Raw genomic sequence first — 57,671 nt, forward strand, 5'->3', positions numbered from 1 at the left:
CCTCCGCGGGCCGGCCCCCTCGCGAGCCGGCCCGCCCCGTCCCACCCCGCACCACGAACGGAACCGCCATGCCCCTCTTCCTCTCCGACGCCGCCGTGATCACCATGGACCCGGTCTCGGGCGCCGTCCCGATCACGGCGAGCATCCGCATCGTCGACGAGCTGATCGTCGCGATCGGCCCGGGCCTCGTCCCCGAGCCGGGCGACGAGGTGATCGACGGGCGCGACCGCCTGGTCGTCCCCGGCTTCGTCAACGCCCACACCCACTCGTGGGAGTACCTCTACAAGGGCCGCTACGACAACCTGCCGCTCGAGCTGTGGATGCTGCTGTCGTACCCGATCCTCGGGAACAGCCGCGTCGCTCCGGATCTGGTGCGGCTGCGCTCGTCGCTCTTCGCCCTCGAATCGCTGAAGGCCGGGGTCACGACCCTGGTCGACGACGTGCTCGAGAACCCGGACCAGGACGCGGAGCAGCTCGCCGCGGTCTTCGACGCGTACGACGAGATCGGAGTCCGCGCCAACATCTCGGGCCACGTCATCAGCAGGCCCTTCCACGAGACGATGCCGTTCCTCGAGGAGTACGTGCCCGCGGAGATCCTCGACCAGGCGCGGTCGGCGTCGCGCCCGACGACGGAGGGCTACCTCGCCTTCAGCCGCGAGGCGTTCGCGACCCAGCACGGGAGGGGAGGCGGGCGGCTGCGCTACATGGTCGCCCCGTCCGCTCCTCAGCGGTGCGGGCCCGAGCTGCTCGTGGGGGCGACCGAGCTGGCGCTCGAGCACGGGGCGGAGTGCCACATCCACGTCCTCGAGACGAAGACGCAGCTGGTGACCGGCGAGCTGTCCTACGGCTCGACCCTGGTCGAGTACATGGAGCGGATCGGCGCGCTCTCGCCGAACACGACCTTCGCCCACGGGATCTGGCTCACCGACTCCGACATGGAGCGGATCGCCGCCGCCGGCACGTCCGTCTCGCACAACCCGATCTCGAACCTCAAGCTCGGCTCGGGCATCGCCCCGTGGCGCGCGCTGCACGACGCGGGCGTGAACCTCGGCCTCGGCACCGACGGCTGCTCGAGCAGCGACACTCCGCGCATGCTCGACGTCGTGAAGGCCGCGGCGCTCCTGCACAAGGTCACGGATCCGGACATCGCCACCTGGCCGACCGTGTCCGAGGTGCTCACGGCCGGAACGATCGGAGGCGCGCGCAGCGCCGTGCTCGACGGCGTCACCGGCAGCATCGAGGTCGGCAAGCAGGCCGACCTCGTCGTCTACGACCTCGAGACGCTGAACTTCACCCCGCGCCAGCGGCTCGAGAACCAGCTCGTCTACTCCGAGAACGGCTCGTCGATCGACACCGTGATCGTCGCGGGCCGGATCGTCGTCTCGAAGGGCGTCTCGACCACCGTCGACGAGGCGGCCCTCCGCGCGGATCTCGCCGCGCAGCTGGGGGAGATCGTGGCCTGGCAGGACTCGCTGGACCGCACGAACGGCGTGCTCACCGAGCCGTTCCGGCGGATGTACGAGCGGGCGATGCGCCACGACGCCCCCGTCGACCGCTTCAGCGGCCGCCGGCTGGTCTGAGGGCGGGCCGGCTCCCGGCGGACTCCCGGCTCGGCACACGGACGGGCGGGGGCGCGGCTCCAGTAGGTTGCGCACATGAGGTGGCGAGCGGGAGCGGTGGCGGTGCTCGTCCTCGCGCTCGCCGGGTGCACCGCGCCGGCCGACCCCGAGCCGACGACCGGGCCCACGGCCGCCCCCGTCTCCGGGCCGGTGGTCGGCGGCTACGGCGACCTGCACGTCGCGCCCGACGGGTCGATGATGTTCTGCTACTCCGACCCCGACCCGGGATTCACGGGCGTCTGGCGGGAGTGCCAGGACGGGATCGGCACCGTGGGCGTCGACCCGGCCGCGATCGACGCGACCCTCGGGGAGACGGCGACGGCCGATCCGGGCGGGCACCGCTGGGTCGGCGCGGCGGCCGGGAAGCGCACCGCCGAGGACGGCACCGATGTCTACACCGTCTTCCTCGCGGGCACGCGCACGGACGACGCCTTCACCGTGACGGCGGTCGGCGAGGGCTCCTACCGCGTGTCGTCCGAGTACCAGGAGCTGCAGCCGGGAGTGCCGGGCGGGTTCCTGGTCCGGCTCGAGCCGATCGGCTGAGCGGGGGCGCCGGCGCGGGCGGAGGAGCCGAGCGGGGTGCAGCGGCCGGGAGGGGCGGAGTCGGCGGACTCGCGCACCCCCCGCCCCTCACAGCGGGCGCGGCCGGTACCGCTCGATCAGCGCGTCGAACAGGCCGTTCATCCGCTCGTCGACCACGCGGCGCGACTCGTCGGCGTCGTACCACTCCACGATCTCGCGGGCGCCGTCGCTGAAGCGCACCGAGGGGGAGTACGCCGGGACGAGGCGGCGGATCTTCGCGTTGTCGAACACCATCGAGTGCGCCTTGTCGCCGACGATCCCGGCACCGAGCTCGGGGTCGGCGGCGGCGATCGCGTCGGAGGCGACGTGCACGAGGCGCGGCTCGACTCCGGCCGCCGCGGCGAGGTCGTGGTGGATCTCGTCCCAGGTCGGCGTCTCGTCGCCGGTGATGTGGAAGGCCTCGCCGATCGCGGCGGAGGCGCCGAGGAGGCCGACCAGGCCGACGGCGACGTCGTCGGCGTGCGTGAGCGTCCAGAGCGAGGTGCCGTCGCCGAGGACGACCACCTCCTGGCCGCGGCGCATCCGGTCGACGACGGTCCAGCCTCCATCGACGGGCAGCGCGGTGCGGTCGTAGGTGTGCGAGGGGCGGACGATCGTGACCGGGAAGCCGCTCGCGCGGTACTCGGCCACGAGCAGGTCCTCGCACGCGATCTTGTCGCGGGAGTACTGCCAGTAGGGGTTCCGGAGCGGAGTCGACTCGGTGACCGGGAGGCTGCGCGGCGGCTTCTGGTAGGCCGAGGCCGAGCTGATGAAGACGTACTGGCCCGTGCGGCCGGCGAACAGGTCGATGTCCTGCTGCACGTGCTCGGGCGTGAAGGCGACGAAGTCGATCACGGCGTCGAAGGTCTTGTCGCCGAGGGCGGCGGTGACGGAGTCGCGGTCGCGGCCGTCGGCCTGCACCTCGCGGACGCCCTCGGGCAGCGGGCGGAGCGACGTCCGCCCCCGGTTCAGCACGGTCACGTCGTGGCCGAGCTGCAGCGCCTCGCGGACGCAGGCGGCGCTGATGATGCCCGTCCCGCCGATGAACAGCACGCTGAGCGACATGGATCCTCCTCCGGCGGCGCCCGCGGCGGACGCCTCCCGACCCGATTCCCCCACATCGGGACGCCGCACGCGAGTCCCTTGACCCGGCTACCGCTCGACGGGACGCCGTTGCTCGTCCTCCGGCTCGGGGGCGAGCAGCGCCTCCGGAGCGGCCGCCGCGGTCTGCACGTCGGGTGCCGTCCGCTGCTCGAGGGAGCGCCCCCAGGCCGTGCCCGCGAGGATCAGCGCGATGCCGAGGAAGCCGACCGGCGCGATCGGGTCGCGGGCGAGCGCGACTCCGACGACCGCGGCCCACACCGGCTCGGTGCCCAGCAGGAGGCTGACGCGGGAGGGGGAGGTGCGGCGGACCGCCCACGTCTGCACGAGGAAGCCGAAGACGGTGCAGACCAGGACGAGGTAGAGCAACAGGCCGGCGCCCACGGGGTCGAGCCCCGCGACGTACTCGGGGATCGGCACGCCGACGACGAGCGACGCGGCGCTGAAGACGACGGCGCAGGTGCCGAGCTGCACCGTGGTCAGGCGGAGGGAGTCCATCGGCGCTCGCGCCGAGAGGCGGTGCATCGACGTGACGTGCACGGCCCGCACGACGGCGGCGCCGAGGATCAGCAGGTCGCCGGGGGAGAGCGGGCGGAGGGAGCCGTTGCCCGCGAGCAGCGCGACCCCGACGACCGCGACGAGGCATGCGAGCAGGAAGCGGCCCGGGAGTCGGCGCTTCGAGACGGCGGAGTCGAGGATCGGCGTGATCACGATCGTCAGGCTGATGATGAGGCCCGCGTTGGTGGCGGAGGTGCCGGCGATGCCGTAGGTCTCGAGCGCGAAGATCGTCGCGAGCAGCGCCCCGATGGTCACGCCGACCCGCCACTCCGCCGCGGTGATCCGGTGCCGCCGCGCCGCGACGATCACGGCCAGGCACAGGGCGGCGAGGGTCATCCGCGAGCCGAGCAGCGCCATCACGCTCGAGTCGGTGACGAGCTCCTTCGCCGCGAAGTAGGTCGAGCCCCAGGAGGCGGCGACCACGAGCAGGAGGAGGTCGACCCGGAAGCGGGAGAGGAGAGCGTGCACGGCTCATCGTGGCGGCACGGAGACCCGAAGGACAAGACTGCATCTTCTTCGCCGACGCGTAAGTTGGAACTCATGGAACTCGGACAGCTCAGGGCTCTGCGGGAGCTCGGCGAGCGCGGGAGCATCGCCGCCGTCGCCGCCGCGATGCGGGTGTCCCCCTCCTCCGTCTCGCAGCAGATCAGCGCGCTGCAGCGCCGCACTCCGACGGCCCTGACCTTCCGCGACGGGCGCCGGACCGCGCTGACCCCCGCCGGCCGCGCTCTCGCGGCGGCCGTGGTCGAGGTGGAGGTGGCGCTCGAGCGCGCGGCCCGGGCGGTCGCGGACTTCGAGGGGGAGCCGAGCGGCACGGTCTCGGTCGCCGCGTTCCACAGCGCGGGGCTGGCGATGTTCGGCCCGCTGCTGGAGGCGCTGCGCGCACCGGGTCGGCCGGGCGTCGCGCTCGCCGACTTCGACGTGGCGCAGAGCGCCTTCGCCGGGCTGACCGCGGATCACGACCTGGTCGTCGCGCACCGGCTCGCCGGCAGCGCCGAGTGGCCCGGGACCGTGCGCTCCACGCCCCTCCTCTTCGAGCCGCTCGACCTCGCGCTGCGGCGCGACCATCCGCTCGCCGCGAAGGACGTCGTCCGCCCCGCCGACCTCCGCGACGAGGAGTGGGTCGCGGTGCACGAGGGCTTCCCCCTGGAGCGGGCGATCGACGCCATCGCGGTCCTCGCGGGCGGCGAAGCGCGCATCCCGCACCGGATCAACGACTTCCTGGTCGCGGCGGCGGTCGTGTCGGCGGGCGACGGCGTGGCGCTGCTGCCGCGGTACACGACCGACCTGCGGCGCACGCCGGAGGTGGTGCTGCGGCCGCTCGGGATCCCGGGGCTAGGCCGCCACATCGACTGCCTCGCCCGGCCCGAGACGCTGGAGCGCTCGGCCGTGCGGGCCGTGCTCGAGCAGCTGACGGGGATCGCCGCGGGGCTCGCCGCCGCGCCGTAGCATCGTGCCGTGCACCGCCTGATCGAGACCACGGCCGGAGACCCGGCCGCCACGGACCTCTTCGCCCTGCAGGAGGCCGACCTCCTCGCCCGCTACGGCGGCGACGACACCGGTCCGCGCCCTCCCGCCGACGCTCCGACCCTGCTGCTCGAGGTCGACGGCGGGCTCGTCGGCTGCGTGGCGCTCGCGGTCGAGGACGGGATCGGCGAGATCAAGCGGATGTTCGTGGTGAGCGCCGCGCGGGGCCGCGGGCTCAGCCGCGTGCTGCTCGCCGGCGTCGAGCGGCTGGCGGCCCGCGAGGGCGTGGAGCTGCTCCGACTGGTCACCGGCACGGAGCAGCCGGAGGCGATGGCGCTCTACGCGAGCGCCGGCTACGACCCGATCGCGGGCTACGGCTACTGGGGCGACGAGCCGAGCGCGCGCTGCTACGCGAAGCGGCTCGACCGCGAGGCGCTGCTCGCCGACGCGGGCTGACGCCGGGCTGACGCCGGGCTGATGCCGGGCTGGCCGTTCGGCCGTCGGGGCGTGACGCCGGGTTGACGCCGGGCTGCCCGTTCGGCCGTCGCGGGCCGGCGCCGGACTGACGTCGGGTTCTGCGCTCGGCCGTCGCGGGCTCTCCGGGCCGCTCGGTCCAGGGTGCTCGCGAGTCGGGCCGCCCGCTCGGAGGGTCCGTATCGGCGAGTCCGACGGGGCATCTGCGACGTCGTGCACGACTGGTCGGCGCTGCGGAGAAGTCGCTGAGGATGAGGCGCGGGGGGCGCGGCGCGCCGCCTCAGGGCAGGTTCGCGCCAGAGCGGCCTCGAGCGGCGTGCCCCGTCGCGGAGCAGGCGACTCTGTCGGAGCGGCACGGGCATCCTCCCGCGCCTCTCACCCGACTCTGCCCCCGATACCCAGGGGTGCACGATGACAGAAGGACTCCGATGCAGAACGAAGACACCAGCACGCCGACCGGCGCCCCCGATCGTCTGACCCAGCGCCGAACCGTGGTGAAGGGCGCCGCATGGGCGATTCCTGTTGTGGCCGCCTCGATCGCCGCTCCGATGGCGTCGGCCTCGACCGCCCCCCAGTGCGCCCTGCAGGACGCGCAGCGCATCGACGCCACCTCGACCACCGCGCTCGCGGCCCGGACGATCCCCGTGCCCGCGGGAACCCAGTGGGTCCGCTTCACGGCGGTCGGCGGAGACGGCGGCGGCGTCCGCACCGGGTCGGACGTCACCAGCGCCGGTGCGCGGGTGACGGGCACCATCCCCGTCGACGCGCTCGGCGGAGCGTCCGAGATCGTCATCACCGCGGGCTCGGGCGGCAGCAACCAGGCCGGCGGCCGGGGGCTCGGCAACGGCGGGGCTCCGGGCACTCCGGGCTACATCGGCTCCGGAGGAGGGGGCGGGGCCAGCGGGATCACCGCCGCGGGCTCCCTGCTCGTCATCGCGGGCGGCGGCGGCGGTAGCGCAGCCGGCTTCACCTCGAACGACTTCACCCGGTCCGCCCGCGTCGGGCCGAACGCGGGGTCCGGCGGCCCCGTCGGCGGCTCCGGCTACGACAGCGCCGTCTCGCGCGCGGACAGCAGCACCGGCTCCACGGAGCAGGCCCCGAGCACCGGCGGAAGCCAGACCGGGCCGGGGCAGCCCGGTGTGACGACGGTCAACGTGACCGAGACGGTTCTCGGCAGCCCGGGCTCCGGGCGCGACGGCGGTGCCGGCGCAGCGAGGACGAACGCGAGCCGCCAGGTGACCTATGCGTCCGGTGGTGGCGGCGGCGGTTACTTCGGCGGTGCCGGCGGTGGCACCTCCCTGTGGGTGCGCGGTGGCGGCTCCTACGCGGCCAACGCGTCGACGGGCGCAGGAGGCAGCAGCTTCGCCGCGTCCGGCGTGACCGTCGAGAACTCCGACGTCGACACCCGTTCGCAGACGATGGGCTACGTGGAGGTCGCCTTCTTCGTCTGCGAGTAGCGCCTGCCCGAAGGCCAGACGAGCCTCCGTGGTCACCCGCTCAGGCGTGCGACCACGGAGGCTCGTCGTCGTCACCGTCCGCTCCACGTCGTCCCCGTCCTCCCGATGTCCCATCACCATATCAGTATGGGGCGGGAGGCGCCAGACCTCACTCCTCCTGCGGTTCCGCGCCGTCGTGCTGCAGGCGCACCAGGACGCGGCGGAGGTGCATCGCCGCGAGGACGCCGGGCCCGAGGGTCCGGGAGGTCGCGGCGGTCCGCTCGTCGACGACCTGCACGAGGTGCCGGATCGCGCGGGCCGCGCCCCCGATCGCCCGGTGCGCGGCGGGGGACCCGACGTCGTCGCGATCGATCGCGTCGGCGACCGCCCGGCAGGCCTCGCTCAGCGGCGGGCCGAGCGCCGGATCGAACGGGAGCGCGCCCGGCCGCTCCCAGATGGTGTCCGCGAGGGCGCCGCTCAGATCGCGGACGTGGAAGAGGATCGCGTCGAGCGTCTCGAGGCGGAGGTGGTCGGGTCGGGAGTCGCGCCGGTGCAGCAGTGCGCGCGGGTTGCCCTTGCGGCTCTCGTCCGCGTCCGCGAGGGCCGCGCGGACCTCCTCCGCCGTCCGGGCCAGCTCCTCGCCGTTGCGCGCCCACGCCTCGTGCTCGGGCGGCCACGTCTCCTCGAGCGCGGCGGCCAGCTGGCGCAGGTGCTCCGCGAGCTCGCGCTGGAACGCGTCGACCCGGGCGGACGCCGCCTCGACGGTGAGCCCGGGGGCGACGACCACGTTCACCAGCAGCCCCACCACCACGCCCACCGCCATCTGCACGAGGTAGCCGAGGGAGTAGTCCTCGGCGTCGGCCCCGCCGATGATGAGCACGAAGAGGGCCGCCATCGGCACGTACTCGCGGCCCGCGCCGAACCACCCCGTCCCCGAGAGGACCACGCCGATCCCGACGACGAGCGGGATCGTCCACCAGGTCGGTCCGACGGTGACGACCACGAGGGCGGCGAGGCCGATCCCCGCCGCGAGCCCGAGCAGGGTCTGCAGTCCGGTGCGGACCGAGCCCATCAAGGTCGGGTACATGCTGACGAGGGCGCCGAGCGGCGCGTAGTACGGGTACTGCTCCGCGACTCCGGGAGCGAGCGGCGCGACGGCCCAGGCGATGCCGACCGCCAGCGCCGTCTTGAGAGCGAGCATGAGGCGCGAGCCGGTGACCGCCTCCCGCCAGGCGAGGGCGGCGCGGGACGTCCGGGTGCGGGGCATCCCGGCACCCTAGGCGAGGGGCGCGGACCGTCTCTCCCCTCTTGACAGCGGCGGCGGAGGCGCGAGCGGCGGTGGAAGAAAGAGGACGGCGGCTCGGGACGGCGGTGCTGATCACGACTCACGACGAACGTCCGATCCGGCCCACGTCGCCTGCGCCGTTCCACGGGGCGCCGCGGATCCTTCCTCCGTGACGAGAGCGACCGCGCGGACCGCAGGCGCCGTGAAGTGATGCCACCCCCGCTCACGGGGGCCGTTGAGTTTGCGCAGACGCCCTGTTACCGTGAACAAACCGTGCAGCTGGCGGCGTCGGAGGCCTCGAGGTGGAGGTCGCGCCGGATCCTGCGAGTCACGGCGAGTTCTTCTCCGAGGTCCACCGGGCCTCTCCTGTTGGCGCCCTCCGGCGCCTCTCCGCAGCCCCCCCCGCCCCCGGGGGCGCGCCGCTCACGGTGCGCCTCCGGGCCCCACGCCGCCCCTGACGATGGAGTCACGATGACGACCGCATCGACGCCCGTCGACGCCGAGCTCCCCCGATCCGCGGGGCTCCGGCGCCGCCACACGGCCGGGCTGCTGATCCTCCTCGCCGCGGTGGCTCCGCTGCCCTTCACCGCCGCCTCCCCGGCCGTCGCCCTCGGCAAGCCGACCTCCACCGACCCGATCGCGCCGGACACCGCCGACCCCGCGATCGAGTTCCACGACGGCGACTGCTCCATGGTCGCGACAGCCCGGGCAACCCCGTCGTGATGCGGAAGGCGCCCACCCTCGCGGCACTCGGCACCACCGCCCCGACCACCGGGTACACCGACACGAACCCCGGCGGCTGATCCCTCGTGCCGGTCGAGCAGCTGCCCCTCCCTGCCGGTCGAGCAGCCGCCCGGCGGCGTATCGAGCCCTTCGTGCTCCGCACACAGGCTCCGACACGCCCCTGACGGCGCTGCTCGACCCAGCAGGGCTCGGCACCCCGAGATCCTCTCCCCCTCCCTGAACCGCACCACTCCACTGAAGGAGCACCATGCCCCCCACCACCACACCCGCGCGGCGAGCGCCGCTGCGCGCAGCGCTCGCCGCGCTCGGCCTCGGAGCAGTGCTGCTCTCGGGCCTCGTCGCCCCGGCTCCGGCCGCGCAGGCGGCCGATGCCGTGATCCCGCAGCAGGGCCTCCTCGCCGACTACCGGTTCACGCAGACCACCGGCAGCACGGTCCCGAACACCGTGAGCGGAGGCGTGGGAGCCGCCACCGTCCGCAACGCGACCGACGCGCTCTGGACCGGCACGTCGCTCCGCCTCACCGGCGGCCCCAAGAGCAGCACCACCGCCCCCTGGGTGCAGCTGCCCGCGAACCTGCTGACCGGTCGCTCGTCGGCCACCGTCACGATCGAGACCCGCGCCGACGCGTCGATGCTCTCGAACTTCCACTTCCTGTGGAACATCGGCAGCGACAGCACGAACCAGTACTGGTTCGCGTCCGTCCGCGATCGCGTGCGCACCGCGATCACGACCAGCGGAGGGAACGGCGAGAACAACGCCCGCAGCGCCTCCGCCCTCACCGCCGACCGCTGGTACAGCCTCACGTCGGTGATCGACGGCAGCGCCGGCACGATCTCGTTCTTCGTCGACGGCGTCCAGGTCGCCTCGGCGCCCACCGCCCTGCGCCCCTCGTCGGTGGCCGACCAGTCGCTCAACACGATCGGCCGCGCACCGTACCCCGACCCGTTCTACACGGGCGAGGTCTCGGCGTTCCGCGTCTACGACCGCGCGCTCACCGGGGCGGAGGTGGTGGCCGTGTCGAGCGTCGACGCGAAGCCTCACGCCTCCACGTTCTCCCCGATCGCCGCCGCCGTGCTGGCCGGGGTCGCCCCGCTCACCGTCGACGACTCGACCACGAACCTGCCCGACTACGGAGGAGCGGTGACCTGGTCCTCCAGCGACCCGACCCTGCGCGTCTCGGCCGACGGCCGCACCCTCAGCGCCGACCGCCCCGCCGTGGGCCAGGCCGCGCGCACCTCGTCGCTCACCGCGACGGCGTCGATCCGCGGAATCGTGCAGACCCGCTCGATCGCCGTGACGGTCGAGCCGCAGGTCGGCGTCGACACCCCCTACGGCTACCTGATGGTCCACTTCGTCGAGGACTCCCAGGGCTACGCCGAGAAGATCTACCTCGACGTCTCCCGCGGCGACGACCCGGAGAAGTGGGACCCGCTCAACGGCGCGAAGCCGATCCTGGCCTCCGACCTCGGCACCACCGGTGTCCGCGACCCGTACCTGACCTACAACCCCGACACGAAGAAGTACTACATCATCGCCACGGACCTCCGCGTCTTCGGCGGCGACCGGGGCCCCAGCACCTGCGACACCTGGTGCTACTGGACCACCAAGGGCAGCACGAAGATGAACGTCTGGGAGTCGAGCGACCTCGTGTCGTGGAGCGACGTCCGCCAGTTCGACGTGGCGCTCGACGCCGCGGGGACGAAGAAGCTCGAGGCCGGCATGATGTGGGCTCCCGAGGCCACGTGGGTGCCGGACTACGCGGGACCCGGCAAGGGCGCGTTCGTCGTCTACTGGTCCTCGACGGTCTACCCGACCGCGGCGCACACGCCGGGCACCGGATCCTCCCGCGTGCTCTGGGGAGCGACCACGGACTTCACGCAGGCCACCTACTCGTACGGCGGCACCTTCATCGACACCGGGGCCGACACGATCGACACCACGCTGATCCAGGACTCCGGCACGACCTACCGGATCTCGAAGGACAACGGCACCGGCAAGGGCATCTACATGGAGTCGACCACCTCGGCGACCTGGTGGCTGCCGACGACCTCGTGGACGCAGATCCAGTCGCGCATCGGCGCGGTGTGGTCCGGCGGCAACCCCGGTGGGGTCGAGGGCCCCGCGGTGTTCAAGGACCACGGCGAGGACACCTGGTACCTGTACGTCGACGTGATCCCCGCGACCGGCTACAAGCCGATGGTGACGAACGACCTCGACACGGGCTGGACCCAGCTCACCGACCCGGGCTTCTCGCTCGCCTCGTCGACCAAGCACGGCGGCATCGTCTCGCTGACCGCGGGGCAGTACGCCGAGGTCCGCTCGGCCGACGCCGCCTCCGCGGTCCGCTCGGACCTCGGCGAGGTGACGGTCGCCTCCGGCACCGACGCCGCGGCGGCTCTGCCCGCCCGCGCCGACGTCGTGCTCGCCTACAACCGGGGCACCGCCTCGCAGCCGGTCACCTGGAACACCTCCGCGGTGGCGACGGCGCCCGGCCGCTACTCCGTCACCGGAGTCGTCCGCACGATCGGTGCGAACGACAACCAGTGGGTGGGCGCGAACGGATCGACGGCCTACAACGCCGCCGACCGTCGGCTCTCGAGCTCCACGGCCGTCACGGTCACCGCGACCGTGGTGGTGACGGCACCGACCTCGACGCTCACCGCGTCCACCCGCTGCGTCGCGGGCAAGGTCGTCCTCACCGGAGTGGTGAAGAACACGGGCACGACGCCCCTCTCGGTCGTCATCCGCTCGCCGTTCGGCGCCTCGCAGACGCTGACCGCCGCCCCCGGCGCCAGCGCCTCGGCCGCCTTCACCACCCGTCAGGCCTCGGTCCCGGCCGCCTCGCTCACCGCGGGCGCCCTGACCGCGGCCTACCCGGCGCGCACCTGCTGACGCACGCGCGCCGCTGACGCCGAGACGGCCCGCCCCCGCCGAGACACCGCCCCACCGCGGTGCCTCGGCCGGGAGCGGGCCGTCTCGGCGTCGAGCGCCTCGGAGCTCCGCGGCGGCCGCCCCACATCCCGGCACGGCAGGCTGTACGGATGAGCGCGCCTGGAACCACCGACCCCCTCGACCACGTCCGCGTGCGCGGCGCCCGCGAGAACAACCTCCGGAGCATCGACGTCGACGTGCCGCGCGACGCCCTCGTCGCCTTCACGGGGGTCTCCGGATCGGGCAAGAGCTCGCTCGCCTTCGGCACGCTCTACGCGGAGGCGCAGCGCCGCTACTTCGAGTCGGTCGCCCCCTACGCGCGGCGGCTGATCGACCAGGTCGGCGTGCCGGACGTCGACTCTATCGAGGGCCTGCCGCCGGCCGTCGCCCTCCCGCAGCGGCGCTCCGGAGGCTCGGCCCGCTCCACGGTCGGCAGTGCGACGACGCTCTCGAGCGTGGTGCGGATGGTGTTCTCGCGCATCGGCGCCTACCCCGAGGGCGCGCCGATGCTGCTCGCGGAGGACTTCTCGGCCAACACCGTGCAGGGCGCCTGCCCGAGCTGCCACGGCATCGGCCGGGTCTACGACGTCCCCGACGAGCTGATGGTGCCGGACGACTCGCTCTCGATCCGCGACGGGGCGCTCGCCGCCTGGCCGACCGCCTGGCACGGCAAGCAGCTGCGCGACAGCCTGATCTCGCTCGGACACGACATCGACGCTCCGTGGCGCGACCTGCCCGCGGAGGACCGCGACTGGATCCTGCACACTCCCGACTCCCCGCAGGTTCCCGTGTGGACCGACCGCTCTCCCGCGGAGGTGCGCGCGGCCGTGGCGGCCGGTGACGAGCCGCGCTACATGAGCACGTTCCTCGGGGTGCGCCGCTACGTGCTCGACACCTTCGCCGGCTCGAAGAGCGCCCGGATGCGCGAGCGCGCGGCCTCGTTCGTCGTCAGCGTCGCCTGCCCGGTGTGCGGCGGCCAGAGGCTGAAGCCCGACGCGCTCGCCGTCACCTTCGAGGGGCTCGACATCACCGAGCTGTCAGCGCTCCCGCTCGAGGAGCTGGTCGTCGTCGCGCGGCGCGTGCTGGAGCCCGGCTGGACCCCGGCCGACGGCGCTCCGCAGACCCGCCTGGCCGCGCAGCGGCTGGTCGAGGACCTCGTCGCCCGCCTCGCGCCGATCGTCGACCTGGGCCTCGGCCACCTCTCGCTCGACCGCTCCACGCCGACGCTCTCCTCGGGGGAGCTCCAGCGGATGCGCCTCGCAACGCAGGTGCTCTCGCGCCTCTTCGGCGTCGTCTTCGTGCTCGACGAGCCGTCCACGGGCCTGCACCCCGCCGACACGGAGGCGCTGCTCGGCATCCTGCGGACCCTGCGGGCGACCGGCAACACCGTCTTCTTCGTCGAGCACTCCCTCGACGTCATCCGCGAGGCCGACTGGATCGTCGACATCGGCCCGGGCGCGGGGTCGGGGGGCGGCACCGTCGTCTACTCCGGCCCGCTCGACGGCCTGCCGGGCGCCCGCGACTCCGTCACCCGCCGCTACCTCTTCCCCGAGGGCGACCCGGCGCCGCTGCGCTCCCGCCGCACCGCGGAGCAGTGGATCGAGCTCGCCGGAGTCTCGCGGCACACGCTCGACGACCTCTCCGTCGCGTTCCCGGTCGGGGTTCTCACCGCGGTCACCGGCGTCTCCGGATCGGGCAAGTCGACGCTCGTGAACCAGGCGCTGCCCGATCTGCTGCGCGCCTCGCTCCGCGCCGACGTCGCCGAGGACGCGCCGGCCGAGGAGGGTGGGGAGGCGGACCCGCTGCTCGACGCGGCTGCGGCGGCGACCCGCGGCACCGCCTCCGGGCCCGCGGACCGCCTGCGCCGGGTGGTGCAGGTGACCCAGACCCCGATCGGCCGGACCTCGCGCTCGAACGTCGCGACCTACACGGGCCTGTTCGACCGGGTGCGGACGCTCTTCGCGGCCACACCGGAGGCGAAGCGCCGCCGCTTCTCGGCGAGCCGCTTCTCCTTCAACCTGCCCAGCGGGCGCTGCCCCGTCTGCAAGGGCGAGGGCTCCGTGGAGGTGGAGCTGCTGTTCCTCCCGACCGTCGAGGCGCCCTGCACGGCGTGCGGCGGCACCCGGTACAACGACGAGACCCTCGAGGTCACCCTGGGCGGCCGGACGATCGCCGACGTCCTCGCGCTGAGCGTCGCCGATGCGCGCGAGGCCTTCGCCGAGGACCGCGAGGTCGCCCGCCACCTCGACGCGCTGGTGGACGTGGGGCTCGGCTACGTCTCGCTCGGCCAGCCGGCGCCCGAGCTGTCCGGGGGAGAGGCGCAGCGGGTGAAGCTCGCCTCGGAGCTGCGTCGCGCCCAGCGCGGGGACACGCTCTACCTGCTCGACGAGCCGACGTCGGGCCTGCACCCCGCCGACGCCGACCGCCTGCTCGAGCACCTGCAGCACCTGGTCGACGCGGGCAACACGGTGATCGTCGTCGAGCACGACATGCGCGTCGTCGCCGACGCGGACTGGGTCGTGGACCTCGGCCCGGGAGCGGGCCGGGCCGGCGGCTCGGTGGTCGCGACGGGCACTCCGGAGGAGGTCGCCGAGGCCGCGGGCAGCCGCACCGCTCCGTACCTCCGGGCGGCTCTGGACCGGCGCCGCTGAGCACCCGAGGACCCTGTCAGTCCTCTCACCGAAACCTCACCGAAAACAGTTGTTAACGGTAACATTCGAGGCGGCCCGCCCCCCTGGGCCGGATTTCTCAACGACGAGAGGCCTCACGAATGCGACGACGACTCCCCCTGGCCACCGTGGCGGTGATGGCGCTGACGGCGGGTCTCCTGTCGGTCGGCCCCACGGCTCAGGCCGCCCCCACCACCTCGCTCGACGCCGCGAAGGTGCTCGAGCTCCCGTTCGACGGGTCGCTCGCCGACACCAGCGGTCGTGGTACCGCCCTCGGGATGCAGAAGGGCACCGCCTCCTACGGCACCGGCCTGAACGGCCGGGCGTTCGAGTTCACCGGATCGAACGCGATCTCGCTCGGCACTGCGGCGGCGCTGCAGCCCGCCGACCTCACCGTCTCGTTCTGGTACAAGCCGACCAGCGCGATGACCGGTGAGCAGGTCTTCACCTGGAACAAGACCGCCTACAACTCCGACGGCTGGTACCTCACCTCCGAGGGCGACGGCACCCCGCTCGCGCTCTCGATCGGCCCGTCCGGCGGTCAGCCGTACAAGGTCGCCGTCGAGACCGCGCGCTCCAGCTTCTTCCCCGCGGGGGAGTGGACGCACGTGGTCGCCACGTACGACAAGAGCACCAAGGCCGTCGCCTTCTACCGCAACGGGGTGAAGCAGACCGCCGTCGTCAAGACCGCGCCGTCCTCCTCCGCGTCCGGCGTCCTCGGCTCCGAGAGCACGTCGACGAAGACCCTCGGCTTCAACGGCCCCCAGTACAACGGCGCGCACCTGCGCGGCCTGCTCGACGACTACGCGCTCTACAACGGCGTCGCCACCACCACCGACGTCGTCGCCCTGACGAAGGCCGGGAACCCCTCCTTCGACCCCGCGAGCATCGCCCGGGCCGACCTCGAGCTGGTCGCCCCGCCCGCGAGCACCAGCACCGGCTTCACCCTGCCCACCGTCGGCGCGAAGGGGTCCGCCCTCAGCTGGACCTCCTCCGACCCGGCGACCGTCGCGATCAGCGGAGGCACGGCCGCGGTCACGCCGCCCACCGGCTCCGCGACGCAGGTCGTCCTCACCGGCTCCGCCACCTACGGGGGCAGCACCGCGGTCACGAAGACCTACACTCTCCAGGTGCAGCCCCGGGGAGTGAAGACGTCGAACTACCTTCTGGAGGCCGGCCTGTCCGACGTCTCCGTGCAGGACCCCTACCTCGAGAACGGGGAGCAGCAGACCGTCGAGTACCTGCTGAGCCTCGACCCCGAGATGTTCCTCTACTCCTTCTACCGCGAGGCCGGGCTCACGCCGACCACCAGCGGCGGATACGGGGGTTGGGAGCGCGAGAACGGCACCCGGTTCCAGGGCCACTTCTTCGGCCACTACCTCTCGGCGCTCTCGCAGGCCTACGCGACCGAGGAGGACGCGGCCACCAAGGCGGCTCTGCTCGCGAAGCTCACCGCTTCCGTCGACGGTCTGAAGAAGGTCCAGGACGCCTACGCGCTGAAGGACCCCGCGAACGCCGGCTACGTCTCGCCGTTCCCGACCCGCTACCTCCCCTCGGGCGGCGACGGCCTGCTCGTCCCCTTCTACAACCTGCACAAGGTGCTCGCAGGCCTCCTCGACGCCCACGACCAGGCGCCCGACGCCGTCTCGCAGAAGGCGCTCACCGTCGCCGGCGGCTTCGGCAGCTGGATCACCGCCTGGGCGGGCCGCCAGGCCAACCCCGGGCAGCTCCTGAACACGGAGTACGGCGGAATGAACGAGGCGCTCTACCGCCTGTACGAGACCACGCACGACCCGGCCCACAAGCGCGCGGCCGAGTACTTCGACGAGACCGCGCTGTTCCAGAAGCTCGCGAACAACGAGGACGTCCTCAACGGGCTGCACGCGAACACGACCGTCCCGAAGCTGATCGGCGCGCTGAAGCGCTACCGCGTCTTCACCGACGACCCGGCGCTCTACGCCACGCTCACCGCCGCGGAGAAGTCGGATCTCGACATGTACCGCCGTGCCGCCGAGAACTTCTGGCGCATGGTCGACGAGACCCACACCTACGCCAACGGCGGCAACAGCCAGTCCGAGCACTTCCACGCCCCCGGCACCCTGTACGAGTACGCCACGAACGGCCAGACCACCGGCTACGGCGAGAACTCGACCTCCGAGGGCTGCAACATCTACAACATGCTCAAGCTCACCCGGGCGCTGTTCCAGGTGACCGAGGACGTGAAGTACGCCGACTTCTACGAGGAGACGTTCATCAACGGCGTCCTCTCGGTGCAGAACCCGGACACCGGCATGGTGACCTACTTCCAGCCGCAGACCGCGGGCTACGCCAAGGTCTTCGGGCACGAGCTCGACGAGTTCTGGTGCGACCACGGCTCGGGTATCGAGAGCTTCACCAAGCTCGGCGACTCGATCTACTTCGAGAAGCCGAAGACCGTCTTCGTGAACCAGTTCCGCTCCTCGGTCCTCCGCTCCTCCGCGAACAACCTCCGGCTGACCCAGACGGCGGACATCCCGAGCACGGACACGGCGACCCTGAGGGTCGAAGCGCTGGCCGGAGGAGCCGTGGCCGCGGACACGACCCTCAAGCTGCGCGTGCCGTCCTGGATCGACGGAGCGCCGACGCTCACCGTGAACGGTGCCGTCCGTGCCGTCACGGCCCAGGCCGGATACGTCTCGGTCGCCGTCGCCGCCGGTGACGTGCTGACCTGGAAGCTGCCCGCCGCGGTCAGCGCGGTCGCGGACACGGAGAACCCCGACTGGACCGCGTTCCGCTACGGACCGGTGCTGCTGGCGACCGAGCTCAACCGCTCGAACGTCGAGGCTTCCTACGTCGCCGGCGTCCTGGTGCGCATGGGCACGGCCGACAAGTCCGTGAACTCGAACGTCGTCGTCGCGGACTCCGCGGCCTGGAAGTCCGCGGTCCGCGGCAACCTGGTCCGCCTGCCCGACGGCGCGGACGGCAACGGCCGCACGACGATGCGCTTCGGCATGAAGAACGTCGACGCCGCGTCCGCCGCCCGGGTGTTCACTCCGTACTACAGCCTCTACAACGCCCGCTACGCGACCTACATGACCCTGATCGAGCCCGACTCGGCCGCGGCCCAGGAGCTGATCCGGACGCAGAAGGAGCAGCTGCGCGTCGACGAGACGACGATCGACTCCCTCACCTCCTTCGACAACAACAACAGCGAGGCCGACAAGAACTACAAGACCGCGCGGTCCTCGGTGGGGACCTGGCGCGGCGAGGGGTACCGCGACGGCGAGCGCTCGGCGGAGGCGTACTTCCAGTACGACATGATCGTCGACCCGGCTCTGCCGGCGAACTACCTCGGGGTCCGCTACTACGGCGGCGACGCGGGACGCACCTTCGACGTCTACCTCAACGACGTGAAGCTCAAGACCGAGGTGGTCTCGGGAGCGGCCGGAGCGACGAGCTGGTACGTCCAGTACGACCGGATCCCGGCGTCGATCCTCAGCGGTCTCGCCGCGAAGGACAGCTACAAGCGCGACCAGAGCGGGAAGTACGTGCTCGACGCGAAGGGGCAGAAGATCCCCGTCGTCACGGTGCGCTTCCAGGGCACCGGATCCAGCTACGTCGGCGGTGTCTTCGGGGTCTACACGACCGAGTCGACCACCTACGCTGCGGACCCGGAGCTGACGAAGCTCTCCTCCGACGTCGGGACGCTCTCGCCGGCTCTCGCCGCCGGGGTCAGGGACCACACGCTCACGGTGCCGGCCGGTACGACGAGCGTCTCGCTCGACCTGGACCCGGCCGTGCCCAGCGGCCTGGTGAAGGTCGACGGCGTGCTGATCGACGACACCGTCCGCCGCACCGTGCCGCTCGCGGCCTCGGGGACGACGAGCGTGGTCGTCGAGTCGTCGGCGCAGGACCACACGACGACAGCGACCTACCGCCTCTCCATCGTCCGCGCCTCCGCGGCGACGGTGCCGACCACCGTGACGGCCACCAGCCGCTGCGTGGCGGGCAAGGTCGTGGTGACGGTCTCCGCTCGGAACGACGCGAAGGTCCCGGCGGCGATCACCCTCGGCTCCGCCTGGGGCTCGAAGGCGTTCACCGGGATCGCTCCCGGGTCGAGCGCCTCGCACGCCTTCACCACCCGCGCCGCCTCGGTGGCCGCGGGCTCGGCGACGGTGACCGCGACGGCGACCGTGGACGGAGCATCGGTGACCACCACGAAGCAGGCCGCGTACTCCGCTCTCACCTGCAAGTGACGTGACGACGACGGCCGCCGGGGATCGCCCCCGGCGGCCGTCGTCGTCAGTCGGAGGTGCGGTAGAGGCCCTGGAGCAGCCCGATGACGTCGCCCAGGACGGGCGGCGGGTCGCTCCGGATCCACGCGGCGTGCACGGGGACCGGCGGGGCGTCGCGGACGACCCGGTAGGCGAGGCCCTGCCGTCGGTACTGGCTCACCGTCGATTCCGCGGTCACTCCGCGGGCGGAGCCGCTGCTGATCACCGTGAGCCAGTCGTCGACGTCGGTCGTCGGGACGGTGATCCGCGGCCGGTCGTGCTCGGGCCAGAGGTCGAGCCGGGTGCTCCCGGTCCGGTCGTCGAGCGCCAGCGGAGCGGTCGCCACCTGGGCGAGGGTGACCGTGCGCTTCACGGCGAGCGGGTCGTCGACGGACAGCGCGCAGTAGCGCTTCTCGGTGCCGATCAGAGCCGACTCGACGTCCGCAGCCGGGGATCCGCGCCGGAGGATCGCCAGATCGCTGAGGCCCTCGGCGAGCCCCGCGGTGGGGGTGTTGGAGCGGATCAGCTGCAGCTCGTGGCGGGGGAGCGCCGCGGCCCAGCGGCGCTGGAACTCCTGGGTGTGCTCGCCGAGAGCCGACCAGGCGTACCCGATCCGGATCGTGTCCGTCCCGGCCGCCGCCTCCTCGCGAAGGTCGTCGACGACGGCCAGGACGCGGCGGGCGTGCCGCAGCACCCGCTCGCCCGCCGGCGCGAGCTCGACGCTGCGGGTCGTCCGGTGGAGGAGCCTTCGTCCGAGGACGGACTCGAGCGCCGCGACGTTGCGGGAGACCGCCGTCTGGGAGATGCCGAGGTCGATCCCCGCGTCGGTGAAGGTCCCGGCGTCCACGACGCCGACGAACGACCGGAGGTGGCGCAGTTCCAGTTCCATGACCGCATCCTATTCATGCGGTTCCCGCATCGATCGGACCGGTGATGCATTGTGAGCCGGGGCCGGACGGCTCGCAGACTTCCGGCATGACGAAGCAGCTCCCCGGCGACGGCCGGACCGTCGGCGTCGCGACCGCCCTCGCGAGCGCCCTCTCGAATCAGCTCGGGGCGGCCTCCGGGACTCTGGCCTTCCCGGTCCTGGGATCCGTCGGAGTGGTCGCCGTCCGGCAGATCGTCGCCGCGCTGATCCTCCTCCCGGTCGTGCGGCCGCGGATCCGCGACCTGACCCGCGCGCAGTGGTGGCCCGTCCTGCTCCTCGCCGTGGTGTTCGGAGCGATGAACCTCACGCTCTACGCGGCCATCGACCGCATCGGGCTGGGGCTGGCGGTGACCCTGGAGTTCTGCGGGCCGCTGGCGGTCGCGCTCCTCGGCTCCCGGAGCAGGACCAGCGCGCTCTGCGCCCTCGTCGCCGGAGCGGGCGTCCTCGCGATCGCCGGGCCGAGGCCCTCGTCCGACCAGCTGGGGATCACGCTCGGTCTCGCGGCCGCGTGCTGCTGGGCCGCGTACATCCTGCTCAACCGGATCATCGGACTCCGTCTGCCCGGAGCGCAGGGGACCGCCACGGCGACCGGGATCTCCGCCGCCGTCTTCCTGCCCGTCGCCGTCTGGACGCTCGTCTCGACGCGCCCCGACGCGGGCACCGTGCTCCTGGCGGTCGGCGCCGGCGTCCTGGCGACGGCCGTCCCGTTCGTGGCCGACGTGATCGCGCTCCGGAGGCTCCCGGCGGGCGTGTTCGGGACGCTCATGAGCGCCAACCCCGTCCTGGCCGCCCTCATCGGCGCGGTCGTGCTCGGGCAGGACGTCGGCGCGGCCGGATGGATCGGCATCGCCCTCATCGTCACCGCGAACGCGGCGGTCCTCCGGCGGGGGCGTCGCGCGCGGTGAGGCCCGGCGGCGGGCCGAGCGAGAGGTGATCCCGTCGAGATGCCGCCGCTGTGCGTTACCTGTTCGTTATGAAAAAGGCGCCTACACGACCAAACCAGGGACACCCTGGGAAACGGCAGGTCGCGGGAGAAAACTCTCCTCCATGAACCAGACAGCGGCACCCGTGCGCGAGCATCGAGCTCTCTACTTCCTGCTCGCCGCCCTCGCGGGCATCGTCACGGGCGGAGTCCTCCTCGCCGTCGCCGAGCTCATCGCCCTCGCGGTCGCCCGCACCGCGAGCCCCGTGCTCGCGCTCGGCGCCTTCATCGTCGACATCGTCCCGCGCCCGCTCAAGGAGTTCGCGATCGAGACGTTCGGCGAGAACGACAAGACCTTCCTGCTCGGCAGCGTGGGCGCCGCGGTCGTCGTCGCCGCCGCGATCGCCGGAGTGCTCCAGCTGGTCCGCCCGCCGCTCGGCCAGGTGCTGCTCGTGATCGCCGGCGGCCTCTCGATCGCCGCCATCGTGACCCGCACCGGAGCGTCGCCGCTCGCTGCGGTGCCCACGCTGGTCGGACTCGTCGTCGCCGTCGTCGTCATGCACCTCCTCTTCACGCGCCTGCGCGGCTGGCGTGCGGCCCGGGCCTCGGAGGCCAGGGGAACATCCTCCGAGGCCCGTCCGGGCGCCCTCGAGCGCCGCGGCTTCTTCCGCATCGCGCTGATCTCCGCCGTCGGCGCGGCAGTCGTCGGCACCGGTGCCCGCCTGGTCAACGCGGCGACCTCCTCCCTCGCCGGTGTCCGCGACGCCCTGCGCCTGCCGTCCCCGCGCAGCACCGTCTCGGTCCCCGCGGGCGCCGAGCTCGACATCGAGGGCATCACCCCGCTCTACACGCCGAACGCCGACTTCTACCGCGTCGACACCGCCCTCACCGTGCCCAACCTGGACCCGTCGGCCTGGTCGCTGAAGATCACCGGCATGGTCGACCGCGAGGTGACGCTGAACCTCCAGCAGATCTTCGACATGGGCCTCGACGAGTACGGCATCACCCTCACCTGCGTCTCGAACCAGGTCGGCGGCAACCTCGTCGGCAACGCCAAGTGGCTCGGCGTCCCCCTGCGCGACGTGCTGAAGATGGCCGGCGTGCAGAGCGGAGCCGACATGCTCCTCTCGACCAGCAGCGACGGCTACACGGCGTCCACCCCGATCACCGCGGTCACGGACGAGAACCTCGACGCGATCCTCGCCGTCGGCATGAACGGCGAGCCCCTCCCGTTCGAGCACGGCTTCCCGGTGCGGATGATCGTGCCCGGCCTCTACGGCTACGTCTCGGCCACCAAGTGGCTCACCGAGCTCAAGGTCACCACCTTCGAGGCCGACCAGGCCTACTGGACCCCGCGCGGCTACTCCGCCGAGGCCCCCATCAAGATGTCCTCGAGGATCGACACCCCGCGGATCGGCGTCCCCGTCACCTCGGGCGCTCTCAAGATCGCGGGCGTCGCCTGGGCGCAGAGCATCGGCATCGAGAAGGTCGAGGTGAGCATCGACAACGGCGACTGGCAGGAGGCGACGCTCTCGACCCCGGTCAACCTCGACACCTGGGTGCAGTGGTTCGTCGACTGGGACGCCCAGCCCGGCTCGCACTACGTCGCGGTCCGCGCGGTCGACAAGAACGGCATGGTCCAGATCGAGGACCGCGCGCCGGTCGCGCCCGACGGATCCTCCGGCTGGCAGCGCACGCTCATCAACGTCACCTGACGCCCTGCGGAGGCGCCGATCCCCGGGGGTCGGCGCCTCCGGTGCGTCCGGCGTCCGTCGCGACGACGCCCCCGCAGTGCGGACGGCCCTGACGCGACGTCGCCTCCGCGGCAGGCACCGCGGCACGTCCCGGCCCGGCGCGCAAGCCTCCGCGGCGGCGCAGCCCGCGAGGAGGCGCCGCTCTAGCCTTCGAGGATGCGCTCCCGGCTCCTCCACCTCCGCGAATCCTTCTGGTTCCTCCCGGCCCTGTTCGGCGTCCTCGCCGTCGGGCTGGCGCTGGGGCTGGTCGAGGTCGACCATCTGCTGGTCCGCGCCGGCGTCAGCGACATCCCCCTGATCGAGGACCTGTCGCCGACCGGCGGCCGGGCGATCCTCTCGGCGATCGGCGGGACGATGCTGGGCGTCGCCGCGACCTCGTTCTCGATCACGATCTCGGTGCTGGCGACCACGTCCTCCGCCTACGGGCCCCGGCTGGTCCGCAACTTCATGGCCGACCGCGGCAACCAGGTCGTCCTGGCGGTGCTCACGTCCACGTTCCTGTACTCGCTGATCGTGCTGCGCGCGGTGCACACCGAGGAGGACGCGTCGCTGACGTTCGTGCCGGTGGTGGCCGTCTCGTTCTCGGTGCTGCTCGCGGTGGGCGACGTCGCGGTGCTCGTCTACTTCATCCACCACATCGCGCTGTCGGTGCAGGTGACGACGCTGCAGCAGCGGGTGCTCGGCGAGCTCGTCGACGTGATCGAGCGACTGCATCCGGAGGACGGTGAGGAGCCGGTGGACGCGGAGGAGGCCCTGCTCGCGGAGGAGGCCCTGCCGCCGGCGGGGCGCGAGCCGGTCGTGCTGTGTGCGGTGCGCGGGGGCTACGTCGAGCAGCTCGAGGTCGAGCGGCTGGTCGCCCTGGCCCGCCGCGGCGACACGCGGCTCCGGGTGCTCGCGCTGCCCGGCGACCACGTCCTCGTCGGCGACCCGGTGCTCGAGGTCCTGGAGGGGTCCGTCGCCCAGGAGGAGGCGGTCGCCGCGGTCGTCGTCGCCGACGCGCGCACCCCGCACCAGGACCTCCGCTACGCCGTCCAGCAGGTGGTCGAGATCGGAGTCCGCGGGCTCGCGACCGGCACCAACGACCCGTACACCGCGGTCGGCGCCGTCGAGGCCCTGACCAGCGCGCTCGTCGACCTCTGCGGCCGGCCGGAGGCGCGCGGCCGCTACTCCGACGCCGACGGAGTCGTCCGCCTGGTCGTCCCGTGGCCCCGAGCGGGCGAGCTGCTGGCCGACGTGTTCCTCGCGCTGCGCTCGTACGCGATGGAGCAGCCGCTCGTCGTCCGCGCCGGCGTGCGCCTCGCCGAGCGGCTCGCGGTCGTCGCCCGCGGCGGGACCCGCGTCGAGCTGCACCGCCAGGTCCAGGCGTTCGCCGCCGCGCACGCCGCCGCCGACGGCGACGCCCTCGAGGCGCCGGCCCTGCGCGCGTCGCTCGCCGCGCTCGAGGCGCGCCTCGCGGCCTGAAGCCGGCCTGCCGGATGCTCCGGGAAGCCGCACCGCCAATGGAGTGCTCGAATCGATTCGAGTAGGCTCGGCGCATGACAGAGAACACCACTGAGCTGCGCGTGGGGGTCGTCGGCCTCGGCTTCGCCGGCACCACCCACCTCGACGCCTTCCAGTCCCTGCCCGGCGCCCGCGTCGTCGCGCTCGCCGGCCAGGAGGAGGCGCGCCTGCACGAACTCGGCGCGACCCGCGGCGTCCCCGACCTGTACGCCGACTGGGAGGACCTCGTCGCCCGCGACGACCTCGACGTCGTCTCCATCGGAGTCCCGAACCACCTGCACCACCCGATCGCCGTGGCCGCGCTCGCGAGCGGCAAGCACGTCTTCTGCGAGAAGCCGCTCGCCACCACCGCCGAGCTGGCGGCCGAGATGGTCGAGGCCGCCCGCGCGAACGACCGCGTGCTCGAGATCGCCTACAACCACCGCCGCCGCGCCGACGTCGCCTTCCTCCGCGACTACCTCGACGACGCGCCGCTCGGCGACGTCTACCACGCCCGCGCGAGCTGGCAGCGGCGCACCGGCATCCCCGGCATCGGCTCCTGGTTCACCAGCAAGGAGCTCGCCGGCGGCGGCCCGCTGATCGACCTCGGCTCCCACGTGCTCGACATCGCGCTGCACCTGCTCGACGAGCCGCGCGTGACCAGCGTCTCGGCGGTCGCGTACGGCGAGATCGGCCGCTCCGGCCGCGGAGGGCGCCCGCACGGCGTCGCCGCCACCGGCACGCACGCGTTCGAGGTGGAGGACTTCTCGAGCGCCCTGCTGCGCCTCGACAACGGCCGCTCGCTCCAGCTCGACGCCTCCTGGGCCAGCTACTCGAAGGTCGACGAGGACATCGAGGTCGAGCTGCTCGGCTCGGCCGGGGGCGCGCGCCTCCACATCGCCGGCTACGCCACGGAGGGGACTCTGACGCTCTACTCCGAGGTCGCCGGAGCGCCGACCGTCTCGCACCCCGACGTGAAGGTCCCCGCCGGGCACCACCGCTCGGTCATCGCCGAGTTCCTGGAGGCGATCGCCTCGGGAGCCGACGCGCCCGCGGGCGGCCCCCGCTACTCCGGCCACTACGGCGAGTACGCGCTGCACCGCAGCCGGGTGGTCGACGCGATCTACCGCTCCGCCGCCGAGAAGCAGGAGGTGGCGGTCGCATGAGCGCCCCGATCGAGGTCCTCGTCTGGAACGAGTTCCGCCACGAGACCCGCGGCGACGAGACCGTGCTGCGCCACTACCCGGACGGCATCCACCGCGTCATCGCGGACGGGCTCGCGGAGTCGCTCGGCGACGCCGTCTCGGTGCGCACCGCGACGCTCCCCGAGCCCGAGCACGGGCTCACCGAGGAGGCGCTCGCGACGACGGACGTGCTGCTGTGGTGGGGGCACATCGCGCACGAGGAGGTGTCGGACGAGGTCGTCCAGCGGGTTCTGCGACACGTGCAGGAGGGGATGGGGATCCTGGTCCTGCACTCGGGCCACTACTCGTCGATCTTCAAGGCGCTCATGGGCACGACCTGCTCGCTGAAGTGGCGCAACGACCGCGACCGCGAGCTCGTCTGGACGATCGCGCCCACGCATCCGATCGCCGAGGGCGTGCCCAGCCCGCTGATCATCCCCGAGCAGGAGATGTACGGCGAGTACTTCGACATCCCGGTGCCGGAGGAGACGGTGTTCCTGTCGACGTTCACCGGCGGCGAGGTGTTCCGCTCCGGCGTGACCTACACCCGCGGCCTCGGGAAGGTCTTCTACTTCTCGCCCGGCGACCAGGACTACCCCGTCTACCACCACCCGGACATCCGGCGCGTGCTGGCGAACGCCGTCCGCTGGGCCCGCCCGACCCGGCCGCGCACGCCCCTCACGGCCGACCACCACCCCCGGGGCTGGTTCGAGTCCTGACGCGGTCCCCTCCCTCTCCGCGGGATGCCGATCCGGTACGCGACACGCCGTGCCGGGCGCACCGACGTGGCGTCCCGCGGGGAGGTACTGGGGGGATGCAGCAGTCGGAGGGGCGCGAGCCGGACGAGGTGCGCCGGTACGGGGAGGCTCCGGAGCAGATCGCGGACGTCTTCCGCGGGGCGCCCGGCGAGGCGCGCCGGCCGGTCGTGCTCGTGCACGGCGGGTTCTGGCGGGCGCGGTGGGACCGGCGGCACGCCCGGCCGCTCGCGGCGGCACTGGCCGACCGCGGGCACGACGTGCTCCTCCCCGAGTACCGGCGCACGGGCGACCCGGGAGGCGGCTGGCCGGGCGCCGGCGACGACGTCCTGGCCGTGCTCGCGGCGCTCCCGGCACTGCTGCCCGGCGCCGGACCGGTCGCCCTCGTCGGCCACTCCGCCGGCGGCCACCTCGCCGTCTGGTCGCAGGCCGCCCGTCCGTCGCCGCACGTCGCCGCTGTGGTGGCACTGGCGGGCGTGCTCGACCTGGCCGCCGCCTCCGCCGACCGCCTCAGCGACGACGCCGTGGGGGAGCTCCTCGGCGGCGACCTCGCGCTGCTCCCGGGCGCCGACCCCGCGCAGCTGCCGGCGCCGCCGCAGCCGACCACGCTGATCCACGGCGTACTCGACGAGGACGTCCCCGACGCCTACAGCCGCCGATACGCCGACCGGCACCCCGCCGTGCAGCTGCACGAGCTCGCCGACGCCGACCACATGGCGCTCGTCGATCCGACGACGCCCGCCTTCGCGATCCTCCTCGCCGCGCTCGCCTGACGCGGGATCGCACCCCCTCGCCCGTCGGCGTGCGCTGGGGACGGATCGCGACGCTCCGCCCGCCGAGGCGCGACGGGAACAGGCCGCCTACAGGACCGGCGGGTACAGGAAGAGCGGGACCTGCGCGGTGGGGAAGGTGCGGGTCACGTAGCTGTGCTTGCCGCCGTAGTTGTACTCCTCGAGGAGCACGGTGCCGTCGTCGTTGACCTTCTGCACGTAGGAGACGTGGTTGTAGGTCCACCACGCGACGCAGCCGACGATCGGGACGCTGCTGGTCGCCCAGCCCTTCGCGGCCCAGTTGTCCGGCCACTCGTAGGCGCTGCCGCCGAGCGGGGTGATGTTGCCCCACGTGTACTTCCACGGCGCGGAGGTGCGGCCGGCGTCGCGGTTGAGGCGCCAGGCCACGAAGTCGACGCACTCGCGGTAGTAGTAGCCGAGGGGCGAGAGTCCGCCGCCGTCGTCGTCGATGGTCTCGTAGGGCCACGGGTAGTCGTCGCCGACCGCGCGGGTCTGCACGGTCGAGAACTCGCCGCCGTTGGATCCGGAGAGCACGGCCGCCTGGCGGCTGGCCTCGTCGAGCTGCGCCTGGGTCGGTGCGGCGAAGGCGTCGCGGACGGCGGTCTGGCCGGCGGCGTCGGAGGAGACGGTGAGGTTCTGGAGGCCGACCCGGTTCGCGGCGGCGCGGCCGGTCGCGGTGGCGGAGGAGCTGCGGGCGCCGTACGCGGGGATCGCGGCCGTGGCGAAGAGGCCGCCGACCACCGAGAAGGTGCCGAAGGCCAGGGCGCGGCGGCTGAGGCCACGGGCTCGGGCGGGCTCGGCGGCGCGGGGAGCGACGGGGCGGGAGGCGGACGCGCGACGCGGAGAGGCCGGGATCGACCGGGAGGCGGGGGAGGCGACGGCGGGGACCTCGACCGAGACGGTCGGAGCGGTCGCCACGGCCGTTGCGGCGTCGACGGCGGTGGGCGCAGAGTCGCCAGCGCCTGCGGAAGCGGCGGAGTCGTCCGATCCGCTGCCCTCGACCGCGGCACCGGCGGTCGCCGCGCCCGTCTCCGCCTCGGCCCGGGCCGCACGGCGCTCGGCCTCGCGGGCCTCGCGCCGGGTCAGGGGTGCAGTGGTCGGGGTGCCGGCACTCTCCTCAGGGGTGGGAATGCCTGGCTTCGACACGCGTGCGTTCTCCTCGGATGACGGTGATGACGGGGGGTCGGGGGCCGGTGGGGATCCGGCGACGAGCCACTCTAGCCCGAGGCCCGCGCATAACGGAACGATCACGACGGATCCGGCACGGATGCTCCGACCGCTCGCGCCCGTGCGGTGCCAGGATGGGGCGCAACCGGGAAGGAGCTCCTCATGACCGCACCCACCCCCACCGGGCCCGTCCTCGTCGGCATCGTCGACGGCCAGCGACCCGAGATCCTGCGCACCGCCGCCCGCGTCGCCGCCGACGCCGGAGCCGCCCTGCTGCTCGTGTCGGTCTCGGCCGATCCGTACCTCGTCGGCGAGTACGTCGATCCGATGACCGGCGGCATCCCGCTCGGCTTCGTCGGCGCCGCGGCCGACCGCGGCGAGGGCCCGTCCCTCCCGCCCGGGCTCCGCGAGACGGTCGAGCACGAGCTGGACGGCAGCACCGTGCAGTGGTCGCTGCGCGCGGCGCGGGGCGAGCCCGCCCTGGCGCTCGCCGAGGTCGCCGAGGAGGTCGACGCGCGGATGATCGTGGTCGGCACCCGCGACGCGGGCGTGCTCGCGAGCATCGCCGAGTTCCTCAGCGGGAGCGTCGCCGCCCACCTCGCGCACCGTCAGCACCGCCCCGTGCTCGTCGTCCCGCGCGCCGACCGCGACCCGTCGCGCCCGGCGCCCTGGGACCTCGCGGAGTGACGCGACCCCTCCACCTGCGCCCCTCCGCGATCCTCCTCGTCGCGGCGGGCGGAGCCGTCGGCACGGCTGCCCGCGCCGCGATCGGCGCCGCACTGCCCCCGTTGGGCGTCGTGCCGGTCGCGACGCTCGCCGGGCCGGCCTGGGGTACGGCGTCGGCACGGCGGCGCTCGCCGTCGCGGCGGCCGCCGCGGGCCTCGCGCTGACGGGCGTCCGGCTGTCCTGAGCAGCGCGGCGGGCGAACAGGAGCGGCGTGCGGCTCTGCTCCTCACCGCCCTTCCCGGAGCCCACCCCACGCCCCTCCGCACCCGCCTCATCGACCCCGCCCCGTCACTCCTGATCCCCCCGCTCACGGGGCAGGCGCCCGCCGCCGCCCGCGAGCCGACGCGGATCCTCGCGCGGTGACCCCCGGTCGAGGGACGCCTCGACCTCCGGAGCATGGGTGAAGATGGGCGGATGACATCCGTGGGGGGCGTTCCGGAGCTCAGGCTGGCCGTCGTCGACGACCAGCCCCTCTACCGGCACATGCTGTCGTCGCTGCTGCGCGCGGTGCCGGGCGTGCGGAGCGTCGTGGAGGCCGGATCCGCCACGGAGGCGCGGTCGGTGCTGCGGCCCGCGGAGCTCGACGTGGCGATCCTCGACATCGAGCTCGGCGACGGGGACGGCATCGAGCTCGGGCGCCGGCTGCGGTCCACCGCGCCGGGGCTGGGCATCGTCCTGCTCTCGGCCGTCGACGCGATGCACCGCTTCCTCCGCCTCGACCGCGCCGAGGCCCGCGGCTGGAGCTACCTCTCGAAGACCTCCTCCTCTCCGCCCCCGCGCTGCTCGCCTCCGTCCGCGCGACGGCGGACGGCCGCACCGTGCTCGATCCGGCGCTGGTCGCCGCCCGCGCGGCCCGCCGCGACTCCCCGGTCGCCGCGCTGAGCCCGCGCCAGTACGAGGTGCTCTCGGGTCTCGCATCGGGGCTGACCAACGCCGCGATCGGCGAGCGCCTCGGCATCGCGGTCCGCTCGGTCGACAACCACGTCAACGCCGTCTACGCGGGCCTCGGCGTGCGGTCGGACGGCGAGCGCAACCCGCGGGTCGACGCGACGCTCCTCTTCCTCGAGCACACCGGATGAGCGCCGGCCCGAGCGACACGCGCGAGGACAACCGCATCGTCCTCGGAGCGATGGCCCTCCTCGGCGGCGTCCTCTCGCTGCTGGCCGCGCTCCAGGCCGTCTTCGCGCTCGGGATGCTGTCGCGGACGCTGCGGAGCGTCGATCCGGGGCCGCTGCTCGACGTGACGACGCGCGTCCTGGTCAACGTGTCGACGATCGGGCTCGCGATCGCCCTGGTCGCGGTGCTGCGCCCCGAGCGCTCGACCGGCGGCGCCCGCGTGGCCCGGACGGCGGTCATCGCCGTGGGGATGGGACTCGTCCGCTGCTGCCTCCAGGTGCTGACCGGCGTCTACCCGCTCTCGGCACTCCCCGCTCTCGCGGTCGAGCTGGTCGTCGGATCCACGGTGATCGCGCTGATCACCGCCTACGGCTACCTGCTCGTGCGCGCGGCACGGCGCGTGCGCGAGAAGGAGCGGGAGCACGCCCGCGCCTCCGTGCAGGCGCTCGAGGCGGTGCAGGCCCTGCAGCGGGAGGAGCTGCGGGTGCGGCGCGACGTCGCGCAGAGCCTGCACGGCGGCCTCCAGAACGGACTCGTGGTGCTGACCGCCGAGCTGCACGCGGTCGCGAGCGCATCCGACGAGGCGGCCTCGGAGCGGCTGCTCGCCATCGCCGCCCGGCTCGACCGGCTCCGCGAGGACGAGGTGCGCGCGGTCGGCCACGCCCTCTACCCGGTCGAGATCGACCACGGCCTGGTGCCCGCCGTCCGCGACCTCGTCGCGCGCCTCCCTCCCGAGATCGCCGTCGACCTCGACCTCGGCCGCATCCCGGCGCTCGCCGCCGAGGGCGCCGAGCCACCGCTCGACCAGCGGATGCTCCTGGTCCGGTTCCTGGAGGAGGCGGTCACCAACGCGCTGAAGCACGGCGGCGCCTCCTCGCTGCGGGTGCGCGGCGACGAGGAGGCGGGCGTCGTGGTGCTCACCCTCGACGACGACGGCCGCGGACTCGTCGAGGGGTCGACGCGCTCGGGCCTGGCGCGGCTGGAGCGGCAGCTCGCGGTCTACGGGGGCTCGTTGGAGCTCTCGGACTCGCCCGTGCTGGCGGGGGCGCGGCTGCGGGCGCGGCTCCCGCTGTCCGGCGCGGACGGCGGCGGGGCGGAGTAACGGGACGGGCGCTCCCGCCGTCCCTCGCGTCGAGCACAGGGCGGTCCGAGGGACGGATTCATGCCGGATGGCGAGCCGTCTCCTCGTGCCCGCCCCTCACGCCGGGTAGATCAGCAGATCCTGCGGAGCGACGGTGAAGCCTGCCTCGCGGCCGGGCGCGAGGTCGAGGCGCGCCGCGTCGGCCGCCGGGACGTCGGCGGTCAGGAGCGCGCTGCGCACCCGCACCGCGTCTCCCCGCTGCTCCACATCGGTGATCACGGCGCGGAGGCCTCCCTCTCCGACGGAGAAGGCGGAGGGACGGACCGCGGCGAGCACCGCGGCGCCGACCGCGACCGGCTCGGCCGCGACTCCGGACAGCTCGTGCCCGCCGGCGGTGCGCAGACCCGTCGCGGTGCGGACGCCCTCAAGCAGTTCGAGCCCGGCGAGCTCGGCGGTGAACGCGGTGCGCGGGCGCGTGAGGACGCGGGCGGTCGGCCCCTCCTCGACCACACGGCCGCCGTGCAGCACCAGAACCCGGTCGGCGAGGGTCCAGGCGTCGAGCACGTCGTGGGTGACCACGATCGCCGAGCGGTCGGCGAGCACCTCGCGGAGCATCCGGCGGAGGACCGGGGCGGTCCGGGCGTCGACCGCGGCCAGCGGCTCGTCGAGCAGCAGGAGGCGCGGGTCGGTCGCGAGGGCCCGGGCGAGGGCGACCCGCTGAGCCTGGCCGCCGGAGAGGCTCCCCGGGCGCCGGTCGGCCAGGTCGGCCACGCCCGCTGCGGCCAGCTCGCGCTCGGCCCGCTCGAGGGACCGCGCCCGTCCGGCGCCGGCGCTGCGCGGACCGAACGCCGCGTTCTCGCGCACGCTGAGGTGCGGGAACAGCAGCGGATCCTGCGCCAGCAGGGCGACGGGGCGCCGGTGCGGAGGAGTCCACCGGCGGTCGCCGAAGAGCAGCTCGCCGTCGGCGGTCGCCCGCCCGGAGTCGGCGCGGACGAGGCCGGCGATCAGCTCGAGCACGGTCGACTTGCCCGCGCCGTTGGGCCCGAGCAGCGCGATCGTCTCGCCCTCGGCCACGTCGATCCGCACATCGATCCCGCGCGCCGCGAGCCGCGCCTCCAGCAGCAGGCTCACCGCGGCACCCCCCGGGCGGAGCGCCCGTGCGCGAGACCGATCACGAGCACCGCGACCACCACGAGCACCAGCGCGAGGGCGACCGCCGCGTCCGGATCGCTCTCGCGCTGCAGGTAGATCTCGAGCGGGAGGGTGCGCGTCGTGCCCTCGAGGCTGCCGGCGAAGGTCAGCGTCGCCCCGAACTCGCCGAGCGCCCGCGCGAACGAGAGGATCGCGCCCGAGGCGAGGCCCGGCAGGATCAGCGGCAGCGTGATCCGCCGGAGCACCGTCCCGGGGGACGCGCCGAGCGTCGCGGCGACCGACTCGTACCGCGCGCCGGCGCTCCGCAGCGCGCCCTCGAGCGTCAGCACCAGGAACGGCAGGGCCACGAAGGTCTGCGCGATCACGACGGCGGTGGTCGAGAACGCGATGCGGACGCCGAGGGCCTCCAGCGCGCCGCCGAGGAGGCCCATCCGCCCGAAGGTGAAGAGCAGCGCCAGCCCGCCGACCACCGGCGGGAGCACCAGCGGCAGCAGCACCAGCGAGCGGAGCAGGCGCTGGCCGGGGAAGGCCGTGCGGGCGAGCACGAGGGCCATCGGGGTGCCGAGCAGCAGGCACAGCAGGGTCGCGACGGCGGAGGTGCGCAGGCTCAGCAGGAGCGCGGCGACGGAGGAGTCGGAGGTGATCAGCGGCAGGAACTGCGGCCAGTCGACGCGGGCGAGGATCGCGACGAGCGGGAGCAGCACCAGCAGGGCGCCGAGCGCGGCGACGGCCACGACCCAGCGCGGCAGGCCGGACCCGGTGCGCATCAGCCGCGGGCGAGCGGCGTCTCGACGATGACCGTGGTCGCCTTGACCACCGCCACCGCGGGAGACCCGGGCTCGAGCCCGAGCTCGCGGACCGCCTCGCTGCTCATCAGCGAGACCACGCGGTGCGGACCGCACTGCAGCTCGACCTGCGCCATCACGGTGTCCATCACGATGCCGGTGACGATCCCGACGAAGCGGTTGCGGGCCGAGCGCGCGACCGGGGACGGATCCTCCGGCAGCACGGCGTTCGCGCGGGCGAGCCGGGCGACCTCGAGGCCGTCGACGACGCGTCTCCCGGACGCGTCCTTCGCGCTCTCGAGCGTCCCGTTCTCGATCCAGCGCCGCAGCGTGTCGTCGCTCACGCCGAGCGCTGCGGCGGCGTCCCTGATCCGTATCTGCGGCATGGAGTCGATCCTACGTCCGCGGCTGAGCCTGTGCCGTGCCCGTCTCCTCTCCACGAGATGCCGCTGCGGTGCGCCTCCTGCGGTGTGCCGCGTACCCGCACGGCATCTCGCGGAGAGGGAGGAGAGGACAGCGGAGGGACGGGCGCTCGGGATCCCGGGCCCCGCGCGCAACCCCCTGGAGGACCGGCGGGAGCACGACGCACGCTGAAGGGACGACGACACAGGAGGCGGCATGCGCGCGATGGTCTACCGGGGCCCCTACAAGGTCCGCGTGGAGGAGAAGGACCGGCCGAGGATCGAGCACCCGAACGACGCGATCGTCCGGGTGACGATGGCGGCGATCTGCGGATCCGATCTGCACCTCTACCACGGGCTGCTCCCGGACACCCGGATCGGCCACACCTTCGGCCACGAGTTCATCGGCGTGGTCGACGAGGTCGGCTCGTCGGTGGAGAACCTCAGCGTCGGCGACACGGTGATGGTCCCCTTCACCATCTACTGCGGTTCCTGCTGGTTCTGCTCCCGCGGCCTCTACTCCAACTGCCACAACGTGAATCCGAACGCCACCGCGATCGGCGGCATCTACGGCTACTCGCACTCGGCAGGCGGCTACGACGGCGGGCAGGCGGAGTACGTGCGCGTCCCGTTCGCCGACGTGGGCCCGACGAGGATCCCCGAGTGGCTGCCGCACGAGGACGCCCTGATGCTCACCGACGCCTTCTCGACCGGCTACTTCGGCGCGCAGCTCGGCGACATCGTCGAGGGCGACACGGTCGTGGTGCTCGGAGCCGGACCGGTCGGCCTGGCCGCCGCGCGCTCCGCCTGGCTGATGGGCGCCGGCCGCGTCATCGTCGTCGACCAGATCGACTACCGCCTCGCCAAGGCCCGCGAGTTCGCCTTCGCGGAGACCATCGACTACACCGAGGAGGACGACCTCATCGTCACCCTCAAGAAGACCACCGGCGGTCTCGGCGCCGACGTCGTGATCGACGCGGTCGGGGCGGAGGCCGACGGGGACCTCCTCCAGCACGTCACCGGCGCCAAGCTCAAGCTGCAGGGCGGCTCGCCGATCGCGCTCAACTGGGCGATCGACGGCGTCCGCAAGGGCGGGACCGTCTCGGTGATGGGCGCCTACGGTCCGCTCGCGAGCGCCGTCAAGTTCGGCGACGCCGTCAACAAGGGCCTCACCCTGCGGATGAACCAGGCCCCCGTCACCCGGCAGTGGCCGCGCCTGTTCGAGCACATCCGGGCCGGGCACATCACGCCCAGCGACCTGATCACGCACCGCATCCCGCTCGAGCACATCGCCGAGGGGTACCACCTGTTCTCGTCCAAGCTCGACGGCTGCATCAAGACCGTCGTCGTCCCGTAGGAGGATCCCGTGCCGTACACCGCCGACCGCCCCGTCCGCGTGCCGACCGCCGAGGAGCTGCGTGCCCGCATCCCCGGCTGGGGCGCCGACCTCGATCCCGCCGACCGGCCCGCCTTCCCCCGCGAGCGCAGCGACCTCGTCTCGGGCGCGCACTGGGAGCGTCCGGAGAGGATGCGGACGCACGGCCGTCGCGAGAAGAGCATCGAGCACCTCGAGCTGCCCGCCGTCTTCGGCACGGCGCAGCCCCTCCACGGGATCTCGGGCGCGATCCGCCGCTACGCCTACGACCGGTTCAGCGAGGGGCGCCACGCGCACTGGCTGCTGCTCGTGCTGGGCGACCGGGTGGAGTCGACCGGGGCGCACCTCCGCTCGCTGCTCACGACACGGCCGGACGATCCGATCACCGAGACCGGTGTGCTGGCCGAGGCGCACGCGCACCCGATCGCCTCGCGCCGTGGCCGGTCCGACGTGCGCCACCAGATCCTCGACCCGCTGCTCGTCGGCGGTCCCTGGGTCCTCGCGGCCCTCGGCGCCGTGGCCGTCGCCCGCCGCCTCCTGCGCTGACGCCCGTTCCCCTCTCGCGAGAGGCCGCTCCGGTACGCCTCCGTCGGCGTGTCGCGGACCGGAGCCGCGTCCCGCGGAGGAGGACGGGGGTCAGCGGCTGCGGGGCGCGGCGCCCGCGGTCGGCGCGGTGCGGGTGTCGACGCTCGCCGTGAGTGCCGCGGAGTAGCCGGACGCCGGGCTGCCGGACATCGTCGCGAGCTGCAGGGCTCCGCCGTCGTCGCCGAAGACGGAGTCGGATTCCAGGCCGACCCGGGCGAGGTTCGCGGCCGAGCCCGCATACGACTCGAGGGCGTAGACCGCGGTGCACGCCTCCTCCTGCAGGGCGACCTGCGAGGTCGCGATCGCGTTCGACGCGTCGGTGATCGAGTCCGCTCCCGGGTACACCTCGAAGTGGATGTGCGGCCAGCGGCCGGAGTAGCAGGCCGGGACGATCGAGGCGAAGGAGACGGCGCCCGACGCGTCGGCGACCTGCACGCCGCGGAGGTACGTCTCGTCCTCGACGCCGCTGGAGTACATCGAGTAGTCCCCGTTCGCGTCGCAGTGCCAGACGTACACGGCGGCTCCGGCGAACGGCACGTCCCCGTTCGCCGCGTCGAGGATCGTCAGAGTGAGCGCCAGGGGGACCCCGTCGGCCGTCGCGCCGCCGCCGATGCTGGTCCGCAGGTCGCTGCGGACGATCCCGGAGTGCTCGAGGACGTCGACCCCGTTCGAGCCGTCGCCCGGGTAGGGGCCGGCCGTCTCGTCGGGGATCTCGCCGGCGACCGCGGTGGCGGTCCCGGCCGTGGCGGTCGCGGTGGCGGTCGCGGCGGCGGAGGAGGCGGATCCCGGTCCTCCTGTGGAGCACGCCGCGAGCCCGAGGGTCGCCGCCCCCGCGCCGACCAGCGTCAGCACGCCGCGCCGCGAGAAGAGGGTGCCCACGTCGAACGGGAGGCCCTGGTCGACCACCTCCTCCTCGGGGCGGTCGAGCCGGCGGCCCTCGTAGGCCGGTCCGTCGGGCGTGCTGCGGGGCTCCGGGATGCGGGTCATGGTCGTGCTCCTCGTCGGTCGTGGTGTCCGTCGCGAGCAACCCTGGCGGCCGGGGCTCTGCGCCTCCGATGACCGTCCTACGACCCTCCTATGACCGACCCGCGGCTCCCCGGCCGTCCTGCTGGCCGTCCTGCGACCCCGCACCGGCCGTCCGCCGACCCTCCTCCGACGCCGAGACGCCCCTCAGGGTGCTCCCAACCCGGGTATCCCGTGGCCTCTCACGGTGCTCCGAACCCGGCCGCCGCGAGCACCGCGCGCCCGGCGTCGGAGGCGACGTACGCGACGAAGGCCGCCGCCGTGGCCGGGTCGCCCGCTCCGGTCAGCGCCGCGATCGGGTACGTGTTCACCGCCTCCGAGGCCTCGGCGAAGGGGATGCCGGTGACCGAGCCCGCGGCCCCGCGGACGTCGGTCGCGTAGACGAGCCCGGCGTCCGCCTCGCCCGAGGACACCTTGCCGAGCACGTCGGTGACCGACGACTCCTCGCTCACGGGGGAGATGTCGACCCCGGCGGCCTGCTCGACGGCGGCGGCCGCTGCTCCGCACGGCACCTGCGGCGCGCAGACGACGGTGGCGGTCCCGGGCCGGGCGAGGTCGGCGAGCGAGGCGACCTGCGCCGGGTTGCCGGGAGGCACGGCGATCTCGAGCGTGTTCGTGGCGATGTCGACCGGGTCCCCGTCGACGAACCCGGCCTCGGCGACGGTGGACATCGTGCGCTCGTCGGCGGAGGCGAAGACGTCGGCCGGGGCGCCGTTGACGATCTGCGTCGCAAGATCGGAGGAGCCGGCGAAGGAGAGCTCGACCTCGGCTCCGGGCTCGGCGGCCTCGAACCCCGTGGCGAGCTCGGTGAACGCGCCCTTCAGCGAGGCGGCGGCGAAGACCGTGATGGAGCCGCCGACCGAGGACGTCGCGCCGCCGGTGGCCGTATCGCCGGCGGGGGTCGACGGAGCGGAGCAGCCGCCGAGCAGGAGGAGCGCGGCAGCGGCCGGAACGAGGGGGAGCAGGCGACGACGCACGGGGACCTCCGGATCTGGAGTCCGCAGATGCGGCGGACAGCTGATCCTAGGACCTCAGGTGCGGAGGCTAGCTGGGAGGAGGGCCTCACGTGCGGCGGAGAGACGATCCGAGGACCGGACCGGCCGGGCGATGCACCTGCGCGGGGAACGACCGCCCGCGCGACGCACAGCGGCGGGCGGACCGCAGCCCTCCGGCTCCGGCCCGCCCGCCGCTCGTCGCGGCCGCCTCGACGGCGGCCCTCCGCTCAGCTCTGCGGCGGCGAGTAGAACTGGAGGTCGTTGCCCTCCGAGTCCTTGAAGGGGAGGATGCGGCCCCACTCGTGGTCGCTGATCTCGCCCTCGATCGACGCGCCCCGCGCCGTGAGGCGCTCCAGCTCGTCCTCGATCGAGCCCTCGGGCTGGAACGAGATGACCGCCCCGCCCTGCTCCGCGACCGTGGCCGACTCGCGGGCGTTCAGGCCGATCATCAGCCCGCCGGCGTCCAGCTCCGACCAGTCGTCCGAGGTGTCCTTGACCTCGAGGCCGAGCGTGTCGCGGTAGAACGCGACCGCCCGCTCCATGTCCGTGACGGGGACCCAGACCGTTGCGACTCCTGATGCCATGTCGTGCTCCTTCGCTCGATGATGCCGTTCCACCGACGCTAGGTCGGGGACGCCCGGAGCGGGGGCCCTTGCGCCGACGCGCGGAGGCTGCTTTCGCGCCGCGCCTCTCCGCCGAGCTGCCGTGCTCACGCGCCCGGCAGCGGTGAGGCGCCGGCTTCCCGCTGCCCGTCAGTGCCGAGACACCGCCCCTCGCCGAGACACCGCCCCTCGCCGGCGTCCCGGCGCGCAGCGGGACGTCTCGGCCCGGCCTCCGCGCGCGAGCGCTCCCCGCCGTCGTCACCGACGACGCGGCCGCCGAGGCGGGCGTCGCCTGGATCGAGGAGGCGGTGGGCCCGCTGCGCATCCTGGTCAACAACGCCGGCGTCCAGCACCGCGTGCCCCTGCTCGAGCTCGAGGTCGCCGACTGGGAGCGGGTGCTGCGCACGAACCTCACCAGCGCCTTCGTGGTCGGCCGGGCGGCGGCGAAGCGGATGATCCCGCGCGGCGCCGGGAAGATCGTCAACGTCGCCTCGGTGCAGGCCGATCTCGCGCGGCCGACGATCGCGCCCTACACCGCCTCGAAGGGCGGGATCCGCAACCTCACGCGCGCGATGACGGCGGAGTGGGCGCAGCACGGCATCCAGGTCAACGCGATCGCTCCGGGCTACATCCACACCGAGATGACGCAGGGCCTCGTCGACGACGTGGCGTTCAACAGCTGGATCCTCGGCCGCACGCCCGCCGCGCGCTGGGGCCGCGTCGAGGACCTGATCGGCCCCGCCGTCTGGCTCGCCTCCGACGGCTCGGACTACGTCAACGGGCAGGTCGTCTTCATCGACGGCGGCATGACCGTCGTCGTCTGAGCCACCCCTCGACCCACCGAACGGAACCCGCATGACCGCGCTCGTCCCCGCCTCCACCACCCGCGTCGTCGTCCACGCCGCCGGCGACCTCCGCGTCGAGGAGGCGCCGCTCGCGCCGCGCGGCTCCGGCGAGGCCCTCGTCGCCGTCGCGTACGGCGGGATCTGCGGCTCCGATCTGCACTACTGGACGCACGGCGCCGCGGGCGAGTCGATCCTCCGCGAGCCGCTGACGCTCGGCCACGAGGTGGTCGGCACGGTCGTCGAGGCAGCGGCGGACGGCTCGGGACCCCCGGTCGGCGCGGCCGTCGCCGTGCACCCCGCGACCGCTCGCAGCGAGTGGCCCGACGGGCGCCCCAACCTCGCGACCGAGGGCACCTACCTGGGCAGCGCCGCGCGGATGCCGCACACCCAGGGCGCGTTCGCCCGCCACGCGGTGCTGCCGGCGCGCATGCTCCGCGAGCTGCCCGCCGTCCTCGGGCTCCGGGAGGCGGCGCTCGCGGAGCCGGCGAGCGTCGCCTGGCACGCGGTCTCGCGAGCCGGAGAGGTGGCGGGACGTCGCGCGCTGGTGATCGGCAGCGGCCCGATCGGAGCGCTGATCGTCGCCGTGCTGAAGCGGGCGGGGGCGGCCGAGATCGTCGCCGTCGACCTGGCCGAGGAGCCCCTCGCGATCGCCCGGGCGGTCGGCGCGACCCGGACGATCCGCGCGACCGACGCCGACGCGATCGCCGAGGTCGCGGCCGACGTCGTCTTCGAGTCCTCGGGCAGCCCGCGCGGCCTCGCCTCGGCCGTCCGGGGCGCCGCCCGCGGCGGCACTGTCGTGATGGTGGGACTCCTCCCCTCGGGCGAGCAGCCGGCCCTGATCTCGCTCGCGATCACCCGGGAGCTGCGCCTGATCGGCTCCTTCCGCTTCGTCGACGAGATCGACGAGGTGCTGGCGGCGCTCGCCGACGGGAGCCTCGCGGTGGCGCCGGTGGTCACGCAGGTGCTGCCGCTGGAGCGCGCGCTCGAGGCCTTCGAGCTCGCCCGCGACGCCTCGCGCTCGAGCAAGGTGCTGCTCGACTTCACCCCGTGACGGGCGCTCGAGGCGCCTCCGGAGGGTCGGGATCGCCCGAGCGTTCGGGGTTCCCTCGGACGGCGGCGCCGCCGGAGCACTACCGTTGCACCATGGCGTCCACCGATACCCCCGATTCCGCCCCCGAAGCCGACACCGCTTCCGAGAGCGCCCCCACGCTCACCTTCTCCGACCTCGGTCTCTCCGACCCGGTCCTCAAGGCCCTCAAGGAGGTCGGCTACGAGACGCCCTCGGCCATCCAGGCCGCGACGATCCCGTCCCTCCTCTCCGGCCGCGACGTCCTCGGCGTCGCCCAGACCGGCACCGGCAAGACCGCGGCGTTCGCGCTGCCGATCCTCTCGCGCCTCGACGTCTCGCAGAAGACGCCGCAGGCCCTCGTGCTGGCCCCGACCCGCGAGCTCGCGCTGCAGGTGTGCGAGGCGTTCGAGCGCTACGCGTCCGGCCTCCGCGGCGTCCACGTCCTCCCCGTCTACGGCGGCCAGGGATACGGCACCCAGCTCTCCGCGCTCCGCCGCGGCGTCCACGTCGTCGTCGGCACGCCCGGCCGCATCATGGACCACCTCGAGAAGGGCACCCTCGACCTCTCGCAGCTGAAGTTCCTGGTTCTCGACGAGGCCGACGAGATGCTCAAGATGGGCTTCGCGGAGGACGTCGAGACGATCCTCGCCGACACCCCCGTCGAGAAGCAGATCGCGCTGTTCTCGGCGACGATGCCCGCGCAGATCCGCCGCATCTCCGGCAAGTACCTGAAGGAGCCGGAGGAGATCACGGTCAAGAACAAGACCACGACCTCCGTCAACACCACGCAGCGCTACCTGATGGTGTCGTACCCGCAGAAGGTCGACGCCCTCACCCGCATCCTCGAGGTCGAGAACTTCGAGGGCATGATCGTGTTCGTCCGCACGAAGAGCGAGACGGAGACGCTGGCCGAGAAGCTGCGCGCCCGCGGCTACACCGCGGCGGCGATCAGCGGAGACGTGGCCCAGGCCCAGCGCGAGCGCACGGTCGAGCAGCTGAAGTCGGGCAAGCTCGACATCCTCGTCGCGACCGATGTCGCCGCCCGCGGCCTCGACGTCGAGCGCATCAGCCACGTCGTCAACTACGACATCCCGATCGACACCGAGTCGTACGTCCACCGCATCGGCCGCACCGGTCGCGCGGGGCGCAGCGGAGCGGCGATCAGCTTCGTCACGCCGCGCGAGCGCCGCCTCCTCGCCGCCATCGAGAAGGCCACCCGCCAGCCGCTGACCGAGATGCGGATGCCGAGCGTCGAGGACGTCAACGTCACCCGCCTCTCGCGCTTCGACGACGCGATCACCGCGGCGCTCGCCGACACCGAGCGCCTGCAGCGCTTCCGCGACATCATCGGCCACTACGTCGAGCACCACGACGTGGTCGAGTCGGACGTCGCCGCCGCGCTGGCCATCGTCGCGCAGGGCGAGGAGCCGCTGCTGCTCTCGCCCGACGACCCCCGCTTCGCCCGTCGCGAGCGCGAGGACCGCGACTCCCGGCCCGACCGCGGCGACCGACCCGAGCGCGGCGACCGCTTCGACCGCGGCGACCGGGGCGAGCGTCCCGAGCGCCGTCAGCGCCCGGCGAACAGCAACCTCGCCTCGTACCGGATCGAGGTCGGCCGCCGCCAGCGCGTCGAGCCCCGCCAGATCGTGGGCGCGCTCGCGAACGAGGGCGGCCTCAACCGCGGCGACTTCGGGCACATCGACATCCGCCCGGACTTCTCGATCGTGGAGCTGCCGGCCGACCTGCCCCAGGACGTGCTCGACCGCCTCGCCGACACCCGCATCAGCGGCCAGCTGATCGAGCTGAAGCCGGACCGCCGTCCGAGCCGCGCCGGCGCCGACCGCGGCGCACGCCCCAGCGGCCCGAGCCGCTCGAGCGAGCGCCCGGAGCGCAAGCCGCGCTACTGACGCCTCCCGCCCCGGCGGACGGGCCTCCACGAGACGCCACTCCGGTACAGCGACCCTTGCGTGTCGCGTACCGGAGTGGCGTCCCGCTTTCGTGCGGGGGCGGCCTCAGCGGCGCAGGACGCGCCGGGCCAGCACGTTGCCGAGCAGCTGCACCAGTTGCACGATCACGATGATCACGAGCACCGCGGCCCAGGTGACGACCGGCTCGAACTGCCGGTAGCCGTACTGGATCGCGAAGTTGCCGAGCCCGCCGGCGCCGATGTATCCGGCGACCGCCGACATGTCGATGACGGCGACGAACACGAACGTGTAGCCGAGGATCAGCGGACCGAGCGCCTCCGGCAGCAGCACCGTGCGGACGATCCGGAACCGGCTCGCTCCGACCGACCGCGCCGCCTCGATCACGCCGGGCTGCACGGTCAGCAGGTTCTGCTCCACGATCCGCCCGATGCCGAAGGCGGCGCCGAGCGAGAGGGTGAAGACGATCGCGTCCGTGCCGATGCCGGAGCCGACCACCAGTCGGGCCAGCGGCTGGGCAGCGGCGATGAAGATGATGAACGGGATCGGCCGGAACACGTTCACGATCACGTTGAGCAGTCCGTAGACCACCCGGTTCGCGTAGAGGGCGCCGCCGCGGGTGAGCGCGAGGCCCAGTCCGATCAGCAGTCCGCCGAGCCCGCCGAAGAGGAGGCTCAGCGCGACGATGTAGAGCGTCTCGCCGGTCGCCTGGACGAGCTTGGGCAGGAGCGGGATCAGCTCGTTCATCGGGGCACCTCCGCGAGGGCGACGCGTCCGCCGAGGCGGGCGAGGAGGGGGTCGACGACGCCGTCCGGCGCGTCGAGGGCGACCGTGAGGTGGCCGAAGGCCCGTCCGCGGACGTCGGTGATGCCGCCGTAGACGAGCTCGAGCGGCACGCCGGCCGCCGCGACCTCGGCGAAGACGTCGCCCTGGGAGGCGGAGTCGTCCGAGAACGAGAGCGTGACCAGCCGGCCGCGGTGGCGCGTACGCAGCACGGCCGCCTCCGCGGGCGAGGGCACCGAGCGGACGACCGTGGAGACGAAGCGGCGGGTGACCGGCTCGCGCGGGGCCGAGAACACGTCGAAGACGGGCCCGCGCTCCACGATGCGGCCCGACTCCATCACCGCGACCTTCGTCGCGAGCTGCTGGACCACGTCCATCTCGTGGGTGATCACGACGATGGTGACGCCCAGCTCCTCATTGATGCGGCGGAGGAGGGCGAGCACCTCGCCGGTGGTGTCCGGGTCGAGCGCGCTGGTGGCCTCGTCGGCCAGCAGGATGCGCGGGGAGGCGGCGAGGGCGCGGGCGATGCCGACGCGCTGCTTCTGCCCGCCCGAGAGCTGCTCCGGGTGGCTGCGCGCCTTGTCGCTCAGGCCGACGAAGCGGAGCATCTCGTCGACGCGGGCGCGCTGCTCCGCCCGCGGGACGCCCGCGACCTGAAGTGGGTAGGCGACGTTCTGCCCCACGGTCTTCGAGCCGAACAGGTTGAACTGCTGGAAGATCATCCCGATCCCCAGGCGCAGCCGGCGCAGCTCGCGCTCGGGCAGGCCCACGGTCTCGCGGCCGTCGATCTCGATGCTGCCGCTGGTCGCGGGCTCCAGAGCGTTGACGAGGCGCGCGAGCGTGCTCTTGCCGGCGCCGGAGTAGCCGATCACGCCGTAGACGTCGCCCGCCTCGATCTCGAGGCTCACGCCGTCGACGGCCGCGGTCGGGGCGGCGCCGCGCCCTGCGCCGGGGTACACCTTGCGCACGTCGGTCATGCGGATGAGCGGCACGGGGCGCCCTTTCTGTTGCGGGGGAGGCGCGGGACCGCGCCGGAGGGGAGCTCCGCGAGCGGAGGACCCGACCGGCGCGGTGCCGCGGGTGCCGGAGTCAGGAGGCGGCGGAGATGTCGGTCTCGGCGGACTCGAGCGAGGTCTCCAGCTCGGAGGCCGGGGTCTTCAGGAAGACCGCGGTGCCGCCGGACTGCTCCGAGACGCCGTCGAGCACGTCCTGGCTGTCCTGGTAGATCGAGACGAGCTTCGTGTAGGTCTCGTTCTCGGCGTCGTCGGCCCGGGCGGCGAAGATGTTCGTGTAGAGCAGGGAGGCGGGGTCGCTCGGGTCGTCCTGGGCGATCGCGTCCGAGGCCTTCAGGCCCGCGTTCTCGATGAAGTCGTTGTTGATGATCGCGGCGGCCACGTCCGGGAGCGACGTCGGGGTGAGGGAGGCCTCGAGCGCGGTGACCTCCACCTTCGAGGAGGACTCGACGTCGTCGACGTTCGAGAGCACTCCGCCGCCGTCCTTCAGCTCGACGAGCCCGGCCGACTGCAGCACCAGCAGCGCGCGCGCCTGATTGGTCTCGTCGTTGGGGATCGCGACGGTGGAGCCGGCGGGGATGTCCGCGACGTCGTCGTACTGCGAGGAGTAGAGGCCGAGCGGGTAGATCGCGGTCGCGCCGATCGGCACGAGATCCGCGTCGGCCGAGGTGTTGTACTGCGCCAGGTAGGCGATGTGCTGGAACTGGTTGAGGTCGATCTCGCCCTCGGTGAGGGCGGGGTTGGGCTGGTTGTAGTCGCTGAAGTCGACGATCTCGACGTCGATCCCGGCGTCGGCGGCGGCCTTCTCGTAGGTGGCCCAGTAGGGGTCGCTCGCGCCGACCACGCCGATGCGGACGGTGTCGTCGCCGCCGCCCGCGCCGGAGCAGCCGGCGAGGAGCAGGGCGGCGGAGGCGGCGATCGCGGAGGTCGCGAGGAGTCGGGTGCGCAGGGTCATGGCTGTGGGGATCCTTCCGTGGAGAGGATCCGGGCACGCGGTGCCGACCGGGCGGTGCTGGTCACCGCCGGCGCTGCGACCGGCCTCCGGTCGCTCGGCGCCGCGACTGCGCGGATCCCGGGGATCACCTTACGAAGGCGGTCGGACCCGCGCGGAACCCGCGCGTAACACGGCGACTCGGAGGCAGAGGAAGCGCGCGCTCACCGCGGGATCGCGCTGTGACGGCTGCTCAGCGCCTGACCGCGCCGCGCCGGACGCTCAGCTCGCGAGCGCGCCGTCCTCGCCCGCCGACGCCTCGTGCTTGGCGATCCGCTTCGCGATCGCGTCGCGCTCGGCCCGGAGCGACGCGATGGTCGGCTTGTCCAGGCGGGGGTCGGCCAGATCGGCGAAGGGGCTCGCGGCGCCGGTGCGCGCGGACACGAGCGCGGCGTACGCCTTCGTCGCGGCGCGGAGCTCGGCTCCGGCCAGTTCGACCTTCCGCGGCTTCGACTCCTTATCCGAGACGAGTCGGGCGTGCTTGTCGAGGGCCTCTACCAGTGCGCGATGCGCAGCGTCAATCTTCTTGCTCATAGGCGCATTATGGCGCAGGATCGGCGCACGGCGCCGACTGTGACTCCCCGTGCCCGTCGCCACCTTCCGTGAGACGCCGCTTCGGCACGCGACACGCCGGGGGAGGCGTACCGGAGCGGCACCTCGCGGGGAGGGGACGGGCGGGTCAGCGGGCGACCGGCGTGGAGACGGACGACGCGCCGGCGCTGGTGGCGACCGCGTCGAGGACGCGCTGCACGTCGAGGGCGTCGGCGAATGTGGGCGTGACCGCCGTGCCTCCGGCGATCGCCTCGACGAGGTCGACGACCTGGTGCGTGAAGAGGTGCTCGTAGCCGATGCCGTGCCCGGTCGGCCACCAGGCCGCCATGTACGGGTGCGCCGGCTCGGTGACCTGGATGCGCCGGAAGCCCTGCGCCTCCTCGGGGTCGCGGGCGTCGTAGTACTCGAGCTCGTTCATCCGCTCGAAGTCGAACGCGATCGAGCCGAGCTCGCCGTTCACCTCGATCCGGTTGGCGTTGCGGCGGCCGGTCGCGACGCGGGTCGCCTCGAAGACGCCCAGGGCGCCGCCCTCGAAGGAGGCGGTGAAGGCCGCGGCGTCGTCGACGGTCACGGCGCCGCGCGGGGCGTCGGCACCGGCGCGGCCGCCGAGGCCGACCTGCTCGCTGAGCACGGGGCGCTCGGTGGTGAAGGTGCGCAGCGTCGCCGAGACCGAGGTGATGCCGCGGCCGGTCAGCCACTGGGCGGTGTCGATGCTGTGCGCGCCGATGTCGCCGAGGGCGCCCGAGCCGGCGCGCTCCTTCTGCAGGCGCCAGGTCAGCGGCGCCTCGGAGTCGGACAGCCAGTCCTGCAGGTACTGGGCGCGCACATGGCGGATGTCGCCGAGGCGGCCCTCCTCGATGAAGCGCTTCGCGAGGGCGAGGGCCGGGGTGCGGCGGTAGCTGAAGCCGCACATCGCCACCTTGCCGGAGGCGGCGGCCGCGGCGACCATCCGCTCCGCCTCCTCGACGGAGTTGGCGAGGGGCTTCTCGCACAGCACGTGCTTGCCGGCCTCGAGGGCCGCGATGGCGATCTCGGCGTGGGTGTCGCCCGGCGTGCAGATGTCGACGAGGTCGATGTCGTCGCGGGCGATGACGGCCCGCCAGTCGGTGGAGGCCTCGCTCCAGCCCAGCCGCTCGGCGCGCTCGGCGGTCGAGTCGGGGTTGCTCCCCACGAGCACGGCGAGCTCGGGGCGGAGGGGGAGGGGGAAGAAGCGGGAGGCGGTGCGCCAGGCGTGCGAGTGGGTGCGGCCCATGAAGGCGGTCCCCACCATCGCGACGCGCAGGGCTCGGTCGTTCGACATCGTCGTCCTTTCGTCGGCCGTACGACCCTGCCACGGGTCGGGGCGCGGGCGCTACCGCGCTCGGCGAGGCCGCCTCCGGGGCGACGCGCCCGGGCTGCACGGACATGAGCGCGTTCATAGGGTTCGGAGAGCGCTCTATCACGGACGGAATGTCTCAACCGCCGCCGTCAGATGTCGCGTAATCCCGCGGATCCCAGCCCTGACGCGGTAGCAGGAAGCCCTTGGGGCGACTGGGCGATCACTCGAACCGCCTTCGAATCGGTTCAGAACTTTTGCTTGACCCGCGACGTAAGTGGAAGTAGCTTCATCCGCATGGTCACCGCAGACCCCCGCAGCACTGCTGCACAGCCTCTTCCCCGCACCTCCGACGAGTCTCAGCAGCTGCTTCTGCAGATGCGCGGCATCGTGAAGGTCTTCCCCGGCGCCCGTGCTCTCGACGGCGTCGACCTCGATGTCCGACCCGGTGAGGTGCACTGCCTCCTCGGCCAGAACGGCGCCGGCAAGTCCACCCTCATCAAGACCCTCGCCGGGGCCCACCAGCCCACCGAGGGCGAGATCCTCGTCGACGGGAACGTCGTCACGATCCCGTCCCCGACGGCGGCCCTCGCCCTGGGCATCGCGACGATGTACCAGGAGCTCGACGTCGTCGACGGCCTCTCCGTCGCCGAGAACATCTTCCTCGGCCACGAGCTCTCCCGCGGCGGCTTCACCGCCCGGGCGAAGGCCACGAGGATCACCCGCGAGCTGATGGAGCGCCTCGGCCACTCCGAGATCTCGCCGAACCGCGAGGTCGGCACGCTCTCCGCCGCCGGCAAGCAGATCGTGCAGATGGCCCGCGCCCTCTCGCACGACGCGCGGGTCATCATCATGGACGAGCCCTCCGCGGTGCTCGACTCCGAGGAGGTGGAGAACCTCTTCCACGTGGTGCGCCAGCTCACCGCCTCCGGCGTCGCCATCGTCTACATCTCGCACCGCCTCGACGAGATCCGCGCCATCGGCGACCGGATCACCGTGATCAAGGACGGCGCGACCGTCGCGCAGAACCTCGCGGTCGCCGACACCCCCACCTCGAAGCTCATCACCCTGATGACCGGCCGCGCCGTCGAGTACGTCTTCCCGGACCGCCAGGAGCTCGACGTCGAGGCCGAGACGCTGCTGAAGGTCGAGAAGCTGGGCCTGCAGGGCTCCTTCTCGGACGTCTCCCTCGAGATCCGCGCCGGCGAGGTCGTCGGCCTCGCGGGGCTGGTCGGCTCCGGCCGCTCCGAGATCCTCGAGACCATCTACGGGGCGCGCCGCGCCAGCACCGGGACGGTCAGCGTGGCGGGCAAGCGCCTGCGCGCCGGATCCGTCACCTCGGCGGTCGACGCCGGCATCGGCCTCTGCCCGGAGGAGCGCAAGAGCCAGGGTCTGCTCCTGGACGAGCCGGTCTACCGCAACATCACCCTCTCGACCTTCGACCGCTTCGCCAAGCGCGGCTTCCTCGACGAGCGCTCCGAGCGCGCGGCGGCGGCCGAGCAGGCGGTCTCCCTCGACCTGCGGCCCTCCGGGGTCGACCGCGACGCCCGCACCCTCTCCGGAGGCAACCAGCAGAAGGCGCTCCTCGCCCGCTGGCTCGTGCGCGGCTGCCGCGTCCTGCTGCTCGACGAGCCGACCCGCGGGGTCGACGTCGGCGCACGGGCCGAGATCTACACCCTGATCAGGGACCTCGCGACCAACGGCGCCGCCGTGCTCGTGGTCTCCAGCGAGATCGGCGAGGTCCTCGGACTCTCCGACCGAGTGCTCGTGATCTCCGACGGCGCCGTGGTCCACGAGGGCCCGGCCGATTCGATCGACGAGCACCGCGTGCTCGATCTCGTCATGGAAGGAAGTGCAGCGTGAGCGGACAGCTCGACACCGCGTCGCCGTCGATCGGCGGTCCGCAGGAGGACGCCGCCCGTCACGCGTCGGCCGCGACGGGAGGCTCCTCCGGGGGCGTGCCCTCGAAGGACTCCCGCTCCGGGATGGCCCGCCTCATGCAGGGCTCCCTCGGCCGCAACGTCGGGCTGCTGCTCGCGCTGGTGATCCTCTGCATCGTCGGATTCGCGACCGCGGGGGAGCGCTTCGCCAGCGTCGACAACGTGCTCACGATCCTCCGCCTCGCCGCCGTCATCGGCGTGCTGAGCATCGGCATGACCTTCGTCATCACGTCCGGCGGCATCGACCTCTCGGTCGGCTCCGTGATGGGGCTCGCGACGGTCTGGGCGAGCACGGTCTCGACCCAGTACTACGCGGCCAACACCTCCTGGCTGGTGATCGTGCTCACCGCGGTCGTCGTCGGCCTCGTCTGCGGCCTGATCAACGGCGCGCTGATCGCCTACGGCCGGGTCGTCGCCTTCATGGCGACCCTGGCGATGCTCGTCGCCGCCCGCGGCTTCGCCGAGCTGATCTCGAACCGCCAGACGCAGGTCGTCACGGTCACGCCGTTCCTCGACTTCTTCCGCGCCGACGTGCTCGGCATCCCGGTGCTCGTGCTGATCTTCGTGGTCGTCGCCGTCGCCGGCTGGATCCTGCTCAACCGCACCACCTTCGGCCGCCGCACCATCGCGGTCGGCGGCAACCCGGAGGCGGCCCGCCTCGCCGGCATCAAGGTCCGCCGCCACACCATGTACGTCTACGGCCTCGCCGGGCTCACCGCCGGCATCGCCGCCGTCATGATGCTCGCCCGCACCACCGCCGGCAGCTCGACCAACGGCCTCCTCTACGAGCTCGACGCCATCGCGGCGGTCGTCGTCGGAGGCACGCTGCTGGCCGGCGGCCGCGGCACCATCGTCGGCACCGTGTTCGGCGTCCTCATCTTCACGACCCTGACCAACGTGTTCACGCAGAACAACATGTCGACCTCGACTCAGGCCGTCGCGAAGGGCGCGATCATCGTCGCCGCCGTCCTGCTGCAGCAGCGGTTCGCCGCCCGCGGCAGGAAGTCCTGACCCCGGGGCTCCGGCCCCGCTCCTCCACACACAGCAACCCACCCGACCACTCAGGTCACCTCTCCGCAGGACACGTGTGCCCTCGGACCCCTCGGATCGATCGAAGGAGATCACTTCCATGCCCGCACGCCCCTTCACCCGCAGCCGCCTCTCCCGCACCGCCCGACTCGGCTCGGCCGGCGTCGCCTTCGGCGCCGTCGCCCTGATGCTCACCGGATGCATCTCGAACGCCCCGGTCGAGACCGGCAACGCCGCCTCCGGCGGGACCGCCGCCGCCGTGGCCGCCTCGGACAACGACGCCTCCGGCGACAACGTCGTCATCGGCTTCACCGCTCCCGCCGCCGACCACGGCTGGATGGGTGCGGTCAGCCGCGCCGCCATCGCCGAGGCCGAGAAGTACGACGACGTGGAGCTCCGCACCGCGGAGGGGACCAACGACGTCAACCTCCAGATCAGCCAGGTCGAGACCTTCATCAACGACGGCGTCGACGCGATCGTGCTCCTGCCGATCGACGGAGCGGCGCTCACGCAGGTCGCCACCCAGGCGATGGAGGCGGGCATCACCGTCATCAACGTGGACCGCGAGTTCTCCAGCCCCTTCGCCGCCCGATCGACCATCCTCGGCGACAACTACGGCATGGGCGTCAGCGCCGGCACCTACATCTGCGAGGAGCTCGGCGACAACCCCGACGCCGTCGTCGCCGAGATCGCCGGCATCGACTCCCTCCCGCTGACCCAGGAGCGCAGCCAGGGCTTCTCGGATGCGCTCGAGGGCTGCGGACTCGACGTAGACAACCGCGTCGCCGCCGACTTCACCGTCCAGGGCGGAGAGCAGGCCGCGGCCAACCTCCTCCAGGCCGCGCCGAAGATCGACGCCATCTGGAACCACGACGACGACCAGGGCGTCGGCGTCCTCGCGGCGATCGACACCGCCGGACGCGACGAGTTCCTCTTCGTCGGCGGCGCCGGCTCGGCCAACGTGATGCGCGCGATCGAGGCCGACGACTCCGTCGTCAAGGCCACGGTCGTCTACCCCTCGACCCAGGCCGCGGACGGCATCAAGCTCGCCCGCCTCGTCGAGCAGAACAAGTCGATGGCCGACACCAGCTCGCTCGGCGTCCCGCGCCAGATCCAGCTCTTCGCGCCGGTCGTCACCAAGGACAACGTCTCCGAGTACCTGCCCTCGGCCTTCGAGTCCTGATCGGCCCCACCAGCCCGGGTCGGCGCGGGAACCATCCCGCGCCGGCCCCCACCTCGGCGCCGCCCCGGGATCACTGACGACCCGCAGCGCAGCGCCACCGGCATCCGCGAGAGGAGGAGGAGTGCAAGACACCGGCCCCAGGGCCGGACAGGAGGAGACCGGATCCGCTCAGTCGTGCGGACAGCGACGGACCCGGCCTCTGCGATGAACACCTCATTGAAGGAATCACATCACGCATGAATGGTAAGCGATCCTCGAGAAGAAGCATCAGGCGTCTTCTCGCACTCGGCATCGCCGGGATGGTGACGGTCTCCGGACTCACCGCCCTCGGCCTGCCCGCCTCGGCCCACGACGGAGTGGACCACGGTTCCGAGGGCGGAGCATCCGCTCTCGACTGGAGCAACTACGAGAAGGTCCTGCTGACGAAGAACGTCGGCGAGCCCCTCGACCTGGCCGTCCTCCCGGACAAGTCGGTCCTCCACACCGCTCGGAACGGCGAGATCCGCCACACCGACCCCAAGACCGGCACCACCCGTGTCGTCAACACGATCCCCGTGTACCAGAACTCGGAGGACGGGCTGCAGTCCGTCGGCATCGACCCCGACTTCGCCGAGAACAAGTGGGTCTACCTCGTCTACGCGCCCCCCGGGAACACCCCGACCGGCGCGGCTCCGAACATGCTGCCCGAGGGCGCGACCGACAGCTACTGGGACCAGTGGAAGGGCATCAACCGCCTCTCCCGGTTCAAGTGGACCGGCTCGGGCCTCGACCTCGCGAGCGAGCAGAAGATCATCGACATCGAGACCCAGCGCGGGCAGTGCTGCCACGTGGGTGCCGACTTCGACTGGGACGCCGACGGCAACCTGTACCTCTCCACCGGCGACAACACGCCGGCGAGCGCTCCGGGTGCCGCGGGCTTCGCGCCGAACAACGACGCGCCCCGCATGAACCCGGGCTTCGACTCGCGTCGAGGCGCCGGCAACACGAACGACCTCCGCGGCAAGATCCTCCGGATCACCGTGCAGGAGGACGGCTCGTACACGATCCCCGAGGGCAACCTCTTCCCGGTGGGAACCGAGAAGACCCGCCCCGAGATCTTCGTGATGGGCGTCCGCAACCCGTTCAAGATCGACGTCGACGCCGAGACGAACACCCTCTCCTGGGGCGACTACGGCCCCGACGCCACGAAGGCCGCTGCGGCCGACGGCGTCCGCGGCCCGATGGGCCTCGTCGAGTGGAACGCGACCGGACTGGACGAGCCGCACAACTCCGGCTGGCCCTACGTCCACGGACCCAACGCGCCGTACAACGAGTGGAACTTCGAGACGTCGACGCCCCGCGGCTTCTTCGACCCGGAGAACCTGAAGAACAACTCGCGCTGGAACACCGGCCTCGTCGACATCCCGGACGCCAAGGCGGCGACCGTCTACTACGGCGACAACCCCGGCGACCAGCCGTTCGACGAGCTCGTCAACTTCGGGACCAGCACCGGCCAGGGCCCCATGGGCGGACCGGTGTACCACTTCGACGCGGAGAACACCTCGACGTCGAAGTTCCCGGAGTACTGGGACAAGAAGACCTTCTTCGGCGAGTTCTCGCAGGACTACATCGCGGCGTTCACGCTCGATGAGGACCGCGCGGTCACGCACATCGAGGACTTCCTCCCCAACGCGGCGCTCAGCCAGGCCGCGCAGCCGATCCACGACAACCCGATGGACATGGAGTTCGGCCCCGACGGGTCGATGTACGTGATCGAGTACGGCGACGGATTCTTCCGCGCCAACCCCGACGCGGGCCTGTACCGGATCGACTACGCCGAGGGCAACAAGGCGCCGCAGGCCCGCTTCACCGCGACCCCCCTGTCCGCCTCGCAGACCCCGCTCGAGGTCACGTTCGACGCCAAGGGATCGACCGACCCCGAGGGCGACACGCTCACCTACGACTGGGACTTCGACGGCGACGGCACCTTCGACGCCACCGGAGTGACCGTCAAGAAGACCTACACCGAGCTCGGACAGTTCACGGCCCGTCTGCGCGTCACCGACGCCAAGGGCAAGTTCAGCCTGACCTCGCGGGTCATCTCGGTCGGCAACCAGGCGCCGCAGATCCAGATCCAGACGCCCGGCAACGGCTCGTTCTTCAGCTGGGGCGACGCGATCCCCTACCAGGTGACCGGCAAGGACGCTGAGGACGGCGACCAGATCGTCAGCAGCCGCGTGGGCTGGACCTACGGCCTCGGCCACGACGAGCACGCCCACCCCGAGGTCACCGGCACCGGTGCCAAGGGAGCGTTCCCGACGTCCAAGGACTCGCCCGAGCACGGCCCCGGCGCGCTGCTGTACGGCACCGTCGTCGTGACCTACACGGACGGCGGCTTCAACGGCCTGCCCCCTGCTGCGGCCGAGGCGACGCTGCGGCTGAACCCGAAGACGCAGGAGGCGGAGCACGCCGCCCGTGAGGGCGTCCTGCCCTACGCGGACACCACCGCCAGCGGCGGCAACGCCGTCAGCGGACTCGGTGCGGGATCCTTCCTGCGCTGGGACCCGGTGAACTTCGCCAACCTGACCGGCGTCGTGGTCCGCGCCACCGGTGAGGGCACCGTCGACCTCCGCTGGAACGCTGCCGACGCAGCGCCCTTCGGAACAGCGACCATCCCCGCGGGAGCCGGCTGGAAGGACGTCCTCGTCCCCTTCGGCACCAACGTCCCCCGCGGCACCGGCTCGCTCTACGTGACCTCGCCCAACGGCCTGTCGCTCGACTCCCTCACCTTCCAGGGTGCCGGCGCCGGTGACAAGACGGCTCCGACCGTCGCGGCGACCCTCGACCCGGCAGCGCCTGCGGGCGTCGGCGGCGTCTACAACAAGCCCGTGACCCTCGGCCTCACCGCCACGGACAACGGAGCGCTCTCCACCGTCCAGTACTCCGCCGACAACGGCACGACGTGGACCACGGTCCGCGCCGTCAACGGCGCGTACACGGTCCCGTTCACCACGAACGGCGCCCGGACGATCCAGTACCGCGCCACCGACACCGGCGGCAACGTCTCGGCGGTCGGCACGGTGAAGTTCACGATCGACCTGGCCGCGGCGAACGCCCCGACCGCCGCGTCGACCACCACTGTGGCGCTCTCGGCTCCCCGCGTGACCTTCGGGGCACCCGGCGAGGCGACCGTCACGGTCACCGGTCAGGGTGGGAACCCCGGCGGAGAGGTCGTCCTCTACGAGGGCGCCACCGAGCTGGGCCGCGCGACGCTGAAGGACGGCAAGGCGACCTTCGCCCTGCCGAAGACCCTCGGCGCCGGCACCCACACCCTCCGTGCGGCGTACGGCTCGGACGCCACCTTCAAGGCCTCGGAGGGCACCGCCCGCCTGATCGTCTCGAAGGCCGCCTCGGAGCTCACCGCGACCGTCTCGCCCAACCCGGTCAAGCCGGGCGCCAGCGCGCAGGTCACGGTCGACGCGAAGTCCTCGACGGGTGTCGCCGGCACCGGTCAGGTGAGCGTGATGGTGAAGAGGAACCTCTCCACCGTCGCGATGCTCACCGGGACCCTCGACGAGAACGGGCACGTCGTGGTGACGCTCCCGAAGCTCGCGGCGGGCAGCTACAAGCTGACCGTCACCCACACCGCCACGGCGGACACCAACGCCGCGTCGGCGCTGCTGAACCTCACCGTCCAGCAGTAGCCCCCGCGCAGGGGCCGGCCGGCTCGACCGGGCCGGCCGGCCCCCCACCCCCTGCACCATCTGCCATTTCGAAGGAGAAATGATGCACCACCACCACGCATCCATCACGGCCAAGCCGATGAGCCGGCGCTCGCTGATGACGGCCCTGGCCGCATCGACCGTCGCGGTCGGCGTCGGAGCGGGAGCCCTCGCGGCGCCCGCCACGGCCGCCCCCGCGCCCTCGTCCGGATCCACGCGCCTGGTCCCGATCAACCGCATCGGCATCCAGCTCTTCAGCGTCCGCGACAAGGTCTCGTCGCTCGGCTTCCGGGCCGTCTTCGAGGAGCTCGGCCGCATCGGCTACAGCGAGATCGAGTTCGCCGGGTACACCCAGGGCAACGTCGGGGCGATCACCCCGCAGCAGATCCGCCAGCTGCTCGACGACAACGGCCTCCGCGCCGTCGGCTCGCACGTCGGCACCAACCTCCTCCGCTCGGAGCTGGGCAAGCAGATCGAGATCGCGCAGATCCTCGGCACGCCGCACCTCGGCACCGGCAACGCGCCCACCAACGTCAACACCAAGGCGGGCTACCTCGCCGCGGCGGAGGAGTGGAACAAGTGGGGCCAGCAGGTCTCGGCCGCGGGCATGAAGCTCTACCAGCACAACCACGCCGGTGAGTTCGGGTTCGCCACGGACGACCCCAAGACCCGCCTGTACGACCTCTTCTACGACAACACCGACCCGCGTCACGTGTACCTCGAGATGGACGTCTACTGGGCGTACGTCGGCAAGAAGCTCTACCCGGGCTTCGAGCCGCTCGACTACATCAAGCGCAACCCGCGCCGCTACCCGATCCTGCACCTCAAGGACGGCAAGACGAACAACGCCAACACCAACGGCTACGACATCGTCGAGTTCGGCGCGGGCAACCTGCCCTACCAGGCGTTCCTCTCGGAGCTGCGCGACCGCGGCCAGCGCTTCGGCGTCTGGGAGCAGGACACCGCTCCCACGCTGGCGACGCCGCCGAGCACGGGGAACTCCCTCGAGGCCGCTTCCCGCAGCTACTCCGCGATCGCTGCGCTCCGTGGCTGAGCGCACCCCGCGCCGCGCGCGCCGCACCGACAGCACCACCACCAGCACGACGCGCACGAGCGCACCGAGGAGAACCCCCATGAAGTGGAAGACGCCCACGGCGGTCCTCGCGGCCGCCTCCCTCGCGATGGTCGCCGCACCGTCCGCCTTCGCGGCGACGACGGACTGCACCACCGAGCTCGGGAACCAGACGATCACCGGAGACCTCAACGTCGGCGCGGGCCAGACCTGCGTGCTCGGCAACGTGACCGTCACCGGCAACGTCATCGTCGGCGACGACGCCTGGCTGGACGCCACCTCGGCGACCATCGGCGGCGACGTCATCGGCACCGACGCGTACGGCATCTCGATCGACGGCACCAGCGTCGGCGGAGACGTCGTGTCGTTCTCGGACGGCAGCCGCAACGGCTTCCTCTACCTGCGCGACCTCACGGTCGGCGGCATGGTCGAGGCCGGCGGGATCGACGTCGAGTTCAGCGACCTCTCGGTCGACGGCTCGGTCAGCACCGACGCGGCGAACTACGTCGACGTCGACCGCACCAGTGTCGGCGGCGACGCCACCTTCGCCGGCAGCGACTTCGGCGTGAACGTGCAGGGCGCCATCGTCGGCGGCTCGCTCGCCGTCACCGGCTCCTCGCGCGGCGTCCTCCTGGGCGCGAACGAGGACGGCTCGGCCTCGGCCCTCGGCAACACGGTGGGCGGGAACCTCACGCTCTCGGGCAACTCCGGCAACGTCCAGCTCGCGGGCTCGACGGTCGGCGGGCGCATCGCGCTCGCCGACAACGCGCCGGCGGTCAACTTCGGCGCGGGCAACACCGCCGCCGGAGTCGACGGCACCTTCACGGGAACGGCGGCGGGCGCTGCGGCGGCCGGCGACCAGGCCGTGGCCGTCATCGTCCCCGAGGCCAACAAGGGCGAGCTGACCTGGACGCTCGAGGGCACCAGCAACCTGGTGAACCTCGGCGTCGCCGAGGAGCAGGGCGACCACTTCGCCGCCTCCGGTGAGCTCGTGCCGGTCCGCGTGACCGACACCCGCCTCAACGGCCCGGCCTGGTCGGTCACCGGCCAGCTGAGCGACTTCCGCTCCGGCGAGAAGACGTTCTCGGGCAAGCACCTCGGCTGGACCCCCGAGGTCCTGGAGAACACCGGCGGTGCCGTCGCGGGCGCAGCCGTCCCCTCCGGGTTCGACTCGGGCAACGGCCTCGCCACGCCCCGCGTCCTCGGCTCCGCCGCGGCGCAGCACCCGACCGGATCCTCGGTCCTGGGCGCCGACCTCGACCTGAAGCTCCCGCTCTCGGTCGGAACCGGCACCTACACCGCGACGCTGACGCTCACCGCGCTCGGCTAGCACCGGTGGGGCGGCCTCCGGGCCGCCCCACCCTCCCCCCGTCTCCCCGCGAGACGCCACTCCGGTACGCCCCGCTCGGCGTGCCGCGCACCGGAGCGGCGTCCCGCGGGGAGGCATCCCCCCTTGCAACGGAAGCCTGATCGATGTCGCTCATGCCACGCACCTCCCGCACCACCGCCGCCCTGCTGCTGATGACGCTCCTCGCAGCCGGCGGCCTCTCGGCTCAGGCGGGTGCCCAGGAGGCGGACCCCGCCTCCACGCCGGTCACCTGGGGGGTGCGCCCCGCCGACACCGAGCAGGGCAGCGAGCGGCCGAACTACGCGTACGCCCTCGATCCCGGCGGACGCCTCAGCGACGCCCTGATCGTCTCCAACTACGACGACGAGGAGCAGACGTTCCGCGTCTACGGCTCCGACGGCTTCATCACCGAGGCCGGCCAGCTCGACCTGCTCCCCGCCGCGGAGCCCTCGACGCAGCTGGGCAGCTGGATCGCGTTCCCCGAGCCCGAGGTCACCGTGCCCGCCGGCGAGAGCGTGCAGGTCCCGTTCGAGGTCGTCGTCCCCGACGACGTGACCCCGGGCGACTACGCCGCGGGCGTCGTCTCCTCGATCCTGGTGCAGGGCGAGACCGGAGTCTCGGTCGACCGGCGCCTGGGCTCGCGCATGTACCTCCGCGTCGGCGGCGAGCTCGCCCCGCGCCTGTCGATCGACGGCCTCGCCGTCTCGTACCAGGGCGGCTGGAACCCCTTCGCCCCCGGCTCCGCGACCGTCGACTACACCGTGACCAACGCGGGGAACACCCGCATCGCGCCGGGCGCCGAGATCAGCGTCGCCGGCCTCTTCGGCCTCGCGCCGGTGTCCGCGACCGACCCGGAGCCGCTGCCCGAGCTCCTCCCCGGAACCTCGGTCTCGCGCACCGTGACCGTCGCCGGAGTCTGGCCGCTCTTCGTCGCGACCGCCCGCGCCGCGCTCTCGGGCACGGTCGTCACCGCCGACCAGGCCTC

General features: G+C 73.0%; 48 protein-coding genes (1 of these 48 running past the window's edge). 32 read left to right on the top strand and 16 right to left on the bottom strand.

What is annotated here, in order from left to right; all coding sequences use genetic code 11:
* Positions 1-68 precede the first annotated feature (68 nt).
* Positions 69-1,580, top strand: a complete 1,512-nt coding sequence (locus C5C33_RS05730; RefSeq protein WP_104248340.1) for an amidohydrolase family protein — start codon at positions 69-71, stop codon at positions 1,578-1,580.
* Between the two features lie 75 nt (positions 1,581-1,655).
* On the top strand, positions 1,656-2,162 hold the full coding sequence (locus C5C33_RS05735; protein WP_146082447.1) for a hypothetical protein: 507 nt from the start codon (positions 1,656-1,658) through the stop codon (positions 2,160-2,162).
* A gap of 87 nt (positions 2,163-2,249) precedes the next feature.
* On the opposite strand, the gene C5C33_RS05740 is transcribed toward C5C33_RS05735, so the two are convergent.
* Together C5C33_RS05740 and C5C33_RS05745 are read right to left on the bottom strand one after the other, a co-directional pair.
* Entirely contained in the window at positions 2,250-3,245 is a 996-nt protein-coding gene (locus C5C33_RS05740) for an SDR family oxidoreductase (RefSeq protein WP_104248338.1), read from the bottom strand.
* Positions 3,246-3,332: 87 nt separating this feature from the next.
* Complete coding sequence (locus C5C33_RS05745; protein ID WP_219814111.1) at positions 3,333-4,307, bottom strand: DMT family transporter; 975 nt, start codon at positions 4,305-4,307, stop codon at positions 3,333-3,335.
* A gap of 72 nt (positions 4,308-4,379) precedes the next feature.
* Here C5C33_RS05745 and C5C33_RS05750 point away from each other — a divergent pair, with 72 nt between their 5' ends.
* From C5C33_RS05750 to C5C33_RS05760, 3 genes are all read left to right on the top strand, one after another.
* Complete coding sequence (locus tag C5C33_RS05750; RefSeq protein WP_104260676.1) at positions 4,380-5,288, top strand: LysR family transcriptional regulator; 909 nt, start codon at positions 4,380-4,382, stop codon at positions 5,286-5,288.
* A gap of 9 nt (positions 5,289-5,297) precedes the next feature.
* Entirely contained in the window at positions 5,298-5,762 is a 465-nt protein-coding gene (locus C5C33_RS05755; RefSeq protein ID WP_104226986.1) for a GNAT family N-acetyltransferase, read from the top strand.
* 446 nt (positions 5,763-6,208) lie between these two features.
* Entirely contained in the window at positions 6,209-7,237 is a 1,029-nt protein-coding gene (locus C5C33_RS05760; protein WP_104351504.1) for a hypothetical protein, read from the top strand.
* Positions 7,238-7,385: 148 nt separating this feature from the next.
* On the opposite strand, the gene C5C33_RS05765 is transcribed toward C5C33_RS05760, so the two are convergent.
* Entirely contained in the window at positions 7,386-8,483 is a 1,098-nt protein-coding gene (locus C5C33_RS05765) for an aromatic acid exporter family protein (protein WP_104248337.1), read from the bottom strand.
* Between the two features lie 489 nt (positions 8,484-8,972).
* Between C5C33_RS05765 and C5C33_RS05770 the strand changes: the two genes are divergently transcribed.
* From C5C33_RS05770 to C5C33_RS05785, 4 genes are all read left to right on the top strand, one after another.
* A complete protein-coding gene (locus C5C33_RS05770) occupies positions 8,973-9,224 on the top strand; it encodes a hypothetical protein (RefSeq protein WP_104260639.1) in 252 nt (83 codons plus the stop codon).
* Between the two features lie 268 nt (positions 9,225-9,492).
* On the top strand, positions 9,493-12,138 hold the full coding sequence (locus tag C5C33_RS05775; protein WP_104248202.1) for a LamG-like jellyroll fold domain-containing protein: 2,646 nt from the start codon (positions 9,493-9,495) through the stop codon (positions 12,136-12,138).
* Between the two features lie 149 nt (positions 12,139-12,287).
* On the top strand, positions 12,288-14,828 hold the full coding sequence (locus C5C33_RS05780) for an excinuclease ABC subunit UvrA (RefSeq protein WP_104260640.1): 2,541 nt from the start codon (positions 12,288-12,290) through the stop codon (positions 14,826-14,828).
* 119 nt (positions 14,829-14,947) lie between these two features.
* Positions 14,948-19,081, top strand: coding sequence for a beta-L-arabinofuranosidase domain-containing protein (locus C5C33_RS05785; protein ID WP_104260641.1), 4,134 nt, complete (start codon positions 14,948-14,950; stop codon positions 19,079-19,081).
* Between the two features lie 46 nt (positions 19,082-19,127).
* Here the strand turns inward: C5C33_RS05785 and C5C33_RS05790 are convergent, their stop codons facing one another.
* Positions 19,128-19,988, bottom strand: a complete 861-nt coding sequence (locus C5C33_RS05790; protein WP_104260642.1) for a LysR family transcriptional regulator — start codon at positions 19,986-19,988, stop codon at positions 19,128-19,130.
* Between the two features lie 86 nt (positions 19,989-20,074).
* Here C5C33_RS05790 and C5C33_RS05795 point away from each other — a divergent pair, with 86 nt between their 5' ends.
* From C5C33_RS05795 to C5C33_RS05820, 6 genes are all read left to right on the top strand, one after another.
* Entirely contained in the window at positions 20,075-20,932 is an 858-nt protein-coding gene (locus C5C33_RS05795) for a DMT family transporter (protein ID WP_104260643.1), read from the top strand.
* Between the two features lie 142 nt (positions 20,933-21,074).
* Positions 21,075-22,664: a molybdopterin-dependent oxidoreductase gene (locus C5C33_RS05800; RefSeq protein ID WP_104226578.1), complete on the top strand. Its 1,590-nt coding sequence runs from the start codon at positions 21,075-21,077 to the stop codon at positions 22,662-22,664.
* Positions 22,665-22,859: 195 nt separating this feature from the next.
* Complete coding sequence (locus C5C33_RS05805) at positions 22,860-24,164, top strand: DUF2254 domain-containing protein (protein ID WP_104260644.1); 1,305 nt, start codon at positions 22,860-22,862, stop codon at positions 24,162-24,164.
* Between the two features lie 74 nt (positions 24,165-24,238).
* Positions 24,239-25,348, top strand: a complete 1,110-nt coding sequence (locus tag C5C33_RS05810) for a Gfo/Idh/MocA family protein (protein WP_104260645.1) — start codon at positions 24,239-24,241, stop codon at positions 25,346-25,348.
* Positions 25,345-26,085 carry a ThuA domain-containing protein gene (locus C5C33_RS05815; protein WP_104226581.1) on the top strand — a complete coding sequence of 247 codons (741 nt, stop codon included), beginning with the start codon at positions 25,345-25,347 and terminating at the stop codon, positions 26,083-26,085. The genes C5C33_RS05810 and C5C33_RS05815 overlap by 4 nt, the downstream gene beginning before the upstream one ends.
* Positions 26,086-26,180: 95 nt before the next feature.
* Positions 26,181-26,894, top strand: a complete 714-nt coding sequence (locus tag C5C33_RS05820) for an alpha/beta hydrolase (RefSeq protein WP_104260646.1) — start codon at positions 26,181-26,183, stop codon at positions 26,892-26,894.
* Positions 26,895-26,981: 87 nt separating this feature from the next.
* Here C5C33_RS05820 and C5C33_RS05825 read toward each other — a convergent pair whose 3' ends face one another.
* A complete protein-coding gene (locus C5C33_RS05825; protein ID WP_181136196.1) occupies positions 26,982-28,058 on the bottom strand; it encodes a CHAP domain-containing protein in 1,077 nt (358 codons plus the stop codon).
* Positions 28,059-28,241: 183 nt separating this feature from the next.
* On the opposite strand from C5C33_RS05825, the gene C5C33_RS18195 reads away from it, so the two are divergent.
* The 5 genes from C5C33_RS18195 (at position 28,242) to C5C33_RS05840 (ending at position 31,023) form a co-directional block, all read left to right on the top strand.
* On the top strand, positions 28,242-28,766 hold the full coding sequence (locus tag C5C33_RS18195; RefSeq protein WP_146085751.1) for a universal stress protein: 525 nt from the start codon (positions 28,242-28,244) through the stop codon (positions 28,764-28,766).
* Positions 28,763-28,969, top strand: coding sequence for a hypothetical protein (locus tag C5C33_RS05830; protein ID WP_104260648.1), 207 nt, complete (start codon positions 28,763-28,765; stop codon positions 28,967-28,969). Before C5C33_RS18195 ends, C5C33_RS05830 begins: the two co-directional genes overlap by 4 nt.
* A gap of 250 nt (positions 28,970-29,219) precedes the next feature.
* Positions 29,220-29,687: a response regulator transcription factor gene (locus C5C33_RS05835; RefSeq protein WP_258063276.1), complete on the top strand. Its 468-nt coding sequence runs from the start codon at positions 29,220-29,222 to the stop codon at positions 29,685-29,687.
* The gene (locus C5C33_RS18950) at positions 29,624-29,884 is read left to right on the top strand and encodes a helix-turn-helix transcriptional regulator (protein WP_258063275.1); all 261 of its coding nucleotides are present in this window, start codon (positions 29,624-29,626) and stop codon (positions 29,882-29,884) included. Before C5C33_RS05835 ends, C5C33_RS18950 begins: the two co-directional genes overlap by 64 nt.
* Positions 29,881-31,023 carry a sensor histidine kinase gene (locus tag C5C33_RS05840; protein WP_104260649.1) on the top strand — a complete coding sequence of 381 codons (1,143 nt, stop codon included), beginning with the start codon at positions 29,881-29,883 and terminating at the stop codon, positions 31,021-31,023. Before C5C33_RS18950 ends, C5C33_RS05840 begins: the two co-directional genes overlap by 4 nt.
* Before the next feature lie 96 nt (positions 31,024-31,119).
* On the opposite strand, the gene C5C33_RS05845 is transcribed toward C5C33_RS05840, so the two are convergent.
* Genes C5C33_RS05845 through C5C33_RS05855 form a run of 3 tightly spaced genes read right to left on the bottom strand, consistent with a single transcriptional unit; the run spans position 31,120 to position 33,325 of the window.
* A complete protein-coding gene (locus C5C33_RS05845; RefSeq protein ID WP_104260650.1) occupies positions 31,120-32,133 on the bottom strand; it encodes a sulfate/molybdate ABC transporter ATP-binding protein in 1,014 nt (337 codons plus the stop codon).
* Positions 32,130-32,921 (bottom strand): ABC transporter permease, encoded by a 792-nt coding sequence (locus C5C33_RS05850; protein WP_104260651.1) that lies wholly within the window; start codon positions 32,919-32,921, stop codon positions 32,130-32,132. Before C5C33_RS05850 ends, C5C33_RS05845 begins: the two co-directional genes overlap by 4 nt.
* Entirely contained in the window at positions 32,921-33,325 is a 405-nt protein-coding gene (locus tag C5C33_RS05855) for a molybdopterin-binding protein (RefSeq protein ID WP_104222447.1), read from the bottom strand. The genes C5C33_RS05850 and C5C33_RS05855 overlap by 1 nt, the downstream gene beginning before the upstream one ends.
* Positions 33,326-33,557: 232 nt before the next feature.
* Here C5C33_RS05855 and C5C33_RS05860 point away from each other — a divergent pair, with 232 nt between their 5' ends.
* A complete protein-coding gene (locus C5C33_RS05860; RefSeq protein ID WP_104260652.1) occupies positions 33,558-34,697 on the top strand; it encodes a zinc-dependent alcohol dehydrogenase in 1,140 nt (379 codons plus the stop codon).
* 9 nt (positions 34,698-34,706) lie between these two features.
* Entirely contained in the window at positions 34,707-35,261 is a 555-nt protein-coding gene (locus C5C33_RS05865; protein WP_104260653.1) for a hypothetical protein, read from the top strand.
* Positions 35,262-35,351: 90 nt separating this feature from the next.
* On the opposite strand, the gene C5C33_RS05870 is transcribed toward C5C33_RS05865, so the two are convergent.
* From C5C33_RS05870 to C5C33_RS05880, 3 genes are all read right to left on the bottom strand, one after another.
* Entirely contained in the window at positions 35,352-36,287 is a 936-nt protein-coding gene (locus C5C33_RS05870; protein WP_104260654.1) for an intradiol ring-cleavage dioxygenase, read from the bottom strand.
* A 218-nt stretch (positions 36,288-36,505) separates the two neighbouring features.
* Positions 36,506-37,300: a molybdate ABC transporter substrate-binding protein gene (modA, locus tag C5C33_RS05875; protein ID WP_104260655.1), complete on the bottom strand. Its 795-nt coding sequence runs from the start codon at positions 37,298-37,300 to the stop codon at positions 36,506-36,508.
* A 245-nt stretch (positions 37,301-37,545) separates the two neighbouring features.
* Positions 37,546-37,902 carry a VOC family protein gene (locus C5C33_RS05880; protein ID WP_104226592.1) on the bottom strand — a complete coding sequence of 119 codons (357 nt, stop codon included), beginning with the start codon at positions 37,900-37,902 and terminating at the stop codon, positions 37,546-37,548.
* Between the two features lie 161 nt (positions 37,903-38,063).
* On the opposite strand from C5C33_RS05880, the gene C5C33_RS05885 reads away from it, so the two are divergent.
* From C5C33_RS05885 to C5C33_RS05895, 3 genes are all read left to right on the top strand, one after another.
* Positions 38,064-38,744, top strand: coding sequence for an SDR family oxidoreductase (locus tag C5C33_RS05885; RefSeq protein WP_104260656.1), 681 nt, complete (start codon positions 38,064-38,066; stop codon positions 38,742-38,744).
* A gap of 31 nt (positions 38,745-38,775) precedes the next feature.
* Positions 38,776-39,816 carry an L-idonate 5-dehydrogenase gene (locus C5C33_RS05890; RefSeq protein WP_104260657.1) on the top strand — a complete coding sequence of 347 codons (1,041 nt, stop codon included), beginning with the start codon at positions 38,776-38,778 and terminating at the stop codon, positions 39,814-39,816.
* 92 nt (positions 39,817-39,908) lie between these two features.
* Positions 39,909-41,741, top strand: a complete 1,833-nt coding sequence (locus C5C33_RS05895; RefSeq protein WP_104260658.1) for a DEAD/DEAH box helicase — start codon at positions 39,909-39,911, stop codon at positions 41,739-41,741.
* 105 nt (positions 41,742-41,846) lie between these two features.
* Here C5C33_RS05895 and C5C33_RS05900 read toward each other — a convergent pair whose 3' ends face one another.
* From C5C33_RS05900 to C5C33_RS05920, 5 genes are all read right to left on the bottom strand, one after another.
* Positions 41,847-42,506, bottom strand: a complete 660-nt coding sequence (locus tag C5C33_RS05900) for a methionine ABC transporter permease (protein WP_104237942.1) — start codon at positions 42,504-42,506, stop codon at positions 41,847-41,849.
* A complete protein-coding gene (locus C5C33_RS05905) occupies positions 42,503-43,534 on the bottom strand; it encodes a methionine ABC transporter ATP-binding protein (protein WP_258069187.1) in 1,032 nt (343 codons plus the stop codon). Before C5C33_RS05905 ends, C5C33_RS05900 begins: the two co-directional genes overlap by 4 nt.
* A 97-nt stretch (positions 43,535-43,631) precedes the next feature.
* Positions 43,632-44,510, bottom strand: coding sequence for a MetQ/NlpA family ABC transporter substrate-binding protein (locus C5C33_RS05910; protein WP_104237943.1), 879 nt, complete (start codon positions 44,508-44,510; stop codon positions 43,632-43,634).
* 258 nt (positions 44,511-44,768) lie between these two features.
* The gene (locus C5C33_RS05915; protein WP_104260659.1) at positions 44,769-45,080 is read right to left on the bottom strand and encodes a hypothetical protein; all 312 of its coding nucleotides are present in this window, start codon (positions 45,078-45,080) and stop codon (positions 44,769-44,771) included.
* Positions 45,081-45,225: 145 nt separating this feature from the next.
* Entirely contained in the window at positions 45,226-46,398 is a 1,173-nt protein-coding gene (locus C5C33_RS05920; RefSeq protein WP_104226598.1) for a Gfo/Idh/MocA family protein, read from the bottom strand.
* 393 nt (positions 46,399-46,791) lie between these two features.
* Between C5C33_RS05920 and C5C33_RS05925 the strand changes: the two genes are divergently transcribed.
* The 7 genes from C5C33_RS05925 to C5C33_RS18415 all read left to right on the top strand — a co-directional run.
* On the top strand, positions 46,792-48,276 hold the full coding sequence (locus C5C33_RS05925; protein ID WP_208543410.1) for a sugar ABC transporter ATP-binding protein: 1,485 nt from the start codon (positions 46,792-46,794) through the stop codon (positions 48,274-48,276).
* A 122-nt stretch (positions 48,277-48,398) separates the two neighbouring features.
* A complete protein-coding gene (locus C5C33_RS05930; RefSeq protein ID WP_104222491.1) occupies positions 48,399-49,364 on the top strand; it encodes an ABC transporter permease in 966 nt (321 codons plus the stop codon).
* A gap of 118 nt (positions 49,365-49,482) precedes the next feature.
* Complete coding sequence (locus tag C5C33_RS05935; protein WP_104222461.1) at positions 49,483-50,565, top strand: substrate-binding domain-containing protein; 1,083 nt, start codon at positions 49,483-49,485, stop codon at positions 50,563-50,565.
* 236 nt (positions 50,566-50,801) lie between these two features.
* Positions 50,802-54,248: a PQQ-dependent sugar dehydrogenase gene (locus C5C33_RS05940; RefSeq protein WP_181136197.1), complete on the top strand. Its 3,447-nt coding sequence runs from the start codon at positions 50,802-50,804 to the stop codon at positions 54,246-54,248.
* A gap of 82 nt (positions 54,249-54,330) precedes the next feature.
* Positions 54,331-55,320, top strand: coding sequence for a sugar phosphate isomerase/epimerase (locus C5C33_RS05945; protein WP_219813837.1), 990 nt, complete (start codon positions 54,331-54,333; stop codon positions 55,318-55,320).
* Between the two features lie 79 nt (positions 55,321-55,399).
* Entirely contained in the window at positions 55,400-56,668 is a 1,269-nt protein-coding gene (locus tag C5C33_RS05950) for a hypothetical protein (protein WP_104226600.1), read from the top strand.
* Between the two features lie 152 nt (positions 56,669-56,820).
* Positions 56,821-57,671, top strand: partial view of a hypothetical protein gene (locus C5C33_RS18415; protein ID WP_181136198.1) — the 5' portion only. Its footprint extends 238 nt past the window's final position; only the first 851 of its 1,089 coding nucleotides appear in the window; it begins with the start codon at positions 56,821-56,823; its stop codon lies beyond the right edge, outside the window.

Source organism: Rathayibacter sp. AY1H3, assembly GCF_002932015.1.

What these genes read in the sequence shown, in the direction of transcription:
- C5C33_RS05730 (WP_104248340.1), top strand. Translation starts at nt 69, where the DNA reads ATGCCCCTCTTCCTCTCCGACGCCGCCGTGATCACCATGGACCCGGTC.
- C5C33_RS05735 (WP_146082447.1), top strand. Translation starts at nt 1,656, where the DNA reads ATGAGGTGGCGAGCGGGAGCGGTGGCGGTGCTCGTCCTCGCGCTCGCC.
- C5C33_RS05740 (WP_104248338.1), bottom strand. Translation starts at nt 3,245, where the DNA reads ATGTCGCTCAGCGTGCTGTTCATCGGCGGGACGGGCATCATCAGCGCC.
- C5C33_RS05750 (WP_104260676.1), top strand. Translation starts at nt 4,380, where the DNA reads ATGGAACTCGGACAGCTCAGGGCTCTGCGGGAGCTCGGCGAGCGCGGG.
- C5C33_RS05760 (WP_104351504.1), top strand. Translation starts at nt 6,209, where the DNA reads ATGCAGAACGAAGACACCAGCACGCCGACCGGCGCCCCCGATCGTCTG.
- C5C33_RS05765 (WP_104248337.1), bottom strand. Translation starts at nt 8,483, where the DNA reads ATGCCCCGCACCCGGACGTCCCGCGCCGCCCTCGCCTGGCGGGAGGCG.
- C5C33_RS05770 (WP_104260639.1), top strand. Translation starts at nt 8,973, where the DNA reads ATGACGACCGCATCGACGCCCGTCGACGCCGAGCTCCCCCGATCCGCG.
- C5C33_RS05775 (WP_104248202.1), top strand. Translation starts at nt 9,493, where the DNA reads ATGCCCCCCACCACCACACCCGCGCGGCGAGCGCCGCTGCGCGCAGCG.
- C5C33_RS05780 (WP_104260640.1), top strand. Translation starts at nt 12,288, where the DNA reads ATGAGCGCGCCTGGAACCACCGACCCCCTCGACCACGTCCGCGTGCGC.
- C5C33_RS05785 (WP_104260641.1), top strand. Translation starts at nt 14,948, where the DNA reads ATGCGACGACGACTCCCCCTGGCCACCGTGGCGGTGATGGCGCTGACG.
- C5C33_RS05790 (WP_104260642.1), bottom strand. Translation starts at nt 19,988, where the DNA reads ATGGAACTGGAACTGCGCCACCTCCGGTCGTTCGTCGGCGTCGTGGAC.
- C5C33_RS05795 (WP_104260643.1), top strand. Translation starts at nt 20,075, where the DNA reads ATGACGAAGCAGCTCCCCGGCGACGGCCGGACCGTCGGCGTCGCGACC.
- C5C33_RS05800 (WP_104226578.1), top strand. Translation starts at nt 21,075, where the DNA reads ATGAACCAGACAGCGGCACCCGTGCGCGAGCATCGAGCTCTCTACTTC.
- C5C33_RS05805 (WP_104260644.1), top strand. Translation starts at nt 22,860, where the DNA reads ATGCGCTCCCGGCTCCTCCACCTCCGCGAATCCTTCTGGTTCCTCCCG.
- C5C33_RS05810 (WP_104260645.1), top strand. Translation starts at nt 24,239, where the DNA reads ATGACAGAGAACACCACTGAGCTGCGCGTGGGGGTCGTCGGCCTCGGC.
- C5C33_RS05815 (WP_104226581.1), top strand. Translation starts at nt 25,345, where the DNA reads ATGAGCGCCCCGATCGAGGTCCTCGTCTGGAACGAGTTCCGCCACGAG.
- C5C33_RS05820 (WP_104260646.1), top strand. Translation starts at nt 26,181, where the DNA reads ATGCAGCAGTCGGAGGGGCGCGAGCCGGACGAGGTGCGCCGGTACGGG.
- C5C33_RS18195 (WP_146085751.1), top strand. Translation starts at nt 28,242, where the DNA reads ATGACCGCACCCACCCCCACCGGGCCCGTCCTCGTCGGCATCGTCGAC.
- C5C33_RS05835 (WP_258063276.1), top strand. Translation starts at nt 29,220, where the DNA reads ATGACATCCGTGGGGGGCGTTCCGGAGCTCAGGCTGGCCGTCGTCGAC.
- C5C33_RS05840 (WP_104260649.1), top strand. Translation starts at nt 29,881, where the DNA reads ATGAGCGCCGGCCCGAGCGACACGCGCGAGGACAACCGCATCGTCCTC.
- C5C33_RS05850 (WP_104260651.1), bottom strand. Translation starts at nt 32,921, where the DNA reads ATGCGCACCGGGTCCGGCCTGCCGCGCTGGGTCGTGGCCGTCGCCGCG.
- C5C33_RS05855 (WP_104222447.1), bottom strand. Translation starts at nt 33,325, where the DNA reads ATGCCGCAGATACGGATCAGGGACGCCGCCGCAGCGCTCGGCGTGAGC.
- C5C33_RS05860 (WP_104260652.1), top strand. Translation starts at nt 33,558, where the DNA reads ATGCGCGCGATGGTCTACCGGGGCCCCTACAAGGTCCGCGTGGAGGAG.
- C5C33_RS05870 (WP_104260654.1), bottom strand. Translation starts at nt 36,287, where the DNA reads ATGACCCGCATCCCGGAGCCCCGCAGCACGCCCGACGGACCGGCCTAC.
- C5C33_RS05880 (WP_104226592.1), bottom strand. Translation starts at nt 37,902, where the DNA reads ATGGCATCAGGAGTCGCAACGGTCTGGGTCCCCGTCACGGACATGGAG.
- C5C33_RS05890 (WP_104260657.1), top strand. Translation starts at nt 38,776, where the DNA reads ATGACCGCGCTCGTCCCCGCCTCCACCACCCGCGTCGTCGTCCACGCC.
- C5C33_RS05895 (WP_104260658.1), top strand. Translation starts at nt 39,909, where the DNA reads ATGGCGTCCACCGATACCCCCGATTCCGCCCCCGAAGCCGACACCGCT.
- C5C33_RS05900 (WP_104237942.1), bottom strand. Translation starts at nt 42,506, where the DNA reads ATGAACGAGCTGATCCCGCTCCTGCCCAAGCTCGTCCAGGCGACCGGC.
- C5C33_RS05910 (WP_104237943.1), bottom strand. Translation starts at nt 44,510, where the DNA reads ATGACCCTGCGCACCCGACTCCTCGCGACCTCCGCGATCGCCGCCTCC.
- C5C33_RS05915 (WP_104260659.1), bottom strand. Translation starts at nt 45,080, where the DNA reads ATGAGCAAGAAGATTGACGCTGCGCATCGCGCACTGGTAGAGGCCCTC.
- C5C33_RS05920 (WP_104226598.1), bottom strand. Translation starts at nt 46,398, where the DNA reads ATGTCGAACGACCGAGCCCTGCGCGTCGCGATGGTGGGGACCGCCTTC.
- C5C33_RS05925 (WP_208543410.1), top strand. Translation starts at nt 46,792, where the DNA reads ATGCGCGGCATCGTGAAGGTCTTCCCCGGCGCCCGTGCTCTCGACGGC.
- C5C33_RS05930 (WP_104222491.1), top strand. Translation starts at nt 48,399, where the DNA reads ATGGCCCGCCTCATGCAGGGCTCCCTCGGCCGCAACGTCGGGCTGCTG.
- C5C33_RS05935 (WP_104222461.1), top strand. Translation starts at nt 49,483, where the DNA reads ATGCCCGCACGCCCCTTCACCCGCAGCCGCCTCTCCCGCACCGCCCGA.
- C5C33_RS05940 (WP_181136197.1), top strand. Translation starts at nt 50,802, where the DNA reads ATGAATGGTAAGCGATCCTCGAGAAGAAGCATCAGGCGTCTTCTCGCA.
- C5C33_RS05945 (WP_219813837.1), top strand. Translation starts at nt 54,331, where the DNA reads ATGCACCACCACCACGCATCCATCACGGCCAAGCCGATGAGCCGGCGC.
- C5C33_RS05950 (WP_104226600.1), top strand. Translation starts at nt 55,400, where the DNA reads ATGAAGTGGAAGACGCCCACGGCGGTCCTCGCGGCCGCCTCCCTCGCG.